The organism is Actinocatenispora comari (assembly GCF_017312725.1).
GTDB classification, from domain to species: domain Bacteria; phylum Actinomycetota; class Actinomycetes; order Mycobacteriales; family Micromonosporaceae; genus Actinocatenispora; species Actinocatenispora comari.
Window position 1 is genome coordinate 56,429 of record NZ_BOPO01000111.1, and the last position, 56,133, is coordinate 112,561.

At 73.3% G+C, this 56,133-nt stretch carries 53 protein-coding genes and 1 pseudogene (2 of these 54 only partly in view); 23 read left to right on the forward strand and 31 right to left on the reverse strand.

Annotated elements, in window-relative coordinates:
• The 5 genes from NUM_RS26580 to NUM_RS26600 all read left to right on the forward strand — a co-directional run.
• Window positions 1-1,396, forward strand: the 3' portion of a protein-coding gene (locus NUM_RS26580; RefSeq protein ID WP_207127671.1) for an ABC transporter substrate-binding protein. Its footprint begins 305 nt before the window's first position; only the last 1,396 of its 1,701 coding nucleotides appear in the window; its start codon lies beyond the left edge, outside the window; its stop codon occupies window positions 1,394-1,396.
• 10 nt (window positions 1,397-1,406) lie between these two features.
• The gene (locus NUM_RS26585; protein WP_225918870.1) at window positions 1,407-2,369 is read left to right on the forward strand and encodes an ABC transporter permease; all 963 of its coding nucleotides are present in this window, start codon (window positions 1,407-1,409) and stop codon (window positions 2,367-2,369) included.
• Between the two features lie 51 nt (window positions 2,370-2,420).
• Window positions 2,421-3,413, forward strand: coding sequence for an ABC transporter permease (locus tag NUM_RS26590; protein ID WP_207127672.1), 993 nt, complete (start codon window positions 2,421-2,423; stop codon window positions 3,411-3,413).
• Entirely contained in the window at window positions 3,410-5,236 is a 1,827-nt protein-coding gene (locus NUM_RS26595; protein ID WP_207127673.1) for a dipeptide ABC transporter ATP-binding protein, read from the forward strand. Before NUM_RS26590 ends, NUM_RS26595 begins: the two co-directional genes overlap by 4 nt.
• Before the next feature lie 125 nt (window positions 5,237-5,361).
• Window positions 5,362-6,033 carry a formylglycine-generating enzyme family protein gene (locus tag NUM_RS26600; protein ID WP_207127674.1) on the forward strand — a complete coding sequence of 224 codons (672 nt, stop codon included), beginning with the start codon at window positions 5,362-5,364 and terminating at the stop codon, window positions 6,031-6,033.
• A gap of 63 nt (window positions 6,034-6,096) precedes the next feature.
• On the opposite strand, the gene NUM_RS26605 is transcribed toward NUM_RS26600, so the two are convergent.
• The 5 genes and pseudogenes from NUM_RS26605 to NUM_RS26620 form a co-directional block, all read right to left on the reverse strand.
• Window positions 6,097-6,948 (reverse strand): sulfotransferase family protein, encoded by an 852-nt coding sequence (locus tag NUM_RS26605; RefSeq protein ID WP_207127675.1) that lies wholly within the window; start codon window positions 6,946-6,948, stop codon window positions 6,097-6,099.
• Between the two features lie 88 nt (window positions 6,949-7,036).
• The gene (locus tag NUM_RS26610; protein WP_207127676.1) at window positions 7,037-7,999 is read right to left on the reverse strand and encodes an alpha/beta fold hydrolase; all 963 of its coding nucleotides are present in this window, start codon (window positions 7,997-7,999) and stop codon (window positions 7,037-7,039) included.
• Entirely contained in the window at window positions 7,996-8,466 is a 471-nt protein-coding gene (locus NUM_RS26615) for a hypothetical protein (RefSeq protein ID WP_207127744.1), read from the reverse strand. The genes NUM_RS26610 and NUM_RS26615 overlap by 4 nt, the downstream gene beginning before the upstream one ends.
• A gap of 111 nt (window positions 8,467-8,577) precedes the next feature.
• The gene (locus NUM_RS37405; RefSeq protein ID WP_370467066.1) at window positions 8,578-9,075 is read right to left on the reverse strand and encodes a glutathione peroxidase; all 498 of its coding nucleotides are present in this window, start codon (window positions 9,073-9,075) and stop codon (window positions 8,578-8,580) included.
• Between the two features lie 30 nt (window positions 9,076-9,105).
• Window positions 9,106-9,921: pseudogene (locus tag NUM_RS26620) on the reverse strand (siderophore-interacting protein); the annotation flags it as partial.
• A 116-nt stretch (window positions 9,922-10,037) separates the two neighbouring features.
• On the opposite strand from NUM_RS26620, the gene NUM_RS26625 reads away from it, so the two are divergent.
• Complete coding sequence (locus tag NUM_RS26625) at window positions 10,038-10,253, forward strand: hypothetical protein (protein ID WP_203962338.1); 216 nt, start codon at window positions 10,038-10,040, stop codon at window positions 10,251-10,253.
• A gap of 153 nt (window positions 10,254-10,406) precedes the next feature.
• A complete protein-coding gene (locus NUM_RS26630; protein ID WP_207127677.1) occupies window positions 10,407-11,519 on the forward strand; it encodes a M20 family metallopeptidase in 1,113 nt (370 codons plus the stop codon).
• A gap of 49 nt (window positions 11,520-11,568) precedes the next feature.
• Here NUM_RS26630 and NUM_RS26635 read toward each other — a convergent pair whose 3' ends face one another.
• Entirely contained in the window at window positions 11,569-12,147 is a 579-nt protein-coding gene (locus NUM_RS26635; protein WP_207127678.1) for a GNAT family N-acetyltransferase, read from the reverse strand.
• Between the two features lie 114 nt (window positions 12,148-12,261).
• Between NUM_RS26635 and NUM_RS26640 the strand changes: the two genes are divergently transcribed.
• Together NUM_RS26640 and NUM_RS26645 are read left to right on the forward strand one after the other, a co-directional pair.
• Entirely contained in the window at window positions 12,262-12,885 is a 624-nt protein-coding gene (locus tag NUM_RS26640) for a PadR family transcriptional regulator (RefSeq protein WP_207127679.1), read from the forward strand.
• Window positions 12,882-14,072 carry an FAD-dependent oxidoreductase gene (locus tag NUM_RS26645; RefSeq protein WP_207127680.1) on the forward strand — a complete coding sequence of 397 codons (1,191 nt, stop codon included), beginning with the start codon at window positions 12,882-12,884 and terminating at the stop codon, window positions 14,070-14,072. Before NUM_RS26640 ends, NUM_RS26645 begins: the two co-directional genes overlap by 4 nt.
• Before the next feature lie 65 nt (window positions 14,073-14,137).
• On the opposite strand, the gene NUM_RS26650 is transcribed toward NUM_RS26645, so the two are convergent.
• A complete protein-coding gene (locus NUM_RS26650) occupies window positions 14,138-14,860 on the reverse strand; it encodes a transporter substrate-binding domain-containing protein (protein ID WP_207127681.1) in 723 nt (240 codons plus the stop codon).
• 239 nt (window positions 14,861-15,099) lie between these two features.
• Between NUM_RS26650 and NUM_RS26655 the strand changes: the two genes are divergently transcribed.
• A complete protein-coding gene (locus NUM_RS26655; protein WP_207127682.1) occupies window positions 15,100-15,999 on the forward strand; it encodes an ADP-ribosylglycohydrolase family protein in 900 nt (299 codons plus the stop codon).
• 230 nt (window positions 16,000-16,229) lie between these two features.
• On the opposite strand, the gene NUM_RS26660 is transcribed toward NUM_RS26655, so the two are convergent.
• Window positions 16,230-16,631, reverse strand: coding sequence for a DoxX family protein (locus NUM_RS26660; protein ID WP_207127683.1), 402 nt, complete (start codon window positions 16,629-16,631; stop codon window positions 16,230-16,232).
• 430 nt (window positions 16,632-17,061) lie between these two features.
• Between NUM_RS26660 and NUM_RS26665 the strand changes: the two genes are divergently transcribed.
• Together NUM_RS26665 and NUM_RS26670 are read left to right on the forward strand one after the other, a co-directional pair.
• A complete protein-coding gene (locus NUM_RS26665) occupies window positions 17,062-18,237 on the forward strand; it encodes a sensor histidine kinase (protein WP_207127684.1) in 1,176 nt (391 codons plus the stop codon).
• Window positions 18,234-18,917 carry a response regulator gene (locus NUM_RS26670; protein WP_207127685.1) on the forward strand — a complete coding sequence of 228 codons (684 nt, stop codon included), beginning with the start codon at window positions 18,234-18,236 and terminating at the stop codon, window positions 18,915-18,917. Before NUM_RS26665 ends, NUM_RS26670 begins: the two co-directional genes overlap by 4 nt.
• 19 nt (window positions 18,918-18,936) lie before the next feature.
• Here the strand turns inward: NUM_RS26670 and NUM_RS26675 are convergent, their stop codons facing one another.
• Both NUM_RS26675 and acnA read right to left on the reverse strand, forming a co-directional pair.
• Window positions 18,937-19,698, reverse strand: a complete 762-nt coding sequence (locus NUM_RS26675; RefSeq protein ID WP_207127686.1) for a CPBP family intramembrane glutamic endopeptidase — start codon at window positions 19,696-19,698, stop codon at window positions 18,937-18,939.
• A 302-nt stretch (window positions 19,699-20,000) separates the two neighbouring features.
• The gene (gene acnA / locus NUM_RS26680) at window positions 20,001-22,769 is read right to left on the reverse strand and encodes an aconitate hydratase AcnA (RefSeq protein WP_207127687.1); all 2,769 of its coding nucleotides are present in this window, start codon (window positions 22,767-22,769) and stop codon (window positions 20,001-20,003) included.
• 186 nt (window positions 22,770-22,955) lie between these two features.
• Between acnA and NUM_RS26685 the strand changes: the two genes are divergently transcribed.
• Window positions 22,956-23,321, forward strand: a complete 366-nt coding sequence (locus tag NUM_RS26685; protein ID WP_207127688.1) for a VOC family protein — start codon at window positions 22,956-22,958, stop codon at window positions 23,319-23,321.
• Between the two features lie 148 nt (window positions 23,322-23,469).
• On the opposite strand, the gene NUM_RS26690 is transcribed toward NUM_RS26685, so the two are convergent.
• From NUM_RS26690 to NUM_RS26705, 4 genes are read right to left on the reverse strand one after another with little or no spacing between them, the layout of a single operon-like run.
• Window positions 23,470-24,930, reverse strand: a complete 1,461-nt coding sequence (locus tag NUM_RS26690) for an aminopeptidase P family protein (RefSeq protein WP_207127689.1) — start codon at window positions 24,928-24,930, stop codon at window positions 23,470-23,472.
• A gap of 25 nt (window positions 24,931-24,955) precedes the next feature.
• A complete protein-coding gene (locus NUM_RS26695) occupies window positions 24,956-25,708 on the reverse strand; it encodes a TetR/AcrR family transcriptional regulator (protein WP_207127690.1) in 753 nt (250 codons plus the stop codon).
• A complete protein-coding gene (locus tag NUM_RS26700; protein WP_207127734.1) occupies window positions 25,709-27,868 on the reverse strand; it encodes a YhgE/Pip domain-containing protein in 2,160 nt (719 codons plus the stop codon).
• The gene (locus tag NUM_RS26705; protein ID WP_225918871.1) at window positions 27,868-28,755 is read right to left on the reverse strand and encodes an ATP-binding cassette domain-containing protein; all 888 of its coding nucleotides are present in this window, start codon (window positions 28,753-28,755) and stop codon (window positions 27,868-27,870) included. The genes NUM_RS26700 and NUM_RS26705 overlap by 1 nt, the downstream gene beginning before the upstream one ends.
• A gap of 181 nt (window positions 28,756-28,936) precedes the next feature.
• On the opposite strand from NUM_RS26705, the gene NUM_RS26710 reads away from it, so the two are divergent.
• Window positions 28,937-30,259, forward strand: a complete 1,323-nt coding sequence (locus NUM_RS26710; RefSeq protein ID WP_207127691.1) for an MFS transporter — start codon at window positions 28,937-28,939, stop codon at window positions 30,257-30,259.
• Window positions 30,260-30,363: 104 nt separating this feature from the next.
• Here NUM_RS26710 and NUM_RS26715 read toward each other — a convergent pair whose 3' ends face one another.
• The gene (locus NUM_RS26715) at window positions 30,364-30,990 is read right to left on the reverse strand and encodes a MerR family transcriptional regulator (RefSeq protein WP_207127692.1); all 627 of its coding nucleotides are present in this window, start codon (window positions 30,988-30,990) and stop codon (window positions 30,364-30,366) included.
• A gap of 94 nt (window positions 30,991-31,084) precedes the next feature.
• On the opposite strand from NUM_RS26715, the gene NUM_RS26720 reads away from it, so the two are divergent.
• Both NUM_RS26720 and NUM_RS26725 read left to right on the forward strand, forming a co-directional pair.
• Window positions 31,085-31,579: a DUF2306 domain-containing protein gene (locus NUM_RS26720; protein ID WP_207127693.1), complete on the forward strand. Its 495-nt coding sequence runs from the start codon at window positions 31,085-31,087 to the stop codon at window positions 31,577-31,579.
• Window positions 31,580-31,647: 68 nt separating this feature from the next.
• On the forward strand, window positions 31,648-32,463 hold the full coding sequence (locus NUM_RS26725; RefSeq protein WP_225918872.1) for an ABC transporter ATP-binding protein: 816 nt from the start codon (window positions 31,648-31,650) through the stop codon (window positions 32,461-32,463).
• Window positions 32,464-32,547: 84 nt separating this feature from the next.
• Here the strand turns inward: NUM_RS26725 and NUM_RS26730 are convergent, their stop codons facing one another.
• Entirely contained in the window at window positions 32,548-34,944 is a 2,397-nt protein-coding gene (locus NUM_RS26730; protein ID WP_207127694.1) for an ATP-binding protein, read from the reverse strand.
• A 128-nt stretch (window positions 34,945-35,072) separates the two neighbouring features.
• On the opposite strand from NUM_RS26730, the gene NUM_RS26735 reads away from it, so the two are divergent.
• On the forward strand, window positions 35,073-35,948 hold the full coding sequence (locus NUM_RS26735; RefSeq protein WP_207127695.1) for an NlpC/P60 family protein: 876 nt from the start codon (window positions 35,073-35,075) through the stop codon (window positions 35,946-35,948).
• 63 nt (window positions 35,949-36,011) lie between these two features.
• On the opposite strand, the gene NUM_RS26740 is transcribed toward NUM_RS26735, so the two are convergent.
• The 7 genes from NUM_RS26740 to NUM_RS26770 all read right to left on the reverse strand — a co-directional run bounded on the left by NUM_RS26740 (window position 36,012) and on the right by NUM_RS26770 (window position 45,708).
• Window positions 36,012-38,264, reverse strand: a complete 2,253-nt coding sequence (locus NUM_RS26740; protein ID WP_207127696.1) for a discoidin domain-containing protein — start codon at window positions 38,262-38,264, stop codon at window positions 36,012-36,014.
• Window positions 38,265-38,389: 125 nt separating this feature from the next.
• On the reverse strand, window positions 38,390-40,009 hold the full coding sequence (locus tag NUM_RS26745) for a glycoside hydrolase family 13 protein (RefSeq protein ID WP_207127697.1): 1,620 nt from the start codon (window positions 40,007-40,009) through the stop codon (window positions 38,390-38,392).
• Between the two features lie 70 nt (window positions 40,010-40,079).
• Window positions 40,080-40,955 carry a carbohydrate ABC transporter permease gene (locus NUM_RS26750; protein WP_207127698.1) on the reverse strand — a complete coding sequence of 292 codons (876 nt, stop codon included), beginning with the start codon at window positions 40,953-40,955 and terminating at the stop codon, window positions 40,080-40,082.
• A gap of 10 nt (window positions 40,956-40,965) precedes the next feature.
• Window positions 40,966-41,904, reverse strand: a complete 939-nt coding sequence (locus tag NUM_RS26755) for a carbohydrate ABC transporter permease (protein ID WP_207127699.1) — start codon at window positions 41,902-41,904, stop codon at window positions 40,966-40,968.
• Window positions 41,905-42,001: 97 nt separating this feature from the next.
• A complete protein-coding gene (locus NUM_RS26760) occupies window positions 42,002-43,366 on the reverse strand; it encodes an ABC transporter substrate-binding protein (RefSeq protein ID WP_207127700.1) in 1,365 nt (454 codons plus the stop codon).
• 326 nt (window positions 43,367-43,692) lie between these two features.
• Window positions 43,693-44,697: a LacI family DNA-binding transcriptional regulator gene (locus tag NUM_RS26765; RefSeq protein WP_207127701.1), complete on the reverse strand. Its 1,005-nt coding sequence runs from the start codon at window positions 44,695-44,697 to the stop codon at window positions 43,693-43,695.
• Window positions 44,698-44,787: 90 nt separating this feature from the next.
• On the reverse strand, window positions 44,788-45,708 hold the full coding sequence (locus NUM_RS26770; RefSeq protein WP_207127702.1) for a LysR family transcriptional regulator: 921 nt from the start codon (window positions 45,706-45,708) through the stop codon (window positions 44,788-44,790).
• A gap of 139 nt (window positions 45,709-45,847) precedes the next feature.
• Here NUM_RS26770 and NUM_RS26775 point away from each other — a divergent pair, with 139 nt between their 5' ends.
• From NUM_RS26775 to NUM_RS26785, 3 genes are all read left to right on the forward strand, one after another.
• Window positions 45,848-46,867 (forward strand): aldo/keto reductase, encoded by a 1,020-nt coding sequence (locus NUM_RS26775; RefSeq protein WP_207127703.1) that lies wholly within the window; start codon window positions 45,848-45,850, stop codon window positions 46,865-46,867.
• A 117-nt stretch (window positions 46,868-46,984) separates the two neighbouring features.
• Window positions 46,985-47,857, forward strand: coding sequence for a TolB family protein (locus NUM_RS26780; RefSeq protein ID WP_207127704.1), 873 nt, complete (start codon window positions 46,985-46,987; stop codon window positions 47,855-47,857).
• A 96-nt stretch (window positions 47,858-47,953) separates the two neighbouring features.
• Window positions 47,954-48,355, forward strand: a complete 402-nt coding sequence (locus tag NUM_RS26785; protein WP_207127705.1) for a PPOX class F420-dependent oxidoreductase — start codon at window positions 47,954-47,956, stop codon at window positions 48,353-48,355.
• A gap of 60 nt (window positions 48,356-48,415) precedes the next feature.
• Here NUM_RS26785 and NUM_RS26790 read toward each other — a convergent pair whose 3' ends face one another.
• The 3 genes from NUM_RS26790 to NUM_RS26800 are packed head-to-tail and all read right to left on the reverse strand — an operon-like array spanning window position 48,416 to window position 49,668.
• On the reverse strand, window positions 48,416-48,613 hold the full coding sequence (locus NUM_RS26790) for a DUF397 domain-containing protein (RefSeq protein ID WP_207127706.1): 198 nt from the start codon (window positions 48,611-48,613) through the stop codon (window positions 48,416-48,418).
• 28 nt (window positions 48,614-48,641) lie between these two features.
• Complete coding sequence (locus tag NUM_RS26795) at window positions 48,642-48,851, reverse strand: DUF397 domain-containing protein (RefSeq protein WP_207127707.1); 210 nt, start codon at window positions 48,849-48,851, stop codon at window positions 48,642-48,644.
• On the reverse strand, window positions 48,808-49,668 hold the full coding sequence (locus NUM_RS26800; protein ID WP_207127708.1) for a helix-turn-helix domain-containing protein: 861 nt from the start codon (window positions 49,666-49,668) through the stop codon (window positions 48,808-48,810). The genes NUM_RS26795 and NUM_RS26800 overlap by 44 nt, the downstream gene beginning before the upstream one ends.
• Before the next feature lie 92 nt (window positions 49,669-49,760).
• On the opposite strand from NUM_RS26800, the gene NUM_RS26805 reads away from it, so the two are divergent.
• Window positions 49,761-50,042 carry a hypothetical protein gene (locus NUM_RS26805; protein ID WP_207127709.1) on the forward strand — a complete coding sequence of 94 codons (282 nt, stop codon included), beginning with the start codon at window positions 49,761-49,763 and terminating at the stop codon, window positions 50,040-50,042.
• Window positions 50,043-50,189: 147 nt separating this feature from the next.
• On the opposite strand, the gene NUM_RS26810 is transcribed toward NUM_RS26805, so the two are convergent.
• Complete coding sequence (locus NUM_RS26810) at window positions 50,190-50,534, reverse strand: DoxX family protein (RefSeq protein ID WP_207127710.1); 345 nt, start codon at window positions 50,532-50,534, stop codon at window positions 50,190-50,192.
• Window positions 50,535-50,821: 287 nt separating this feature from the next.
• Between NUM_RS26810 and NUM_RS26815 the strand changes: the two genes are divergently transcribed.
• On the forward strand, window positions 50,822-51,700 hold the full coding sequence (locus NUM_RS26815) for a sigma factor (protein ID WP_207127711.1): 879 nt from the start codon (window positions 50,822-50,824) through the stop codon (window positions 51,698-51,700).
• Between the two features lie 44 nt (window positions 51,701-51,744).
• Here NUM_RS26815 and NUM_RS26820 read toward each other — a convergent pair whose 3' ends face one another.
• Window positions 51,745-52,632, reverse strand: coding sequence for a YwqG family protein (locus tag NUM_RS26820; RefSeq protein WP_207127712.1), 888 nt, complete (start codon window positions 52,630-52,632; stop codon window positions 51,745-51,747).
• Between the two features lie 184 nt (window positions 52,633-52,816).
• Between NUM_RS26820 and NUM_RS26825 the strand changes: the two genes are divergently transcribed.
• Window positions 52,817-53,743, forward strand: a complete 927-nt coding sequence (locus NUM_RS26825) for an alpha/beta hydrolase (RefSeq protein WP_207127713.1) — start codon at window positions 52,817-52,819, stop codon at window positions 53,741-53,743.
• 27 nt (window positions 53,744-53,770) lie between these two features.
• Here NUM_RS26825 and NUM_RS26830 read toward each other — a convergent pair whose 3' ends face one another.
• From NUM_RS26830 to NUM_RS26840, 3 genes are all read right to left on the reverse strand, one after another.
• Entirely contained in the window at window positions 53,771-55,225 is a 1,455-nt protein-coding gene (locus tag NUM_RS26830) for an FAD-dependent oxidoreductase (RefSeq protein WP_225918873.1), read from the reverse strand.
• Complete coding sequence (locus NUM_RS26835; protein WP_207127714.1) at window positions 55,222-55,533, reverse strand: (2Fe-2S)-binding protein; 312 nt, start codon at window positions 55,531-55,533, stop codon at window positions 55,222-55,224. Before NUM_RS26835 ends, NUM_RS26830 begins: the two co-directional genes overlap by 4 nt.
• A gap of 133 nt (window positions 55,534-55,666) precedes the next feature.
• Window positions 55,667-56,133, reverse strand: partial view of an NAD(P)/FAD-dependent oxidoreductase gene (locus NUM_RS26840; protein WP_207127715.1) — the 3' end only. Its footprint extends 700 nt past the window's final position; the window shows 467 of its 1,167 coding nt (coding positions 701-1,167); its start codon lies beyond the right edge, outside the window; it ends in the stop codon at window positions 55,667-55,669.

Below are 56,133 nucleotides of genomic sequence, written 5' to 3' on the forward strand. Positions count from 1 at the left end.
CGACGGCGCGAAGACCTGGACCTACCACCTGCGGTCCGGGCTGAAGTACGCCGACGGCAGCGCGATCGAAAGCGGCGACATCAAGTACGGCATCGAGCGCTCGTTCTCGCCGGACCTGCCGGGCGGCGCCGCCTACCTGCGTGACTGGCTGGTCGGCGCGAAGAACTACGCCGGCCCGTACAAGGATCCCAAGGGGCTGAGCGCGATCGAGACGCCCGACCCGAAGACGATCGTGTTCCACCTCAACAGCCCGCACGGCGACTTCCCGTACCTGGCGACCGCGACCCAGTTCGCGCCGGTGCCGAAGGCCAAGGACGACGGGGTCAACTACGAGAAGCACCCGGTCTCCAGCGGCCCGTACCGGATCTCCACGTACCAGAAGAACAAGAAGCTGGTGCTGACCCGCAACAAGCACTGGTCGCGCAGCATCGATCCGGAGCGGCTGGCCTGCCCGGACACCATCGACATCACCTCCGGGCTGAACCCGGACGTGATCAACCAGCGGCTCGCGGCGAGTTCCGGCAACGACGCGAACGCGGTCACCACCGACACCGATCTCGGCCCGGCGCAGCTCTCCCAGCTGCAGAGCAACCCGGACCTGGCCAAGCGCGTCGCGAAGGGCAACTTCCCGTACACGTACTACCTGACGTACGACACGACGAAGGCGCCGTTCGACAAGCTGAAGGTGCGGGAGGCATTCAGCTACGCGGTGAACCGCAACTCGGTGATCAACGCGATCGGCGGCAGCTCGCTCGGGTACCCGGCCACCACGTTCCTGCCGGCGCAGAAGTCGATGGGCTACCAGCCGTACGACTACTTCCCGGCCGGCAAGAGCGGCAACCCGGCGAAGGCCAAGCAGCTGCTGGCGCAGGCCGGCTACCCGCACGGCCTGACGGTCACGCTGGCGCACAACAACACCGCCGACGACCCGAGCGGCCCCGAGGTGGCCACCGCGGTCCAGGACGCGTTGAAGTCCGCCGGCATCACGGTCAAGCTGCAGACCGTCGACTCCAACTCGTACTACGACACGCTGAACAACCCGAAGACGCAGCCGCAGCTGGCGGTCGCCGGCTGGGGTGCCGACTGGCCGAGCGGCGGGCCGTTCCTGATCCCGCTGTTCGACGGCCGGCAGATCATCGGCTCCGGCGGCAACTTCAACACTGCGATGGTCGACGACCCGGCGGTGAACAAGCAGATCGACAAGATCAACGCGATCACCGACCCGGAGCAGGCCGCGAAGGCGTGGGGGGAACTCGACGCCTCGATGGGCAAGCAGGCCTGGTACGTGCCGCTCTACCATGGCAAGGACCTGGCGCTGTACGGCAAGAACGTCAAGAACGCCTTCGTCTCCGACTGGACCGGCGTCTACGACCTCTCGCAGCTCTCGGTCAAGTGAGTACGGTCCAGTGAGTACCGACGCACTGGCCGACCAGGTCGCAGCGCCGGCGCCCGAGGGGGGCGCCGGCGCCCGGTCGGTGTGGCGCGCGCTGCGCCGCGAGCCGGCCGCGCTGGCCGGCCTGGTCGTGGTCCTGCTGCTGGTCCTGGTGGCGCTCGCGGCGCCGCTGCTGACCGCGCTGGAGGGCCAGGACTACACCAGCTACCACGACGGGCTGCTCGACTCGGCCCGCGGCGGGGTACCGGCCGGTGACCTGGGCGGCATCTCCGCGCACCACTGGCTCGGGGTGGAGCCCAAGACCGGCCGCGACCTGTTCGCCCGGGTCGTGTACGGCGCCCGGGTCTCGCTCGCGGTCGCCCTGTCGGCGACGATCCTGCAACTGCTGATCGGGCTGACGATCGGGCTCGCCGCCGGACTGGGCGGGCGCATCGCCGACGCGGTGCTGTCCCGGGTGACCGACCTGGTACTGGCGTTCCCGGCGCTGATCTTCTCGATCGCGCTGCTGGGGATCGTGCCGCAGTCGTTCCCCCGGCCGGTACTGCTGGTGCTGGTGCTGGCGCTGTTCGGGTGGGCCGGCACGGCGCGCATCGCCCGCGGGCAGGCGCTGACGCTCCGGACCCGCGACTACGTGGCCGCGGCCCGGCTCGCCGGCGGCCGTGGTGCCCGGCTGGCCCGCCGGGAGATCCTGCCCGGCCTCGCCGCGCCGGTCATCACGTACGCGGCGCTGATGGTGCCGGGCAACATCGTCGCCGAGGCCGGGCTGTCCTTCCTCGGGGTCGGCATCAACCCGCCGACCCCGTCCTGGGGGCAGATGCTGTCGTCGGCGACCACCTGGTTCGGCGGCGACCCGATGTACGTGGCGATCCCCGGCGTGCTGCTGTTCGCCACCGTGCTGTCGTTCACGCTGTTCGGCGACGGGCTGCGCAACGCGCTGGACCCGCGCAGCACGTCGCTGTCGAAGAGGGCGGAGTGACCGTGGCCGCATACCGGAGCGCCTCCGCCAGCCCCGAGAGGACGGCGTGACATGGCCGCATACCTGATCCGGCGCGTGCTCGGTGCGCTGGTGGTGCTGCTGGTGCTGTCCGCCGCCGTGTACGTCATCTTCTACGCGCTGCCCGGCAACCCGGCGCAGCTGGTCTGCGGCCCGAAGACCTGCCAGGCCGACCAGCTGCACCGGATCGAGACCGAGCTCGGCCTCGACCAGCCGATCTACCTGCAGTACTGGCACTTCCTCGTCGGCATCTTCGCCGGCCGGACGTTCTCCGGCGGGCCCGAGGCGATCCACTGCGCGGCGCCGTGCCTGGGCTACTCGTACCAGACCGGCGAGCCGGTGACCTCGCTGCTGCTCGACCGGCTGCCGGTGTCGGCGTCGCTGGTCGTCGGCGGCTTCGTCATCTGGGTACTGGTCGGAGTCGGGCTCGGCGTGGTCTCCGCGCTGCGCCGTGGCCGGGCCCTGGACCGCGTGGTCACGACCGCGACGCTCGCCGGCAACTCGGTACCGGTGTTCCTGGTCGGGTTGCTGCTGCTGCTCGTGTTCTGCGTGTACCTGCGCGCCCTGCCCTTCCCCGGCTACCAGCCGCTGACCGGCAACCCGGCGCTGTGGGCGCAGAACCTGATCCTGCCGTGGGTGTCGCTGTCGGTGGTGTCGGCCGCCGTCTACACCCGGCTCACCCGCACCTCGATGCTGGAGACGCTGGCGGAGGACCACATCCGCACCTTCCGGGCGTACGGGCTGAGCGAGTCGCGGGTGATCCGCCGGCACGCCCTGCGCGGCGCGCTGACCCCGCTGATCACGATCGGCACCATCGACCTGGCCACCTCGCTGACCGGGGCGACGCTGACCGAGAGCCTGTTCGGCCTGCCCGGCCTCGGGCAGCTGCTGGTCACCTCGGTCCGCAACATCGACCTGCCGGTGGTGGTCGGCGTGACGATCCTGGCCGGCGCGGTCATCGTGGTCGCCAACATGGTCGCCGACATCCTGTACTCGGTGGCCGACCGAAGGGTGGCGCTGGCATGACCGACCAGCTTTCGCCGGAGCCGTCCGGGGCCACCACCCGGCTGCCGGCCCCGCGCTCCGGCGACCCGGCCGCCGCGCCGATCGTCGCCGTGGACGGGTTGACGGTGACGTTCCCCGGCGGTACCCGGGCGGTCGACGGGGTGTCGTTCGAGCTGGCACCGGGCGCCTCGCTGGGCATCGTGGGGGAGTCCGGGTCGGGCAAGAGCGCGACCGCGCTGGCGCTGCTCGGCCTGCACCACGGCACCGGCGCGCGGCTCACCGGCCGGGTCGAGGTCGCCGGTACCGTCGTGGACGACAGCGACCCGCAGCGGCTGCGGCGGTTGCGCGGCGCGACCGCGGCGATGGTGTTCCAGGACCCGATGTCGGCGCTGGACCCGTACTTCAGCGTCGGCAGCCAGATCGCCGAGGTGTACCGGCTGCACACCGGCGCGTCCCGGCGCGAGGCGTGGACGCGGGCGGTGGAGGTGCTCGACCACGTCGGGATCCCGCACGCCGCCCGGCGCGCGTCCGAGCCGCCGCACCAGTTCTCCGGCGGCCAGCGGCAGCGGGCGCTGATCGCGATGGCGCTGGCGCTGCGGCCGAAGGTACTGATCGCCGACGAGCCGACGACCGCGCTGGACGTGACCGTCCAGGCGCAGATCCTCGACCTGCTGCACGGCCTGCGCGCCGAGACCGGGATGGCGCTGCTGCTGGTCACCCACGACCTCGGGGTGATCGCCGGCACCGTCGACGAGGTACTGGTGATGCAGCGCGGCCGGATCGTCGAGCGCGGCGGCGTGCGCCGGGTGCTGTCCGCGCCCGAGCACGACTACACCCGCGCGCTGCTGTCCGCGGTACCGCGAGTGGACGCGCCGCGCCGGCGCGCGCTGGTCGACGGCGCCCGCGGCGGGGCCGGTGCCCGCAGCGAGGCCACTGTGGACGGTGTCCGCGGAGGGGGCACTGTGGACGGTGTCCGCGGAGAGGGCACTGTGGACGGTGTGGACCGGGGCGAGCCGCTGGTGCGGCTGGTGGACGTGCGGCAGGATTTCCCGGTCGGTCGCGGCCTGCTGCCCGGCCGGCACCGTACCGTGGCCGCGGTCGACGGGGTGAGCCTGGACGTACGACGCGGCGAGGTGCTCGGCGTGGTCGGCGAGTCCGGTTCGGGCAAGACGACGCTGGCCCGGATGATGGTGCGGCTGCTGCGGCCCACCGGCGGCCGGGTCGAGTTCGACGGTACCGAGATCGGTGCCCTGCCCGAACGGCGACTCGCGCCGTACCGGCGGGACCTGCAGATGGTGTTCCAGGACCCGATCTCGGCGCTCAACCCGCGGCGCAGCGTGGGGGAGAGCATCGCCGATCCGTTGCGTACCGCGGGGGTCCGCGACGACGCCCGGATCCGGGCGACGGTGCGGGAGTGGCTGGGGCGGGTCGGGCTGGATCCGGATCGCTACGACGCCTACCCGCACGAGTTCTCCGGCGGGCAACGCCAGCGCATCGGCATCGCCCGCGCGCTGGTCCGCTCGCCCCGGCTGGTGGTCTGCGACGAACCGGTGTCGGCGCTGGACGTCTCCACCCAGGCGCAGATCATCGACCTGCTCGCACAGCTGCGGACCGAACTCGACCTGACCGTGGTGTTCGTGGCGCACGACCTCGCGGTGGTACGCCAGGTGTCCGACCGGGTCGCGGTGATGCACGGCGGGAAGCTGGTCGAGCTGGCGGACGCGGACACCGTCTACACCGACCCGCAGCACGACTACACCAGATCGCTGCTCGCCGCGGTGCCGGTGCTGGACCCGGACCTGGCCGCGCGACGCCGGGCCGAGCGCGTCGCGGTCGCCGGCTGATGCCCGCCCCCGCGCCGGCCTCGCCCGGTCCTGCGCCGGCTGCCCACGGCCCCGCGCCGGCTGCCCACGGTCCCGCGCCGGCCGCCGACGGCCCCGCGCCGGCCTCTCCCGGCCCGGCACAGGTCGTGACCGGTCCGGCGGTCGATCCGGAGCCGGTGCCGCTCGGACCGGGCACGGTGACGCTGTCCGACCGCCGTACCCAGCGGTCCTGGCAGGTGCCGCTGCGCCGGTACCGGCTCGATCCGGTACCGGTGACCCAGCGGCGGTACGCGGCGGTCACCGGGGCCGCGCCGAGTGCGGTGGACGATCCGGACCGGCCGGTCGACGGCGTCTCCTGGTGGGACGCGGTGCGGTTCTGCAACGCGTACTCGCAGCGTGCCGGGCTCGCGCCAGTGTACCGGATCGACGGCGACGCGGTGGCCGCCGACACTGCCGCCGACGGGTACCGGCTGCCGACGGAGGCGGAGTGGGAGTACGCCTGCCGGGCCGGCAGCACCGGCCCGCGCTACGGCGAGCTGGACGAGATCGCCTGGTACCGCGGCAACTCCGGCGGGCACAGCCACCCGGTCGGCACCCGCGCGGCGAACGCGTGGGGGCTCTCGGACCTGCTCGGCAACGTGTGGGAATGGTGCTTCGACCACTACGACCCGCAGGTGTACGGCAGCTACCGGGTGCTGCGCGGGGGCGGCTGGGCGGACGAGCACTGGAGCTGTCGAGCCTCGGTACGCCGGCGCAGCCACCCCACCTTCCGTATCGATGACGTCGGGTTCCGGCTGGCCCGCTCGATCCCGTCCTGACCGACCCTTCCGCGGCATCCGGCCGTGCCGCGGCATCCGGCCCGTTCCGTGGCTGCGGTGCGGTCAGTCGGCCGCCGGATCGGCCAGATAGCCCCAGTCGCGGGCGATCCGGCGCAGCCCGCGCGGTACCTCGGCGAGCGCGGGCAGCGGCCGGGCCGGCTGCGGCCGGCCGGAGCGGATGTTGGCCGACCAGTCGCCGAGCCCGCGGCGGTACCGGCCGTGCCCGTGGCTGCCGTAGTCGACCATGCCGGGCTCCCAGTCCAGCTCGAGGTACCCGCACAGCCGACGCGTCTCCGCCTCGGGCTCGGCGACCAGACGCTCGTACCGCACGTCGATGCCGGGCAGCGTGCCCCGGGCTCGTTGCACCTCGGTACAGAACCGGCGCAGGTAGTCGACGGTGTCGCCGACCCCGTGGGCCGGCCGGGCGGCCCGCCACGACTGGTAGATCGAGCCCGGATGGCGCAGCAGGAACACGAACCGGGCGTCCGGCCAGATCTGCGCCAGCCGGTCGGCGAGGAACACGTGGTTGGGGGTCTTCTCGACCAGGATGGGCTTTCCGCTGCGGCCCAACACCTCGGCCAGCAGCCGGTCCCACAGCATCGCGGTCAGCTCGTCCTCGTCGATGCCGAACTCGGCCAGCGCGGTCTGCGCGAACCAGCTCGTCGCCTGCGCGGCGAGATCGCCCAGGTGCAGCTCGTGCGGCGCGTACAGCGCCGAGTGACTGCCCAGCATGCTGCGCAGCAGCGTCGATCCGCTGCGCACCGAGGACAGGATGAACACCGGCGCGTGCAGCTCGCGCCGGGCCGGTACGAGGCCGCGTACCGGCCTGGCCCGGGTGACGGGGTTCTCGCGTACCAGTCGCAGCCCGGTGGTGCGCGACAGCGCCCGGTTGAGCGACCTCTTCACGTCAGGCACGCCGGCGACGCTAACCACCGATGCTGTCCGCCCCGCCCGCACTTCCTGTGCCGCACCTGGGAACCGCGCACCCACCGCCGTGCCCGTCTCAGGGGCGTGCGGTCGGCGCTGCCGTTTCGGCCAGGAAGTCGCGGATCAGCGCCGTGGTCCGGGCGGGCAGCTCGTACAACAGGGCATGACTGGCGGGCAGCGACACGGTGCGTACCAGCGGGTTGGTCACCTCAGCGAGGCGTGCGGCGACGTGCCGGCGGTACGCCTCGGTGAGCGCGCCGAACTCCCGCTGTTCGGGCAGGTCGCGCTCGGCCGACACCACCAGCGTCGGGCGCACCGCCCGCCGGTACAGCGGGTACGGGTCGATCGCGCGCAACGCGGCCCGGAGGTCACGCAGCGCGCCGGCGCCCGGCCGGGCGAACGTCTCGCCGGCGCGCGTCACCAGGCCCGCCCGTACCGCCGTCTCGGCGGCGTCGGCGGGCAGCCCGGCCGCCTCGGCGGTGGCGCGCCGGGCGGCCACCATCGCCTGCACCGCGGGCGCCGGCAGCGGCCCGGCGAGCATCGCCTCCATCGCGTCGAACCGCGCCGCCAGGGCGCTCAGCAGGTCGTCGGCGGTGCCGGCGGCCAGGCCCGGACACTGTGCGGCCGAGTGCACCGACGGGTGGCCGTCCAGGTTGACCACGGCCGGGCAGTCCGGCCGCCGGTCCGCCCAGAGCAGCGCGAGCAGCCCACCCAGCGACATCCCCACCACGGCCGGTGTGGCCGCGTCGAGCGCGGCGACGGTGGCGTCCAGCGCGTCGCACGCCTGCGTCCAGTCCCACGTCTCGCCGGCAGCGGTGCCGTGCCCGGGCAGGTCCACCGCGACGACCCGGTGCCGCTCGCGCAGCACCGGAACCAGCGGGTACCAGTCGTGCCGGGTGCCGCCCGCGCCGTGCAGCAGCAGTACCGGCGGCCCGTCGCCGCCGTGGTCCTTGAACGGCAACGCGGGTCCGTGCCCGGCCGGCGGGTCGTGCGGCTCGGGATCCGCGTGCGTCGGGTCGTCCGGCGGCGAGGGGTTCATCGCGGTGCCTCCAGGGTGGACAGTCGGGATCGGACCGAGGAGACGCGGACCCCGCCGTCGGGGTGCCGGTCGAGCTTGCCGCGCTGGATCAGGTCGTGCACCGCCTGCCGGGTGACGCCGAGCATCGCGCCGGCCACCGCGTACGACACGTGGTGGGCGCCGGGGTGCCCGACCCGCCGAGCGACGACCCGGCCGAGCGGCGTGGCCCACCACGACGCCGGCGGATCGAACGCGGTGTCACCCGGGTACAGCGTGGCGACCAGCCGGGCCGCGGTGAACCGGGCCTGCCGGGCGTCCGGGCCGAGCAGCTGCGCGGTCCAGGCCGCGGTCCGCTCGCGCACCCGGGCACGCAGCGTGTCGACGGCGCGGTCGCCGTCGAGCAGGATCTCCAGCGGGTCCAGCAGCCGGCGCTCGACCAGCTCGGTCAGCTGCCGCCGCAGGTCGTCGGGATCGGGAAGTCCGGACACGGTCTCGCCTCCTTGACGCACAGTGTCAAGGGACTTGACGTCAGTTGTCAAGGCGCGGCGAACGGAACTGCGGCGGCGCCGGGCCGGCACCGCCGCAGCGCAGGACAGCGGTCAGGAACGGGTGGCGACGGCGGTGTCGATGCTGGCCAGTACCGCCGGGTCGGTCGGGACGGTGGTCGGGCGGTGCCGGGCGACCACCGAGCCGTCCGCGCCGAGCACGAACTTCTCGAAGTTCCACTGCACGTCGCCGGCGCTGCCGTCGGCGTCGGCCGCCTCGGTCAGCACGGCGTAGATCGGGTGCCGGCCGGCCCCGTTCACCTCGACCTTCTCGGTCAGCGGGAAGCTCACCCCGTACGTGGTGGAGCAGAAGGTGCGGATCTCCTCGGCGCTGCCCGGCTCCTGCTCACCGAACTGGTTGCACGGCACGCCGACCACGGTCAGGCCGCGGTCGGCGTACTCGCCGGCCAGCTTCTCCAGCGCGGTGTACTGCGGGGTCAGGCCGCACTTCGAGGCGACGTTGACGACCAGCAGCGCGTTGCCCGCGGCAAGCTCGCGCAGCGAACTCGCCGCGCCCTCCAGCGTGCCGATCGGCAGATCCAGTACGGACACCGTTTCCTCCTTGGTTTCGGAACCGCGTTCGGCGGCCCGTTCGGCGGCCTCGTCGGCCTCGCGCTCGGCGCGCTTGGCGATGCGCCACGCCTCGTCGTCCATCCCGCGCCGCCAGTAGCCGGAGATCGACACCTGCTCGCGCTCCAGCCCGAGCTCGCCGAACAGGTACCCGCGCAGGGTACGGACGTCGCCGGCCTCACCGTGCACGAACGCGTGCCCGCGGCCGGCCGGTACCGGCAGCGCCCGGACCGCCTCGGGCAGGCTCGGGCCGGCGCCGCGGTGCAGGTAGCGCACCGTGGTGCGCTCCCCGTGGCTCAGCGGTACCTCCTCGGCGGGCCCGTCGACCTCGATGAACGCCCAGGCCGGGGTGGTGGCGGGGATGCGCTCCAGGGCGGCGGCGATGGCCGGCAGCGCGGACTCGTCGCCGGCCAGCAGGTGCCAGTCCGCGGCCGGGTCCGGCGCGTACGCACCACCGGGGCCGGCGAGCAGCACCTCGTCACCGGGTTTGAGGCCGGCGGCCCACGGGCCGGCCAGCCCCTGCTCGCCGTGGTACACGAAGTCCAGGACCAGCCCGTCGGCGTCGAGGCCGCGCACGGTGTAGGTGCGCAGCACCGGCCACTGCTCCCGGGGCAGCTGCTCGCGCGCCGTGCCGAGGTCGAACGGTTCCGGGTACTCCACCCCGGGCTGGCGGAACACCACCTTGACGTACTGGTCGGTGAACTCGTTGGGCCGGAATGCCGCGAGGCCGGGGCCACCGGCCGTCACCCGCACCAGGTGCGGCGTGAGCCACTCGGTGCGGACGACGTTCAGGCTGGTCAGCTGTCCGCGCCGGGATCGGTCGGGCATCGACGGGTACCTCCACGAAGATCGAGTGAGGCAACCCTAACCCACTGCGTGCTCCGCATCGACTCTGACCGATCGGCCGATCTTGTCTGTTGCGTCATGTGCCCTAGCCTCGACCCATGATCGATCTGGAGGCCGAGATCCAGCGATTTGTCCGGGTCCAGTACCAGGGGGTGTTCGACCGGGTGCACGACAGCCATGCACGCCGGCCGGTCCCCGCGGTACGGCAGGCGATCCTGGACGAACTTCGCCAGGCCGGCACCACCCCCCGCAAGGACCTGGTCGACGGCGCCGCCGAGGCGATCTCCGCCGGCAACCCCTACACGCTTCCGTAACCCACGACGCCGGAGCGGCGACGCACCCTCGCCCGCGACCCGGCGCACCGAGTTCGACCGCTCACCCCCGCGTCGCCACCGGGCCCGGGGGCGACCTCGCGTGCCCACGGTGTGTCGGTGGGCCGGGCCGGCCGCCGGTGCGATGCTGACGCGATGGGGGAGTACCTCGACGACGACGAGCTGATCGCGGTGGCCGGGCGGCTGCTCGCGATCGAGTCGACGGCCGCGCACCCGGACGCCCTGCACGCCGCCCTCGATCAGGTACTGGACCTGCTCGGTCCCGGCTGCACGGTGGAACGGTTCGTCTCCGGCGGCCGGCCGAGCGCGCTGGTCTACCGGCCGGAGCCGCGCCGACCGCGGTTCCGGGTGCTGCTCAACGCGCACCTGGACGTGGTGCCCGGCACCCCGGACCAGTTCGTCCCCCGCCGCACCGGCGACCGGCTCTACGCGCGGGGCGCCCAGGACATGAAGGTCACCGCGCTGGCACTGGCGCTGGCGTTCCGGGAGCTGGCCGACGTGGTGCGCTACCCGCTCGGCCTGCAACTGGTCACCGACGAAGAGCTCGGCGGGTACCACGGCACCGCGTACCAGGTGGCGCAGGGGGTGCGGGCCGACTTCGCGGTGGTCGGCGAGTACAGCGGGCTGGAGCTGGTGACCGAGTCCAAGGGCATCGTGGACGTGACGCTGACCGCCGTCGGCCGGGCGGCCCACGGCGCCTACCCGTGGCTCGGCGACAACGCGGTGCTGCAGCTGGTGCGGGCGATCGAGCGGCTGCTCGCCGCGTACCCGCCGCCGACCGAGCCGGTGTGGCGCAGCACGGTGAACGTCGCCGCGATCGAGACCGGCGACACCGCGATCAACCAGGTACCGGCGCGGGCGAGCGCCCGGCTGGACATCCGGTACCCGCCGGAGGACGCCCGGTTCGCCGGGCGCACGCCGGACCAGGTGGTGGCGGCGCTGAGCGAGCTGGCCGGCCCGGAGGTGGCCGTGCGGCTGGACCGGTTCGATCCGCCGCACCGGGCCGACGAGGGGCTGGCCGAGGTGCGGGCACTGCGCGACGCGGTACGGGCGGAGGGCTGTCCCGGCGGCTTCCTGCGCAAGCACGGCGCGGCCGACTCCCGGCACCTGGCCGCGGTCGGCATCCCGGCGGTCGCGTTCGGCATCGGCGGCGACGGCCAGCACGGCCCCGCCGAGTACGCCGACCTCGCCACGCTGCGCCCGTACCGCCGGGCGCTGCGCCGCTTCCTGCTCGCCCTCGCCCCCTGAGCCCGGCCCTTCGCGGCGAGCGGCCCGACGCCTACTCCGCGGGCGCCGCCTACTCCGCGGGCGCCGCCGGCTCCTGGGGCGCCGCCGGCTCCTGGGGCGCCGCCGGCTCCTCGGGCGGCAGCGGGCGGTCGGCGTAGGCCAGCAGCAGGGTGCCGTCGGTGCCGTGCCGGCGGCCCTGGAAGTCCAGGCCGACCCGCTCGGCCACCCGGATCGACGCCGGGTTCGTCTCGTCGATCCAGGCGATCACCGGTACCGACGGATCGACGGCGCCGGCCGCCGCGATGCCGGCCCTGGCGACCTCCTGCGCATACCCGTGTCCACGCTGGCTGGTGGCGAACCGGTACGCGAGGTTCCAGGTGCCGTCCGGGAGCCGGCGCACGCCGCCGAGCCCGATGAGCGTCTCGTCGCCGGGCCGGCGCACCGCCCAGTAGCTCAGCCCGTCCGTGGCCCAGCCGCGCAGGACCAGGTCGAGGAACGCGCGGGTGGTGCCGATCTCGGTGTGCCGGCCGGCGGGGAAGTGGTGCCAGCCGTCCGGGTCCGAGTGCAGCCGGTGCAGTGCGTCGAGGTCGGGGTCGCCGACGGCGCGCAGCTCCAGCCGGTCGGTGCGCAGCGGGGTGAAGGTGGCCACGCCGGTCAAGCTACCGGGCCGCACCCGGCTCGACGACCGACTTCGGTCAGAATAGTTGACACTGACTAGTCGATCAGTAATAGTTGGAGTTGACTAACGCAGTGGAGGACGACGATGGCGACGAAACGCAAGGTCGGCAACCTGCTCGGCCTGGCCGTGCTGTGCTACCTGCTCCAGCGCCCGATGCACCCGTACGAGCTGAGCCGCACCCTGCGCGACAACGACGACGTGCGCAGCATCAAGTTCACCCACGGCTCGCTGTACATGGTGGTCGGCCAGCTGGAGCGGGCCGGCTTCGTCGCCGCGCTCCAGACCAGCCGGGACGGCGCCCGGCCGGAACGCACCGTGTACGCGCTGACCGACGCCGGCCGGGCCGAGCTCGGCGACTGGCTGCGCGACCTGGTCGGCGACCCGAAACACGAGTACCCGCAGTTCGTCGCCGCGCTGTCGCTGGTCGCCGCGCTGCCGCCGGACGAGGTGCGCACGCTGCTGGCGCAGCGGCTGACCCGGCTCGCCGAGCAGCGCGCCGAGATCCTCGGCATCCTCGACGCGGCCACTGCCCAGGGGGTCCCGGGCCTGTTCCTGATCGAGGAGGAGTACCGGCTCGCGCTGCTCGACGCCGAGGTGTCGTTCGTCGAGTCGTTCCGCGACCGCATCACCGATCCGCACAACGACTGGAGTGCGCTGTGGGCCGACTTCCACGCGAGCCGGCAGCCACCCGGGGGAGGACAGTCATGACCGAGATCTCCACCGCCCTCGTCATCGGCGGCGGCATCGCCGGGCCGGTGACCGCGCTGGCCCTGCAACGCGCCGGCATCACCGCCACCGTGTACGAGGCGTACGACTCGACGGCCGACGGGATCGGCGCCATGCTGAGCATCGCGCCCAACGGCCGAGCCGCGCTGGACGTGCTCGACGCGGCGCACGTGCTCGACGACATCGGCAGCCCGATGACCGCGATGCTGCTGCGCAGCTGGACCGGCAAGGTGCTGGCCGAGATCGGTACCCCACCCGGGCTGCCCGACCAGCAGCTCGTGCAGCGCGCCGACCTCTACCGCGCGCTGTACGACGAGGCCGCCGCGCGCGGCATCGCCGTGGTGCACGGCAAGCGGCTGGTCTCCCTGGCGGACGACGGGGCCGCGGTCACCGCCCGGTTCGCCGACGGTACCGAGGCGAGCGCCGACATCCTGGTCGGCGCGGACGGCATCCGGTCGACCACCCGTACCCTGATCGACCCCGCCGCGCCGGCCCCCCGGTACGGTGGGCTGCTGAACTTCGGCGCGCTGGTGCCCGATGCCGGCGAGTCCACCCGCGGCGCGATGCACATGGTGTTCGGCAAGCGCGCCTTCTGCGGCTACCTGGTGTACGACAACGGGCTCGGCGGCTGGTTCGTCAACCTGCCGCGCACCGAGTCGATGTCGCTCGCCGAGCAGCGCGCGGTGTCCAACGAGGAGTGGCTGGCGCGGTTGCGGTCCGCGTTCGACGGCGACCGCACCCTCGCGCCGCACCTGATCGGCCGCACCGACCCGGCCGACCTGCTCGTGGTCGGCCCGGTCGAGGACCTGCCGACGGTACCGACCTGGCACCGCGGCCGGGTGGTGCTCGTCGGCGACGCCGCGCACGCCACCTCGCCGTCGTCCGGCCAGGGCGCGTCGCTCGCGATGGAGTCCGCCGTGCAACTGGCCCGCTGCCTGCGCGACCTGCCGCCGCAGCGCGCGTTCGCCGCGTACGAGCGGCTGCGCCGGGCGCGGGTGGAACGCATCATCGCCGCCGGCGCCCGGACCAACAGCAACAAGGCCGCCGGGCCGGTCGCCCGGGTGATCCGCGACCTGGTGATGCCGGTCGCGATGCGCTCGCTCGCCAAACCGGAGAAGATGGCCTGGCAGTTCGCCTACCAGATCGACTGGAACGCCACCGCCGCCTGACGACCGGGCCGGGGGCCGGGTCGCCGCGCGCTACTGTCCACTGTGGACAGCAGCCTGCCGTGCCGTTACGCCGGCGGGGCGAGCAGGGTGTCGGACTGGCCCGAGCGGCGGAGCGCCGCGGCGACGGTACCGTCGGCCTTGACCGCCTCGACGGTCGAGCGCAGGAACTCGACCGTCCCCGGCTTCCGGTCCCGGGTGGTGCCGACCGCCTGCCGGATCTGCATGAACCGCTCGTCGATCAGCCGCAGCCCCGGATCGGCGTCGACGGTGGCGGTCAGCGGCTGCCGGATGCCGGCCACCGCCTCGACGCCGCCGGCACGGAACACCTCGATCGACTCGGCGCCGCGCACCAGCGTGGCGTGCCGCAGCGTGCGGGTCAGGTACAGGTCGTAGGCGGAGCCCTGCTTGACCGCGATCCGCACCCCGGGCGCGTCGACGTCGGCGACGGTGCGCAGCGGCGAGCCCTGCGGTACCGCGAACACGCCCTCGATCACCACGTACGGCGCGGTGAACGCGACCTCGGCCTCCCGCGCGGGCTCGATGGCGAGGAAGCAGATGTCCGCGTCCCCGGACGCCATCGCCTGGTACGACCGGCGCGCCGCGTCGAAGCAGACGAACTCCACCGGCACGCCGAGCCGGCTGGCGACCGCCCGCGCGATCTCCACCGTGACCCCGGCCGGTGCGTGGGCGAAACCCTGCGCCAGCACCGGATTGCCCAGGTTGATCGCGGCCCGCAGCACCCCGGTCGGCGCCAGGTCGGCGAGCACGTCGGCATCGGCATCCACCATGCGCCGACCCTATCCGTACCCCCGCCGCTGGTACGCCGCCGGGACCGGCCGAGCACCGCACGACGATCGTTCCCCGCGGATACCCGCACCGGCCGGTGGTACCCGAGTCGACACCGGTGGGGTGACAGGCGCCTCGACGTACCACCCACCCGGTCCCGCGCGCCACGCCCGGCTGCTCGGTGTCGAGGCGGCTCGGTGGGACTGGACGGGGCCGGGGACAGGCGGCAGCATGGCAGGCGATGAGTGGTGCCGTGGGGCGGATGTTCGGGTCGTTGACCGGGCTGTCGGTGGGGGACGCGCTCGGGGCGCAGTTCTTCGTCCCGGGGCCGGACCGTTTCGCGGTGTCTCGTGGTGAGACGCCGCCGGCGCCGTGGCCGTGGACAGACGACACCGAGATGGCCTGCGTGCTGGTCCACGAGGTGCTCCACGGGGACGGCATCGACCAGGACCGGCTGGCGCGCGCCTTCGCCGAGCGGTGCGACCCGTACCGGGGCTACGGCCCGGGTGCGACGCGGCTGCTGCACCGCATCCGGGACGGGGTGCCGTGGCCGGTGGCCGCCGGCGAGGCGTTCGGGGGCGTCGGCTCCTGCGGGAACGGCGCCGCGATGCGGGTGGCCCCGCTGGGCGCCTGGCACGCCGGTGATCCGGCCGCCGCCGCGCGGGCGGGGCTGCGCCAGGCCGAGGTGACGCATCAGCACGTGGACGGGGTGGCCGGTGCGGTCGCCGTCGCGGCCGCCGCCGCGGTGGCCGCCGGTGCGGCCGGCGGCGTCCGGCCGGCGCCCGGTGCGTTGCTGGCGACCGCCGCCGATCTGCTGGTGCCGTGCGCCACCGCCCGGGCGTTGCACCGCGCCGGCGCGCTGCTCGACGCCAGCCCGGAAGAGGCCGCGTACGAGCTGGGTACCGGTTCGCAGTCGACCTCGCAGGACACCGTCGCGTTCGCGCTCTGGGTGGCCGACCGGTACCTGACCGATTATCCCGCCGCCGTCGCCACCTGTGTCGCGGCCGGCGGCGACATGGACACCACCGCCGCGATCGCCGGCGGTGTGGTGGCGGCGTACGGCGAGGTGCCGACCGCGTGGCGGGACCATCGCGAACCGCTGCCGGACTGGCTGCCGGCGCCCACCGGCCCGCTCCGCTGACGGTGCGGCACCGCTGCCGTGGCCGCCGCGGGTTCCCGCCGACTCGGTCCGCACACCGGCCGCACCGTTGGCGGTGCGTCATCCGTCGGCCGCGTGCCGCGCCGACCCGGCCGGCACGCCGCGGCGCCGTGGGCGGTCACCGGGCGGAGTCAGCGGGAGCGGCGCAGGGACGCGACGGCGGCGTCGAGGGCGTACGGGCCGGGTCCGGTGACGGCGATCGCGAGGAACGCTCAGCAGAACAGCACCGCCGGTTCGCCGCCGTTCTGGATCGGCAGCAACGCGTGCGGCTGGTGCACGGTGAAGTAGGCGAACGCCATGCTGCCGGAGCAGATCAGCGCGCAGGCACGGGTACCGAGCCCGAGCAGGACCAGGCTGCCGCCGACCAGTTCGATGACCGCCGCGTACCAGCCGGGCCAGGTGCCGGCGGGCCCGGCGGCGTGCTCGGTCGCGGCCGGCCAACCGAACAACGCCGCGGCGCCGTGCACGGCGAACAGCAGCCCCACCACGATCCGGAACAGGCCCAGCGGTACCGCGCGTCGCGGTCGGTCGCGGTGGTGGGCGGGTGCCGGCGCGGGCCGCTCGACGGCGGCCGCGGTCGCCTCGACGCGGCGGTCGGTGTTGGGGTGCGACATGGGATCGACCTTCCGCCGAGGACAACGGGGGACGTCGGCCGGCGGTCGCGGCGCGACGTTGCCCAACTATAAAGGTTGTTAACTGTAAAAGTCCGACGCATTGCTGCCATCTGGCGCGCACCTGCCACCCGGCCGTCCGGCGCCGGCCGGGGGAGCGGCAACCGTCCGGTGTGGACGGTCGCCGCTCCCGTCGGTAGCGCGACCGGATCGGCGCCGCCCGTTCCGCCGCATCGCCCCGATGCCACACGGTTCCGCCGCACCGTGCCGGCGCCAGCTGGGTCCGCCGCACCGTGCCGATGCCACACGGATCCGATGCATCGTGCCAGCTGGGTCCGCCGCATCGTGCCGGCGCCGAACGGGGGCCCGGTGGCACCGGCGCGAGCGGCGACGTGGCGGCCGGCCGGCAGCGCAACCGGATAGGCTCCGAGCCATGGCGACGGATGCGGTCCCGCGGCCCGGTGCGGGTCGATCGCTGGCGAGATCCTGCTGGCGCACCCGTACGACCAGGGACCTCGCTGTCGCCCTCGCGCTCGCGGCGCTGGCCTTCGTTCCCGCGTTGGGCCTGCTCGGCGGGCAGCTGGGTGATCTGCCGCCCCGGCCGTGGACCGCGGCCACCGTCCCGTTGCTGCTGGCGCAGACGGTGCCGCTCGCGCTGCGCACCAGGTACCCCGCGCTGTGCCTGGCGGTCGTCGGGGTCGCGTTCGCGGTGTACCAGTCGCTGGCGTACCTGCCGACGCTCGGCAGCGTCGGGCTCTACCTCGCGTTGTACTCGGTCGGCGCGCACCAGGTCCGGTTCCGCCGGGTGCTGCCGGTGCTCGCCGGTGCCGGGTACGCGGCGTTCGCGGTCGGCCTGCACCTGCTCGGATCGCCGGACCGGCTGCTGGACTACCTGCTGATCGCGCTGATGCTGGCCGCGTGCTGGCTGCTGGGCTGTGGGGCCCGGGTGTACCGGGTCGGCGCGGCCGAGCGGCGTCGGCTGGTGGCCGGGGCGGCCGCGGCGGCGGAGCGCTCCCGCATCGCCCGCGAGCTGCACGACGTGGTGACCCACCACGTGACCGCGATGGTGGTACAGGCCGACGCCGCGCAACTGTCGCCCGGTTCCGGCACCGAGGCGCTGGCCAGCATCGGCGGCACCGGTCGGCGGGCCCTCGCCGACCTGCGCCAGCTGCTCGGTGTGCTGGAGGCGACCGGCGACGCCGGACCGGGCCGGCAGCCGGCCCTGGACGACCTGCCGGAGTTGGCGGCGAGTACCAGATCGGCCGGTCAACCGGTCGACCTGACCGAGCGCGGCCGGCGCCCGGCGCTCACCCCGGTCGCGCAGCTGACCTGCTACCGGGTCGTGCAGGAGGCCCTGACCAACGCGGTCAAGTACGCACCGGGGCGGCCCACCGTGGTCCGCCTGCGGCACGACCGTGGCGGTACCGACGTCGAGGTGACCACCGAGGGCCCGGCGGCGGTGCCCGAACCGGCCGGGTTGACCGGCGGGCGCGGGTTGTCCGGGCTCCGGGACCGGGTCACCGCCCTCGGCGGCGAGCTGGAGGCGCGGCCCGAGGCGGGCGGCGGGTTCCGGGTCCGCGCCCGGATCCCCGCCGGTGCCCGCGCGTGACCGGCCCGGCGGCCCCGATCCGGGTCCTGGTCTGCGAGGACCACGAGATCGTCCGGGCCGGGTACGTGGCGATCTTCGGCGCCCAGCCGGACCTCGAGGTGGTCGGTGCGGCCGCGGACGGGGCGGCCGCGGTGGCGGCCGCCGAGCGGCTGCGGCCCGACGTGGTCGTGATGGACATCCAGCTGCCGCTGCTGGACGGCATCGAGGCGACCCGGCGGCTGGCCGGATCGGCGGCCACCGGGTCGACCCGGGTCCTGGTCGTCACCACGTTCAACGTGGACGAGTACGTCTACCGGGCGCTGCGCGCCGGAGCCAGCGGGTTCCTGCTCAAGGACTCCCCGCCGGCGGAGCTGGTCGCCGGGATCCGTACCGTCGCGCACGGTGAGTCGCTGCTGGCACCGGCGGTCACCCGTACGCTGATCGGCCGGTTCGGGGACCGGCTCCGGCCGCCGGCGACCCGGGCCGAGGACGCCCTGGCGTCGCTGACCAACCGTGAGCGGGAGGTGCTGACGCTGATCGCGCACGGACTGTCCAACGCCGAGATCGCCGCCGAGCTGGTCATCAGCACGGAGACGGTGAAGACCTACGTGTCGCACCTGCTCGCCAAGCTCCAGCTCCGGGACCGGGTCCAGGCGGTCGTCCTGGCCTACCGCACCGGGCTGGTCGACATCGACGGCTGACCCTGGGCCGCCGCCGGCGTCAGCGCCGGCCACGGCGCAGCGGAACCAGGTTCCCGCGGCGGTGGGCGGTGACGAGCATCGGTACGGAGATCAGGACGCTCAGCGCCACGGGCACGATCGACGCCTCGATGCCGAAGCTGCCCCCGGTGAGCAGGTCGGGTCCGGTGGGCCGGGCCACCAGCAGGCCGTCCGACGGGTGACCGGAGACCGCGATGCCGATCAGCCCGACACCGGTGTTCCAGGCGAAGTGCAGGCCCACGGCCAACCAGATGTTGCGCTTCCACAGGAAGGCGGCGCCGAGCAGGACGCCGGCCTCGACCGCGATGGCGACGGCGCTCCACGGCGTCGCCGCCGGGTTCGCCAGGTGCACGGCGCCGAACGCCACCGCCGTCACCGCGAGCGCCACCCAGCTGCCCACCAGCCGTTCCAGCGCCTGCAGCACCAGGCCGCGAAACATCAGCTCCTCGGTGACCGCGGCACCGAGGGCCACCGCCGCGGTGGTCGCGACGGTCGGCAGCGCCCGGCCGGTGGACCAGGTGAAGGAGAACTCGGTGACCACCGAGAGCAGCGACGTGGCGATGAACGCCACTCCGATGGCGATGCCGAGCAACGCTCGCCAGCCGGCGCGTGCCGGTGCCAGCTCGCTGACGTGCCGGCGTGCCAGGAACCGCATCACCAGCCAGTACACGACGACCGCCGCCACCGCGGCGACCAGCGGCAAGACCACGCCGGCGGAGGTCAGCGCGGTCGTCGCGCCGACCCCGACCAGGCCGGCGACCATCCAGACCAGGGGGTACCGAAAGAAGCGGGCACGGGCCGTGCCGGGGGGCACCGCTGCCGTTCGTTCCGTCGTACTCAACGCGACCTCCACGGGTGTGGCCGCGTCCTCCGGCGGCCCGGCCACCCACGCTAGGAGCGCGCCGGCCGTGCCGAATCACCACCGAGTGGGCGATGTGGATAGCTCCCATGGGGGATCGGCCGGCCGGCTCCCCGCCGAGATCCGGCGGAACGTGCGAGGGCGGGTACGGAAACGGCGGCCGTCCGGAGTGGACGGCCGCCGCCTTCGCCGGTGGTACCAGGGAATCAGTGGGTCAGCATCTTGCGCAGCACGTACTGCAGGATGCCGCCGTGCCGGTAGTAGTCGGCCTCGCCGGGGGTGTCGATCCGCACCACCGCGTCGAACTCGACGTCGCCGGCGGTCACGTGCACCGTGCCCGGGGTCGTACCGTCGTTGAGCGCGGTGATGCCGCTGATCGCGAACGTCTCCTCGCCGGTCAGGCCGAGCGAGTCGGCGGTCTGCCCCTCGGGGAACTGCAGCGGCAGCACGCCCATGCCGATCAGGTTGGAGCGGTGGATGCGCTCGAACGACTCGGCGATGACCGCCCGCACGCCCAGCAGCACGGTGCCCTTCGCCGCCCAGTCGCGGGACGAACCGGAGCCGTACTCCTTGCCGGCCAGGATGACCAGCGGCGTGCCGGCGGCGGCGTAGCTCTGCGCGGCGTCGTAGATGGTGGCCTGCTCGCCGGTGGTGAAGTCCTTGGTGAACCCGCCCTCGACGCCGGGCACCAGCTGGTTGCGCAGCCGGATGTTGGCGAACGTGCCGCGGATCATCACCTCGTGGTTGCCGCGCCGCGACCCGTACGAGTTGAAGTCGCGCCGCTGCACGCCGTGCTCGGTGAGGTACTTCCCGGCGGGCGAGTCGGGCTTGATCGCGCCGGCGGGCGAGATGTGGTCCGTGGTCACCGAGTCACCCAGCTTCGCCAGCACCCGCGCGCCGGCGATGTCGCCGACCGGCTGCGGGTCGCGCGCCATGCCCTCGAAGTACGGGGGCTTGCGCACGTAGGTCGACTCGTCGGCCCAGGCGAACGTGTCACCGGTCGGGGTCGGCAGCGACTGCCAGCGCTGGTCGCCGGCGAACACGTCGGCGTAGTCGGAGGAGAACATCTCGGAGGCGAGCGCCGTGCCGATCACGTTCTCGATCTCGATCCCGGACGGCCACAGCTCGCGCAGGAACACCGGCTTGCCCTCGGTGTCGGTACCCACCGGCTCGGTCTCGAAGTCGATGTCCATCGTGCCGGCCAGCGCGTACGCCACCACCAGCGGCGGGGACGCCAGGTAGTTCATCTTGACGTCCGGGTTGATCCGGCCCTCGAAGTTGCGGTTGCCGGACAGCACCGAGATGGCGGTCAGGTCGTTGTCGTTGACCGCGGCGCTGATCGCCTCCGGCAGCGGGCCGGAGTTGCCGATGCAGGTGGTGCAGCCGTACCCGACCAGGTTGAAGCCGAGCTTGTCCAGGTAGGGCGTCAGGCCGGCGCGCTCGTAGTAGTCCATGACGACCTTCGAGCCGGGCGCGAGCGTGGTCTTGACCCACGGCTTGCGGTTCAGCCCGCGCTCGACGGCGTTCTTCGCCAGCAGCGCCGCGCCCACCATCACCTGCGGGTTGGACGTGTTGGTGCAGGAGGTGATCGCGGCGATCACGACCGCGCCGTGGTCCAGCTCGAACTCGGTACCGTTCTCGTCGGTCACCCGTACCGGCCGGCTCGGCCGGCCGTCCTTCGCCGCGGACGGGACCGCCGGCGCACCGGTGGCGTCGTCGCCGGAGAACGCGGGGGAGTCACTGGCCGGGAACGACTCGGCGTCCGCCTCGTCCTGCCCGTTCAACTGCTCGTCGGTCACGTAGTCCTTGAGCGTGTTGCGGAACATCGACTTCGCGCTCGCCAGCGGCACCCGGTCCTGCGGGCGCTTCGGCCCGGCCAGCGAGGGCTCCACGGTGGACAGATCCAGTTCCAGCCGCTCGGAGTAGTCCGGTTCGGCCGCCGGGTCGTGCCACAGGCCCTGTTCCTTGGCGTACGACTCGACCAGGGCGATCTGCTGCTCGTCCCGCCCGGTCAGCCGCAGGTAGCGCACGGTCTCCGCGTCGATCGGGAAGATCGCGCAGGTCGAGCCGTACTCCGGGCTCATGTTGCCGATGGTCGCGCGGTTCGCCAGCGGCACCGCGGACACGCCCGGACCGTAGAACTCGACGAACTTGCCGACCACGCCGTGCTTGCGCAGCATCTCGGTGATGGTCAGCACCAGGTCGGTCGCGGTCGCGCCGTCCGGCAGCTGGCCGGACAGTTTGAACCCGACCACCCGCGGGATCAGCATCGACACCGGCTGGCCGAGCATCGCGGCCTCCGCCTCGATGCCGCCGACGCCCCACCCGAGCACGCCGAGGCCGTTGACCATCGTGGTGTGCGAGTCGGTACCGACCAGGGTGTCCGGGTAGGCGACCCCGTCGCGGGAGAAGACCGTGCGGGCCAGGTACTCGATGTTGACCTGGTGCACGATGCCGGTGCCCGGCGGAACGACCTTGAAGTCGTCGAACGCGGTCTGGCCCCAGCGCAGGAACTGGTAGCGCTCCCGGTTGCGGCCGTACTCCAGCTCGACGTTGCGCTCGAACGCGTCCTCGCGGCCGAAGATGTCGGCGATCACCGAGTGGTCGATGACCAGCTCCGACGGGGCCAGCGGGTTGACCTTGCCGGTGTCGCCGCCGAGCTCGCGCACCGCCTCGCGCATGGTGGCGAGGTCCACGATGCACGGCACGCCGGTGAAGTCCTGCATCAGCACCCGGGCCGGGGTGTACTGGATCTCCACGCTGGGCTGCGCGTCCGGGTCCCAGCCGGCCAGGGCCCGGATGTGGTCGGCGGTGATGTTCGCGCCGTCCTCGGTGCGGAGCAGGTTCTCCAGCAGGATCTTCAGGCTGTACGGCAGGCGGGCCTGGCCGTCGACCGCGTCCAACCGATAGATCTCGTAGGTGTCGTCACCTACCTGCAGGCTGCTCTTCGCGCCGAAGGTGTCGAGGCTCGCCACGTCGTACTCCTTCGCTCAGGTATGTCTTGCAGTCTCGCGTACTGGCCGGTCACCGCCCTACTTAGGCAAACCTCAGCAGGCGGGTCGGCGGCCGGCTCACTGAAGTAAACCGTACGTCCGTCTTGCTATTTCGCGCAACCCGGGTCATGCTGCTTCCGCGACGTTCGGACGCCCGAGGAGGCCGCGATGATCCACCACGTCCAGCTGTCCTGCCCGGCCGGCTCGGAAGACGCGCTGCGCGCCTTCTACGCCGGCGTGCTCGGACTCACCGAGATCGCCAAGCCGCCGGTACTGGCCGCCCGCGGCGGCTGCTGGTTCCGCGGCCACGGCATCGAACTGCACCTCGGGGTGGAAGCGGACTTCGCGCCGGCACGCAAGGCGCATCCCGGCCTGATCTGGCCCGACCTGGACACCCTGGCCGAGCGGCTGACCGCTGCCGGGTACCCCGTCGACTGGGACGACAACTTTCCCGGCATGCGCCGCTTCCACTCCGCCGACTGCCACGGCAACCGCCTGGAGTTCCTCCACCCCACCGACCCCGAAGCCCGGTAGCGTCGGGCCGACAGCCTTCGTCGGCGCGCGAGGACGTCCTGCCGGAGGGCGGGTTCGCCATCGAGACGGGCGAGCTCCCGGCCCGCTGACCGGATCGCGCCGGTCAGCGGGCTCCGGCGACCACGCCGGTCAGCGGGCTCTCCGGTGACTACAGCGGGAGGCGGGGGCCGGCGTTGCGCTGCTCGGCGACCCAGGCCTCGACCTCGTCGGCCTTGCGCGGCAGGCCGGCGGACAGGTTCTTCGCGCCGTTCGCGGTGACCAGCACGTCGTCCTCGATCCGGATGCCCAGACCGCGCAGCTCGGCCGGCACCTTCTCGTCGTCCGGCTGGAAGTAGAGGCCCGGCTCGACGGTCAGCACGTAGCCCTCCTTCAGCTCGCCGTCCTTGTAGTGCTCCTTGCGTGCCGCGGCGCAGTCGTGCACGTCCAGGCCGAGCATGTGGCTCACGCCGTGCAGGGTCCAGCGCCGGTAGTACATGTTCTCCTTGTCCAGCGCCTCCTCGGCCGAGGACAGGATGCCGAGCGACTCCAGCCCCTCGGCGAGCACCCGCATCGAGGTCAGGTGCACCTCGGAGAACTTCACGCCCGGCCGGACGTGGTCCATGCCGGCCTGCTGCGCGGCGTAGACGATCGAGTACACCTCCCGCTGCAGCGGCGTGAACTGCCCGTTCACCGGTACGGTGCGGGTCACGTCGGCGGTGTAGAGCTGGTTGTTCTCGATGCCCATGTCCATCAGCAGCAGCTCGCCCGGGGCGGTCCGGCCGTCGTTGCGCACCCAGTGCAGCGTGGTGGCGTGCGGCCCGGCGGCGACGATCGAGTCGTACCCGACGGCGTTGCCGGCGAGCCGCGCGCGCAGCCCGAAGATGCCCTCCAGCAACCGTTCCGGTACCGGTCGATCGGCCGGCAGGGCGCGCACCACGTCCTCGAAGCCGAGCACCGTGGCGTCGATCGCGTCCTGCAGCTGGGCGATCTCCCACTCGTCCTTGACCAGCCGCAGCTCGGAGAGGGTGTGGGCCAGTTCCCGATCGCGGGCACCGGCATCGTCGCCGTCGCCGGTGACCGCGATCCGCTCGTCCACACCGGCGTCGAACCCGCGCAGCACCCGGGTACGGGCCGGGTCGAGGTCGCCGAGCACCTTCTCCAGGTCCTTCACGTCGGCGGTCTCGACGCCGAGCAGGGTGGACTTCTCCGCCAGGCTGTGCCGCCGGCCGACCCACAGCTCGCCGTACTGCGCGTCGCGGAAGAACTCGTCGGTGTCGCGCGGCGACCGGGGGTGCCCGTACAGCACGGCGTCGTGGCCGCCGGCGACGGGGCGCAGCACCAGCACCGAGTCCGGGTCGAACTCGCCGGTCAGGTAGGCGAAGTCGCTGCCCGGCCGGAACGGGTAGAAGCAGTCGTTGTTGCGGACCTTCTCCCGGCCGGTCGGGATCACCAGCGTCTCGCCGGGGAAGGCCCGGGACAGCTGTTCGCGCCGGCGCGAGTGGCACGGCACCTGGTCGAGCGCGGCGAGGCCGGTCAGCTCCGAGTCGGCCCAGCCTTCCCGCATGAACTTGAGGTAATTCTCCGGGAATGCCGGGTCGTGGCTGCGTCCCTTGGCCTGCTCGTCGCTCATGCCTTGCCTCTCCTCGCGTGCACCATCACCCGACCGTATCGCCCGGGGCCGGGTCCCCCGACGGTATATCGCCCGCCACCGATCCGGGACGCGGCCGGGGCCGCTGCCGGCCCGCCGGTGCGGGTGGCCGGCCGGCCTCCGAGGCGGGTCGCCGTTCGGTCCACGGTGCGCGACGCCGACCGTCCTCCGGTGCCGGACGCAGCCGGCTCGTCACGATGGCGGACAGCCCGGCGAGCACGTCGTCGATGTCGCGCTCCGGCTGGAAGACCAGCCAGTCGACCCCGACCACCAGCGCCACCCCGAACAGCGCCGAGGCGGCGAGCCCGACGTCCAGGTCGGCGGCGAAGTCGCCGGCGGCCACGCCCGCGGCGATCACCTCGCCGATGGTGCCGATCACCTCGCCGCGCACCAGCGCGACGGTCTGGTGCCACTGGTTGTTGGTCCGCCACATCTCGCTGAGCAGCAGCTGCGCGAACGCCCGGTAGTCCCGCAGGTACGCCAGCTGGGCGGCGACCAGCGCGGGCACCGCCTCGGCGGGCGGCAGGCCGGCGGTGGCCGCGCGCAGCCGCTCGGTGAGCCGGGCCACGCCGTGCGTCAGCAACTGCTCGAACAGCGCCGTCTTGGAGCCGAAGTTGTAGTAGACGGTGCCCTTCGCGACGCCGGCACGGTCGGCGATCGCGTCCACCGTGGTGGCCGCGAAGCCCTGCTCGGCGATCAGCTCGACCGCCGCCGCGTACAGCTTGTCCCGGGTGGCGTCGCGGCGGTCGGCCTGCTTCATCTACAGCTCCAGATCCGGATGCAGCGTCGTCGGGGTCAGGCGGCGGGAGCGCCGGACCACCAGGCAGGTCGCCGCGAACGCGGCGGCCCCGAACGCCACCAGGATGCCGGCTCCGCGCAGCACCATGCCGGTCGACCCGCCGCTGATCAGATGGCGCAGACAATCGACCACGTACGACATCGGCAGGTACGGGTGGAGCGCGCCGAGGATCGCCGGCGAGGTCTGCAGCGGGTACGTGCCGCCGGCGGTGACCAGCTGGGTGATCAGCAGTACCAGCGTGAGCACCCGCCCGGCCGCCCCGAGCGCCGCGCCGAACAGCTGCTGCAGCCCGGTGTAGGCGACCACCGCGGCGGCGAGGAACGCGAGCATCGCGACCGGACGTACCGGATGCAGGCCGAGGGTGGCCGACAGCACCAGCTCCAGGATGCCGGCCTGCACCACGCCGATCGCCACCGCCGGCAGCCAGCCGGCCGCCGCCACCCGCCAGGCGGGCGCGCCGGAGACCAGGTGCCGCCGGGTCACCGGGCGCAGCAGCATGTACCCGACCATCGCGCCGACCCACAGCGACAGGCCCAGGAAGTACGGTGCGAAGCCCTCGCCGTAGCTCGCCGCGGCGTGCCTGGTGGCGCGTTGCAGGTCGACCGGGTCGGCCATCACGTCGGAGCGCTGCGCCCGCTGCGCGGCGTCGTAGTCCGGGATCTGCTTCGCCCCGTCGGCGAGCCCGTCGGCGAGCGTGGTCGCGCCGTCGGACAGCTTCGACACCCCGCCGGCGAGCTTTCCGGCGCCGGCGGACAGACTGCCGAGCCCGCCGTCGAGCTGCCGCGCGCCGGTGGACAGCTGGTACAGCCCGCGTTGCAGCTGCTTGCCGCCGCCGACCGCCTTGGCGGTGCCCTGGTGCAGCTGGTGCGCGCCGGTGGCGAGATCGCCCACCCCGTCGGCCAGCTTGTCGATCCGGTCGCGCGCATCGGCCACGTCGTCGGCCAGCTGCGGTGCCTTCTTCGCGATCTCGCGGGCGGTCTTCGCGACCTGCGTCGCGTCCGCCTTGACCTGGTGCAGGCTGTCGGCGTCGGCGTCGAGCCGGTGCTGCGCCGCCTTGGCCGCCTTGACCGCGTCGCCGGCGGCCTGCCGCGCCTTGCCGAACTCCGGGTCGTTCGCCGCCTCCGGATGCTTCTTCGCGTACCCGTCGAGGGCGTCCCGCACCGCCTCGGTGCGCGTCACCGCCTCGTCGACGTACCCGGGCAGGTCGTCGATGTGCTTCGCGACCGCGTCCGCGCCGTCGGCGAGCAGCAGCGCCGAGTCGTGGATCGAACCGGCGTTGTCGCGCAGGAACGGTTCCACCCGGCCGGTCACTTTGTCCACAGTGGACGCAAGCTTCCGGGTACCGGCGGCGGCCTGGCCGGCGCCGGTGTCCAGCTTCGCGGCGCCGGAGTTGAGCGCGATCAGCCCGGTGGTCAGATCGGCCGCGCCGCGGTGTGCCTGCGCGATGCCGTCGGCGAGGCTGTCCGCGCCCTTCTTCGCGCTGGCCGAGCCGTCCCGCAGCGCGTCGGCGCCGTGCTTCGCGTCGCCCGCGCCGTCGGCGAGCTGCCCGGCGCCGTCCGCGGCCTGACCGGTCCGGTCGTGCAGGGTGCCGAACGCCAGGTACATCTGGTCGAAGTACCGGCTCGCCGCGCTGTTCGACGCCGCGGTGCGGATCTCGGCGAAGGCGCTCCGGCCGATCACCCCGGCCAGGTAGTTGTTCGCGTCGTCGGTGGTCAGCCGCAGCCGCCCGCGCTGCGGCGGCGCCTCGTGCGACGGCGAGACCAGCGCGGTCGAGAACCCGGCCGGGATGGTGAACGTCATCAGGTAGTCGCCGTCCGCGAGCCCCTTGCGGGCCCGCGCCGCGCTGGTGGCGTGCCAGTCGAAGACGTGCCGGTCGACCAGCTGGTCGACCAGGTCGTCGCCGGCGCTCAGGCTCCGTCCGCCCGGCTGGTGTGCCGGCCGGTCCTGGTTCACCACCGCCACCGGGATCCGCTTGAGCTCGCCGTACGGGTTCCAGAACGCCCACAGGTACAGCCCGGAGTACAGCAGCGGGATCAGTGCCAGCGCGCCGATCGCGGCCCGGGTCAGCGGCGCCCGGGTGAACCGGCGCAGCTCCAGCCCGGCCAGCCCCGCGGTACGCATCACGCCGCCCCCTGCGCGTCGAGCTCGTCGGTGGCCGGCTCGCCCTGCTCCGGTACCGCGGGTGTCGACCGCCCGCCCGGCCGGTCCGGCGGCGCGGCACCGGCGCCGGGTTTCGCGGCATCCCGCTCGGCGGGCACGGCGGCTTCGGCGGGAGCGGGGACGGACGGAGTGGCGGCGACGGCGGCGGCTTCGGCGGGAGCGGGGACGGCGGCCGGTCGGTGGCGCAGCCGGACGGTCTGGTCGACGGGTGCGTCGCCGGTCTCCCGGCAGGCGGCGAGCACGGTGGTCCCGGCGTCGGCCCGCTCCCGCAGCACCCGCCACAGCGCGGCCCGCTCGACCCCGTCGGTACCGCCGTCCACGTCGTCGACCACGATCAGCCGCGGCCCGGTCAGCTCGGCGAGCAGCAGGCACAGCAGCTGCCGCCGGTACGGGTCGAGGTCGCGGCCCAGCGCGTCCGGGTCCAGGTCGAAGCCGGCGGCGGTGACCAGCTCGCGGGCGTGGGTCCGGCGCCGGCGTGGCTGCCACGGGCCGAGGCCGAGCAGCGCCAGCCGCTCCCGTACGTGTTCGGCGACGGTCAGCGCCGGCTCCGGCTCGTGCGCGCCGTGCACCAGGCCGAGCGCGGCGAGCCGCTGCACGGCCGGTGCGGTCCGCGGCAGCGGGTGACCGGCGACCGACAGGCTGCCGCGGTTGATCGCGAACCGGCCGGTGACGGCGAGCAGCAGGCTGGTGCGGCCGCTGCCGGCGGCGCCGGTGACCGCGACGAGCTCGCCCGGCGCGACGTCCAGCTCGACGTCCCGGAACACCCAGCCGCGCCGGGTGCGCAGCCCCAGTCCGGTGGCCGTGATCCGGGCGCCGGGCGAGGTGTCCTGCTGTCGATGTTGCGCCACCGTCTCCTCCAAAAACTGACCGCTCCGTACAAAAACTTAGCGCGGGCGTGCCGGCGATGCGCGGTTTCGTGTCATTACTCACGGGTCACTTGCTGGGGGTTGAGTCGAGCCGTATCAAGTTTCGGCATCGGAATCCAAGGTTGAGTTGAGTGCGCTCAACTTCGTCGCGAGGATCTCTCGGGTGACCGAGAAACGACGCGGTGGGCTGCTCCGCGAGCACGACTTCCGCCACCTGTGGACCGCCGACCTGGCCAGCCAGCTCGGCACCCGGCTGAGCATGATGGCGCTGCCGCTGCTGGCCGTGATCACCCTGGACGCCAGTACCTTCCAGGCCGCGGCACTGTCCGCGGCGGAGACGGCCGCCTCGCTGCTGCTCGGCCTGTTCGCCGGAGCGCTGGTCGACCGGATGCGGTGCCGGCCGGTACTGATCGTGGCCGACCTGGCCCGGTTCGCGCTGCTCGGCTCGATCCCGGTGGCGGCGCTTTTCGGCGTGCTCGGCCTGCCCCAGCTGTACGTCGTGGCGTTCGCCGCCGGCGTCGGCACCGTTTTCTTCGACACCGCGCACACCACCTACCTGCCCCGGCTGATCGGCCGGGAACACCTGGTCGAGGGCAACTCGCGACTGGCGAGCAACACCTCGGTCGCCGCGGTCGCCGGCTCGGTCGGCGGCGGGTACCTGGTGCAGCTGTTCACCGCACCGGTGGCGATCGCGGTCGACGCGGTGAGCTACCTGTGGTCGGCGCTGTGGCTGGCCACCATCCGTACCGGCGAACCGCGGCCCGCCCGGCCGGCCCGGCCGCGGCTGCTGGGGGAGATCGGGGAGGGGATCCGGTTCGTCCGGCGCCAGCCGATCCTCGCCGCGATCGCCGGCAACACCGCCACGGTGCTGTTCTTCCAGGCCGCGAACCAGGCGATCATGATGGTGTTCCTGGTCCGCGAGGTGCACCTGACGCCCGGGGTGATCGGGTTGCTGGGCACCGTCGGGCTGCTCGGCGCGCTCGCCTCGTCGGCACTGACCGGACGGATCGCCCGCCGCCTGGGCAGCGCCCGCGCGCTGTGGGTGTCCACCGTGCTCAACGGCGTCGGCTTCCTGCTGTACCCGCTGACCGGCCCCGGGCTCGGCCTCGCCTGGTACGTGCTCGCCGGCGGGCTCACCGCGTTCACCATCATCACCCGGCACGTGATGGCGGTGACCGCACGCCAGCAGCTGTGTCCGGACCGGCTGCTCGGCCGGGTCAACGCCACGATGGAGCTGATGACGTACGGCATGATGCCGCTCGGCGCGCTGGCCGGCGGGGTGCTCGGCACCCTGCTGGGGCTGCGTACAACCCTGCTGGTGGCCGGCCTCGCGATCCTCGCCGCCAGCCTGTTCCTGGTGCTGTCGCCGGTGCGCCGGCTGCGCGATCTGCCCGCCGCGGAACGGTTCGACGTGCCCGCCGCCGCGCCCTCAGCCGGCGTCGGCACGGGGCCGAACGAGGTAGGCGGCGAGCGCGTCACCGAGTAGCCCGGCCGGCACGGTCCCAGGAGCGGGCAGCGAGGCCACCCGCGCGAAGAACAACTCGTGCGTGCTGCCGAAGCTGGAGTGGACGGCGCCCTTGCTGAACCCGGTCATGGTCGGGCGAGGCGGGTCAGCGCGACGCTGGTGTGCGCGAGCTGGTTGACCGCGACCAGGACGGCGACCTGTGCCCGCGCGTTCAGCAGAGTGCTCGTCGCGATGACGTCGACCGACCCGTCCCGGGTGACGGCGTCCAGATCGGCGGCGGCGACCGCTTCGAGCGCCCGGGCGCACCGCACCAGGTACTCGGCGGTGAAGGGCAGTCCGAGCCGCTCGACGGAGCCGAGCGTCACTGCCAGCTGGTCGCGGGCGAGAGTCGGGAGGATCGGCCAGCCGACCTGCTCGCACAGGGCGTCGACGGACGCGTGGTGCCGCGCCTCGGGGGCGCTCGGCGCCTCGGCCAGCCAGGCCGCCGTGGCGATCGACTGGCACCGTTCCAGCACGAGGTCCATCCGCTCGCCCGCGTCGATCGCCCCGGTCAGCTGGCGGATCGACGACAGCGGGGCGTCGAACTCGTCGCGCAGGACCTTGATCAGCACGACGCGTTCGACGTGTTCGGGCCCGTAGACGGCGGTGCGTTCGTTCTTCAGCGGAGCGCGGGGGACCAGGCCCTCGCGGAGCCAGAACTTGATGGTCGGCGTGGGTACGCCGGTCCGGTCGGCCAGGGCGCTCAGCTTCATGACGACGACGTGCCTTCCGTGGGAGATGGATAGCCGGTGGCGGGCGGCCTATCCTCGTGGCGCCAAACAGGATACCGGCACTATCCTCATGGTCATGAATTCCACGGTGGTCACGGTGCACGCGGTGGCGGCGACGTGGATGATCCTGCTGCCGCCGGTTCAGCTGGTGCGCAGGCGCAAGGACCGGGCCCACCGGTGGATCGGCCGGTCCTGGGTGGCGAGCGCGTGGACCGTGTGCGTCTCGGGCATGTTCATCTACACCCTCACCGGCGGGTTCACGATCTTCCACGCGCTGGCGATCTTCACGTTCGCCACCACGATGCTCGGCGTGATCCAGATCCGGCGCGGGCGGGTCCGCTCGCACGTCGTCAACATGGTCGGCAGCTGGCTCGGCTCGGTCGTGGCGGGCGCCTTCGCCGCGTTCGTACCGGGACGCGAGATCCCGAAGCTCGCCGTCTCCGATCCCGCTCTGCTCTGGGGCATCGCCGGCGGCACCACGGTGGCGGTGACCGCGTGGGTGATCACCGTGCTCGTCGTGATCCGCCCGCGTCGCCGGGCCGTACCCCGGCTGAGCGTGAGCACCCGCTGATATCACGGGGTGAGAAGCGGATGCGGTGCACGCGGCGCGGCGGGTACCCGACGCGTACGTTGCCGGGCATGACGATGGTGGACGCGCCGGTGCTGCGGATGTCGGGGGTGGACCTGGTCCGCAACGGCAACCTGCTGCTCGACTCGGTGTCGCTGACCGTACGGGCCGGCGAGCACTGGGCGCTGCTCGGCGCCAACGGTGCCGGCAAGTCCACCATGCTCAGCCTGCTCGGCGCGCAGGTGCACCCGACCCGGGGCAGCGTCGAGGTGCTCGGCCGGCTGCTGGGCCGCGTCGACCTGCGCTGGCTGCGTACCCAGTTGGGGCACGTCGATCCCCGGCACCGCCCCGGCACCCCGCTGTCGCTGCTGGAGGTGGTACTGACCGGGGTGACGAACACGGTCGAGCCGGTGCCGCGGTGGCGGCCGGCCGCCGCGGAGCTCGCCCGGGCCCGCCGGCTGGTCGACGATCTCGGCCTCACGCACCGGGTGGACGCGCGCTGGCAGACCCTGTCGCAGGGCGAGCGGGGCCGGGCGCTGATCGCCCGGGCGCTGGTCGCCGAGCCGAAGCTGCTGCTGCTCGACGAGCCGGCGACCGGCCTCGACCTGGCGGCCCGCGAGCAGCTGCTGGAGAGCCTGGATGCGTTGCGGCGCACCGACCCCTGGCTGGCCACCGTGCTGGTCACGCATCATCTCGAGGAGCTGCCGGCCAGCACCACCCATGCGGTACTGATCCGGTCCGGGCGGCTGGTCGCCGCCGGGCCGGTGGCCGAGGTGCTGTGCACCGAGCACGTCAGCGCCTGCTTCGACCACCCGGTCCGGATCGACCGGGTCGACGGCCGCTGGACCGCCCGCGCGGGGCGGCGGGCCGAGCCGGCATCCTGCTGACCGCCCGTACCGGTTCGCCGGCCGGCCGCACCGCGCCAGCCCGACAGTGGGTGCCGTCCGGTCCGGCCCGGCGGCGACGGATCGTCACTGCGCGTCGGTGCCGGACCGTTCGAGGGCCGCGCTGGCGTGCAGAGCCCGGATGCCGTCCCGGGCCCGCCGGGCCTCGAAGCGGTCGCCGATGCGTTCGCACAGTCGCAGCGCGCGGGTGTGGTTGGCCAGCGCCTCGTCCCGGCGGCCGACGCCGGCCAGCGCCACGCCGTACGTGTTCAGCGCGGTGACCAGGTCGAGGTAGCCGGGCAGCGACTCGAACATCCGCACGGCGCGTTCGGCCCACCGCACGGCGCCGGCGAAGTCGTGCCGGCGCAGGTGCACGACGGCGAGGTTCTCGTACACCGAGCACTCGTCCCGCCGGTCGTGGGTGTCACGCGAGACGGTCAGCGCCTGGTGCAGCGCCGCCTCCGCCTGGTCCAGCTCGCCGAGGCGGGCCAGCGCGAAGCTCAGGTTCGCCCAGTGCCGGCCCAGCGGTGAGGTGAGCCCGAAGCAGCGGGTGTGCTCGTCGATCTGTTGCCGGTGCAGCTGCGCCGCCTCCGTGTACGAGCCGAGCTTGCCGGCCGCGATCCCGAGCGTGCTGGTGGCCGCCTCCACCGCGCGTTCCGCCTCCGGCAGCACCTCGCGGGCGCTGCTGAGCTGCCGGTACGCCTCGTCGTAGTGTCCGAGCTGGCACAGGGTGCGGCCGATCCGGGCCCGGGCCCGGGCCGCGCCGAGCGGGTCGCCGGCCGCCTCGGCGCGATCGAGCGCGAGCCGGTGCACGTCGAGCGCCTCGGACCAGTGCCCCTGCCGGCTCAGGTACTGGTCCAGCAGCGTGGCGAGGGCGAGCACCCGCCGGGTGTCCGCGCCGGGCCGGTGCAGCGCCGCGCAGATGTTCGGCAGCTCGACGTCGTACCAGCCGAGCGCGTCGGCGGCGGTGGCGAACCGCGGCGGAGCCGCCGCCGGTACCGTCACCTCGCGGCTGTCGTCCGGGAACGCCGACCGGCGCGCCTGCGCCGCGGTGACGAGGTAGTGGTCGAGCAGCCGGTCCAGCGCGGCGTCCTGATCTCCCGGCCGGTCGCCGGCGAGCTCCCCGGCGTACGCCCGGGTCAGGTCGTGCATCGCGTACCGGTTCAGGCCGGACGGTTCGAGCAGGTGGCTGCGGGCCAGTACGTTCAGCAGCTGCCGGGCCCGGGTCGGCGATCCGCCGGTCAGCGCCGCCATCGTGGGCAGGTCCAGGTCGCGGCCCGGGTAGCCGCCGAGCATCCGGAACGCGTCCCGGGCGTCGGCCGGCAGCCGGGCGCACGATGCGGCGAACACCGCCCGCAGCGAGGTGTCGGCGTCCGCGGTCGCGTCCAGGTAGGCGAGCGCGCCGTGCGATTCGAGGTCGCGGATCAGGTCGGTGAGCGGCAGCTCGGGTTGGGCGCTGACCACCTCGGCGGCCACCCGCATCGCCAGCGGCAGCCGGCCGCAGCGCGCGGCGAGCCGGATCAGCGCCGGCTGCTGGTCGCCCGGCAGGTCCCCGAGTACGCCGGTGAGCAGCGTCGTGGCCTCGCCCGCCGCCAGCGGCCGCAGCACGGTGCGACGCGCGCCGTCCCGGGCGACCAGCCCGGCCAACGCGTTGCGGCTGGTGACCACGGTCATGCAGGCCGGGTCGCCGGGCAGCAGCACCCGCACGCAGTCGGCGGAGTGCGCGTTGTCCAGCACCAGCAGGATCCGGCGTTCGGCGAGCAGGCTGCGCAGCAGCGCGGCGCGTTCCGGTTCGCCGCCGGGGATCGGTGCGTCGGCCGGCAGCAGCCCGCGCAGCAGCTGGCCCAGGGCCGCCGCGGGCGTCACCGGGTCGCTGCCGTCGAAGCCGTGCAGGTTGACCCAGAGCTGGCCGTCCGGGAAGCGGGACGCCGCACGGTGCGCCCAGTGGCTGACCAGCCCGGTCTTGCCGACGCCGCCCATGCCGCAGACCAGCGCCAGCCGGGCGGTGTCCGGTGCGGCCGACACCGCGTCGAGCGCGGCGAGGGCGTCCTGCCGGCCGACGAAGCCGGGCACGTCGGCCGGCAGCTGTCGTGGCACCACCCGCTGCTGCTCGACCACCTCCGGCGGTACCGGCGGAGGCTGCTCGGCGGTGCTCGCCCGGCGCCAGGCCGCCTCCCAGCACGGCAACCGGGCCGGGTCGACGCCCAGCGCCAGCAGGGTCTGCCGCAGCACCGTCAGCGCGGGCGGGTGCGCCCGCTGCGGGCTGAACGCGTCGGCGATCGTCGAGCGGGGCAGCCCGCAGCGCTTCGCGAGCTGCGCGTACGACGGGTTTCCGGCGGCGACCTTGGCCCGGTGCAGTTGCCGGGCCAGCGTGGCGACGTCGGCGACCGCGTCGAGATCGTCTCCGGCGTCGGCGGCCGCGCTGTCGGGTGCCGGCCGGCGCTGCGGGGCGGGGTCGGCCGGGGCCGTGGCTGGGCTGGACACGCGCCACCTCCGCCCTCGTACGGATCCGTCCGGGTTCATCCGAGGATCTAGACCGGACTTTATGAGGCTGATTGCCTGGGTGCCAGCCCCGTTCGGGCAGTTCTCTCGATTCCGAGGAGATGGTGGACATGCCTGAATCAGCCCGTCCTCGCACCCTCACCGCCCGGGTGCTGATCCTGGCGGTCCTCGGCACGCTGGCCGCGTCGTTCTTCGCGGTCGTGTCCCCGCTGGCCACCACCGCGGCGCACGCGTCGTCGATCGGCGGGAGCATCACCCGCTCGGAGGTGATCGCGCGGGCCCGCGACTGGCTGGACAAGAACGTCCAGTACAGCCAGACCTCCTACCACACCGATCCGAGCCACAGCAAGACGTACCGGCAGGACTGCTCCGGGTTCGTCTCGATGGCCTGGCACCTGAGCTCCAGCCGGACCACGTGGACGCTGCCGGACGTCAGTACCAAGATCTCCAAGAGCAACCTGATGGCCGGTGACATCCTGGACGACCCGAACGACCACACCGCGATCTTCGAGAAGTGGATCGACAAGAGCGCGGGCACGTTCTGGGTGATCGAGGAGGCCAACCCGACCGACGACATGCTGCACTACAAGTGGAGCCTCAGCGGGCACACCGGCTACGGCGCCTACCGGTACAACAAGATCGTCAACGACCACACGGCCGGCCACCCCAACACCTACGCGCCGACCACGGTGTGCGGCGCGGGCTACTACTACATCGGGATGCACGACCTCGGCTACGCGACGATCTACCTGTCGTGGAACGGCTCGACCAAGAAGAACTGCGTGGTGACGTTGGCGCACAACGCCTACGGCTCGAAGTCGATGGGCGCCCACCTCGCCGTGCAGGGCGGTACCTCCGGCTCGGACACCGGCAGCTACGTCTCGTACGCCGGACCGGTGCGCAAGGACGCGGCGTCGTCCTGCGTCAAGTGGGGCGGCAGCTACCAGAGCTCCTCGTGGACCAGCGCGTGGAGCCACTGCGGCTGACCGGGTCGTACGACGTGGGTCCCGGGTTCGTCCGCCTCGCGGGCGAACCCGGGGCCACGTTGGTCAGCCGGCGTACACCTCGAACTCGGACACCTGACCGGCCGGCCAGCCGGTGTTCGCGGTGAACGTCAACCGCAGGAAGCGCACGCTCGCCGGGTCGACCGGGATCGTCACCTGGTTGCCGGTCGCCGGATCGAACCGGTAGCCGGCCGCGCCGACCACGCCGTGGAACGACGAGCCGTCGGTCGACCCGGTCACCGACAGCGTCTCGGTGCGCGCCTGCCAGGCCGCCGACGGTGGCAGCGTCAGTACGATCCGGGACACGGTGGTGGCGCTGCCCAGGTCGACCTGCAGCCACTGCGGGAACGCGTCGTCGGTCGACTCCCAGTAGCTGTTCGCGTCGCCGTCGACCGCGTTGGCCGGCACGTACACGTCCTGGTGACCGCTCGCGGTCACCGGCCGCCCGGCGGCGAGGTTGCCGTCGGCCGGCGGCGGGTTGCCGCCGTCGTCGCCGGGCTGCGGCCAGGTCGAGCAGTCGCCCCAGGTGGTGTCCCAGCCGGAGTTGCCGCCGCCGTCGGTGATCGCGAACGTCGACCCGCTCGCCGGGTACGGGCAGTCGTAGATGCCGTCGACGCCCACGCCGGTCGCGGTGACCCCGGTGAAGGTGCCGGAACCGCCGGTCTCGGCCTGCAGGACGACGGTCCCGACGTTGCTGACCGTGGTGTCCCGCACGGTCAGCCCGGTCACCTGCTTGCCGTCGCCGGCGCCGCCGACCACCTCGATCGCCGAGTACGGGCTGTCCACGATCCGCGTGTCGGTCAGCCGCACGTCCGCGTCGATCGGGTAGTCGTACGCGTCGAACCGGATCGCGCTCATCGGGTGGTGCCAGTTGGGGTTGAGCGCGCCGGTGCGCAGCAGGTAGTTGCCGGCCAGTGCGATCGTGCCGGAAAGCGGCGAGAACCCCTGCCCGGCGATGAACTGCTGGTTGGACACCGCGATGCCGGAGCCGAGCGCGTTGGTGTCGGCGACCAGGTTGTCCGACACCGTCAGGTCGGTTCCGCCGTACAGGGCGATGCCGTTGGCGAGGTTGGGTTGGATCACCGTGTTGTGGGTGATCGTGTCGTGCGCGTCGGCCGCGTACAGCGACCAGAGCGCGATGCCGTCGTCACCGGTGTTGCGCAGGAAGTTGTCCCTCACCGTGGAGCCGGTGACCGTGCCGTTGAAGTTGATGCCGTCGGCGGTGTTGTCCAGGATCCGGTTGTGCTCGATGGTCAGGTTGCTGTTGCCCGGCCCCATCAGCCAGATGCCGACCTCCTGGTGCTGGATCCACACGTCGCTGATGGCGGAGCCGGCGCCGAGGCTGCCGTTGACGAAGCTGTTCGCCGAGCTGCCGCTGCGGGTGGTGATCTCGCCGATCGCGGCGAAGTGCGACAGCGTCGTGGCACCGGACGAGTTCGACGCGTCGATCAGGTGCGAGCCGTGCAGCACCGAATACCACGGGCCGGCGCCGGTGAGGGTGAGTCCGTTGGCCTGCAACGGACCGGTGGTGCGGTAGGTGCCCTTCGGCAGGTAGACCGACCTGCCCTGGCTGCGGGCGTCGGCCAGCGCCTGGTCGATCGCGCCGGTGGCGTCGGCGGCGCCGGCCGGGTCGGCGTGGTACGGGGCGTCGGTCACCGAGATCGACCCGGCCGGCTGCGCGATCGGGTCCGGCACGTCCTCGAAGTCGGCGACGTCGACGGTGGCCGGCACGTCGCCGCCGTCGACCTGCAACCGGACCGTGTCGCCGGCCGCGGCCGTGGTGCCGAGCAGCAGCCGGGCGTCGTCGAAGAAGTGGTGCGTCGTGCTGCCGGCGATGTTGCCGGTGTCCAGGTAGGTGTACTTCGCGTCTAGCGACAGCGTGCCGACCTTGCCGTCCCCGACGTACACCGACAGGGTGCCGGCGGCGCCGCGGGCCAAGTGGTAGCTGACGTCCACCGCGTTCGCCGCGGCGGTGAGGGTGAACTGCACGTACTGGCCGGCGGCGAGTTGCACCGCCTCGCGCCCGGATGCCTCGGAGGCGACGGTGCCCTGGGTGAGGTCGGGGCCGACGACGGTACCGGTCGTGTGCGCCGCCTCCGCCTCGTACTCGGTGAACGGGACGTCGGCGCCGACCCCGGCCGGCGCGTCCGCGGCGGCACGCAGCGGACGATGCTGCGGGTGCGCGGCGACGGGCCCGGCCGGTACGGCGAGCCCGAGCGCGGCGAGTCCCAGTGCGGCGAGGCCGGTGCCCAGCCGGGGCAGGACGGTTCTGGGGTGGTGGGGCGAGATTCTTGACATGGCACGACCTTTCGGTTGGTCCGTACGTCTCTCGCGAACTGGTTGTCGCCTCACCTCCGTCCACTGTGGATCCGGCCCCGGCGCCGCGCGCGGCCGCGGCCGGGTGGCGCCGCGGCCTGGCCGCGTCAGCGCAGTCGCAGCCAGGCCGCGGTGTCGGGGGGCAGCAGCCCGTCGGCCAGCGGGCCGCTGGTCAGCAGGACCGCGGTGTGCGTGGGCAGCGGTACCGGGGCCGCGGCGAGGTTGACCACGCAGCCGAAGCCGGCGCCGCGGCGGAACGTGAGCGCCCCGGGCGGCGCGTCGAGCCAGTCGAGCCGGTCGTCGTGCAGCTCCGGGGTGGCGCGCCGGATGGCGAGGGCCCGCCGGTACAGCGCCAGCATCGAGTCCGGGTCGTCGCGCTGCGCCTGCGCGGTCAGGGCCGCCCAGTCCGCCGGCTGGGGCAGCCACGGCGTGGCGTCGGAGCCGGCGGGGGAGAAGCCGTACGGCGCCTGCCGGCCGGCCCACGGCAGCGGCACCCGGCAGCCGTCCCGGCCCACGTCGGCCCCGCCGGAACGGTGGAACATCGGGTCCTGGCGCACCTCGTCGGCCAGCTCCTCGACCTCCGGCAGGCCCAGCTCGTCGCCCTGGTAGACGTACGCGGCGCCGGGCAGCGCGAGCGACAGCAGCGCCGCGGCGCGGGCTCGGCGGGTACCCAGCATCCGGTCGGTCGGTGCCCGGTGCTGCCGGTGGTCCAGCGCGAACGAGGTGTCGGCCCGGCCGTACCGGGTGACGTGCCGGACGACGTCGTGGTTGGACAGCACCCAGGTGGCCGGCGCGTCGACCGGCCGGTGCGCGGCGAGCGTGTCGTCGATGCAGCGGCGCAGTGCGGCGGCGTCCCAGTGGCAGCCGAGGAAGTCGAAGTTGAACGCCTGGTGCAGCTCGTCGCGCCGCAGGTAGCGGGCGAACCGTTCGGTGTCCGGCAGCCAGATCTCGCCGATCAGCGCCCGGTCGCCGTACTCGTCGGTGATCGCCCGCCAGGACCGGTAGATCTCGTGCAGCTCGTCCCGGTCGGTGTACGGGTCAGGGTCGCCGGCGGCGAAGTCCGGCAGCTCGGGGTCCTTGCACAGCAGCGCCGCCGAGTCGATCCGGATCCCGTCCACCCCGCGGTCCAGCCAGAACCGCAGGATCTGCTCGAACTCCTCCCGTACCTTCGGGTTGGCCCAGTTGAAGTCGGGCTGCTCGGGCGCGAACAGGTGCAGGTACCACTCGCCGCCGGTGCCGTCCGGGTTGGTCGTGCGGGTCCAGGCCGGGCCGCCGAAGATGGACTGCCAGTCGTTCGGGGGCAGCTCGCCGTGCTCGCCGCGGCCGGGCCGGAACCAGAACAGCTCCCGCGCCGCCGAGCCCGGCCCGGCCGCCACCGCCTCGACGAACCAGGGGTGCGCGGTCGAGCAGTGGTTCGGCACCACGTCCACGATGCTGCGCAGCCCGGCCTCGTGCGCCTCGGCGAGCAGCGCCTCGGCCTCGGCGAGGGTACCGAAGACCGGGTCGATGTCGCGGTGGTCGGCGATGTCGTAGCCGGCGTCGGCCATCGGCGACGGGTACCACGGGCTGAACCACAGCGCGTCGACGCCGAGCTCGGCGAGGTAGGGCAGCCGGGTACGGATGCCGGCGAGGTCACCGATCCCGTCGCCGTTGCCGTCGGCGAAGCTGCGCGGGTACACCTGGTAGATCACCGCGTGCCGCCACCACCGGTCGGACCTGAAGGGCATGTTGGTTCTCCTTGCTGGACAACGGGTTCGGGCATCCGGCGGCCTGCCGCGGCGCGTGCGCGCGGGCCGGTCAGCCCTTGAGGCTGCCGGCGGAAAGGCCCGACATGATGTTGCGCTGGAAGATCAGGAACACCACGACGGTCGGCGCGGCGGCGATGGCGAGCGCGGCGATCAGGATGTTCTGCGGCACGTTCTGGGACAGCGAGTAGATCCCGACGTTCAGCGGCTGTCTGGTCGGGTCGGCCTCGGCCAGCAGCGGCCAGAGGAAGTCCTTCCACACGTTGGTGACCGCGAAGATGCTGACCACGCCGAGGATCGGCCGGGAGATCGGCAGCACGATCGACCACAGCGTCCGGATCGGCCCGGCGCCGTCGATCGCGCCGGCGGCGAGCAGCTCCTCGGGTACCGCGTCGAAGAACCGCTTGAGCAGGAAGATGTTGAACGCGTTGGTGACCGACGGCAGCCAGATCGCCCACGGCGTGTTCAGCAGGTTGGCGTGCAGCACCGGAAGGTCGAGCACGGTCAGGTACTGCGGGACGATCAGCACGGTGGCCGGGATCATCAGCGTGCCGATCATCGCGGCCAGCACCACGTTGCCCAGCACCGGCCGCAGCTTGGACAGCGCGTACGCGGCGGCCACGTCGAACACCAGCTGGAACGCGAGCGCGCCGGCGGCGTACAGCACGGTGTTGGCGAGCAGCCGGCCGAGCGACAGCTGGCTCCACGCGGTCGCGTAGTTGCCCGGGTCGGGGTGCGCCGGCCACCAGGTCGGCGGCGACTGCGCGGTCTCCTGCGCCGTTTTCAACCCGCCGGTGACCATCCAGTACAGCGGGCCGACGAACACCAGCGTGAACGTCACGATCACCGCGACCAGCACGATCCAGTACGCGGCCTTGGCGCCGGGGCGGTTCAGCCGGGTCGGCGAGATCAGGGTACGGGTCTGCATCGCCGGGCTCCTATCCGCGCGGCCGGTCGAGTCGGACGTACACCGCGGCGAACGCGGCCAGCACCAGCAGCAACAGCACGCCGAGCGCCGAGGCGCCGCCGAGGTCGTCGAGGTTGAACGCGTGCTGGTAGATCAGGTACACCACGGTGGTGGTGGCGCCCTCCGGGCCCGAGCCGTTGGCCAGCAGGAACGCCTCGATGAACATCTGCATCGTCGAGATCACCTGCAGCATCAGCATCAGCGACAGCACCAGCCGGCACTGCGGGATCGTCACGTGCCAGAACCGGCGCAGCAGCCGGGCGCCGTCGATCTCGGCCGCCTCGTACAGCTCGCCGGGGATGGACTGCAGCGCGGCGAGATAGATCAGCACCGCGCCGCCCATGTTCATCCACGTCGACGCGAGCACCAGCGACGGCATCGCCATCGTGGTCGACTGCAACCACTGCGAGGTGGGCAGGCCGAACGTGCTCAGGATGCTGTTGAACAGCCCGTCGCCGGGATCGTAGGCGTACTTGAACAGCAGCAGCGCGCTGGCCGGCGGCAGCATCACCGGCAGGTACACCAGCACCCGCAGGTAGCCCTGCGCGTGCCGGAACTCGTTGAGCACCACGGCGATCAGGAACGGCAGCGCGAACCCGAACAGCAGCGCCAGCCCGGTGAACTCGGCGGTGTTGCGCCACGCCTGCCAGAACGCCGGATCGTGCACCACCCGCTGGTAGTTCGCCAGCCCGACGAAGCTGGTCTCGCCGTACTTCGTCTGCTGCACGCTGAGCACGAACTCGCGGATCATCGGGTACCACGAGAACAGCACGAAGCACAGCACCCCGCCGGCGAGCAGCGCCCAGCCGGTGACGTTGCGCTGCACCCCCAGCGAGTACCGGTGGGTGCGCCGGCCGGCTCCGCCGCCGGTGCTGCGCCGGGAGCGTTGCGGGGCTGCGGTGGCGGTCATCTCGCCCTTCCTCCACTGTGTCCGGTACCGGTGGGTGGCGCGCCGTGCCGCTGGGCCCCCGGTGCCGGATCGGTTGCCCGGCACCGGAAGCCACCGCTCAGCCGGCCGCGAGTACCTGGTTGACCTGCTTCTCGGCGGTGTCGAGCAGCGCGGTCACGTCGGCGTGCGGGTTGGTCAGCACCGCCGACATCGCGGTGTCGAGGACCTTGTAGATGGCCTGCGCGTTCGGCGGCTCGACCTTGAACGGCACCGGGTTGTCGCGGAACGCGGCGTAGTTGTCGGTGGGGATCGTCGCGTTGGCCGCCCGCAGCTTCTCGACCTTCTGCTCGGTGGCGCCGGTGAACAGCTGCGGTTCCGGCTGGCCGACGGTCTGCCCGATCCGCTTGCCGCGCACGTAGTCGAGCTGTCCCTTGCCGGGCGTCAGCTCCTGGTACACGACCCAGGCGATGCCGGCGCGGATCTGCGCGGGCGTGTCGGTCTTCTTGAAGAAGTACTGGTCGCCGCCGCCCAGGGTGGCCGGCGCCGGGCCGGTCTCGCCGGGCATCGGGCCCATGCCGAAGTCGGCGTAGTCGCCCTTGAAGTTCTCGTGGATCGCCTTGATCGTGTCCGGCGCCCCGATGTACATCCCGACCTTGCCCGCGGAGGCGAGCTTCAGCAGGTCGGCCCAGGCGAGGTTCTGCTTGGCGCCCATGCTGCCGTCGGAGTAGCGCATCCGGTGCAGCCGGGACAGGACGGCGCGCCCCTTGGCGTTGTTGAAGTCCGCCTTCTTGCCGTCGGCGGTGACCACCTGGCCGCCCTGCGCGTACATCTCGGCGGTGAAGTGCCAGCCGCCGTTGTTGCCGGCGCTGTAGTCGGCGTAGCCGGCGACCCCGTGGCCCACCTTGTCGGTGATCTGCTTGGCGTCCTTCGCCACCTCGGCCCAGGTCGTCGGTGGCTGGTCGGGGTCCAGTCCCGCCTGCTTGAACAGCTTGCGGTTGATCACCAGGCCCATCGAGTAGTTCGTCCGGGGCAGCGACCAGAGCTTGCCGCCGCGGCGGCCGACGTCGAGCGTGGTCCTGTCCAGGTCGGACAGTCCCGGCACGGTCTTGTCGTTCACGTACTGGGTGATGTCGGTGACCTGGCCGGAGTTGACGACCTGGTCGGTGTCGGTGGCGTACGCGTAGAACACGTCCGCCTCGGTGCCGCCGCGCAGCTGCGCGGTGAACGACGCCGGCTCCTCGCACGGGAACTTGTCGACGGACTTGATCGTGATGTTCGGATGCAGCTTCTGGAACGCCGCGACGTCGGCGTTCCACGAGTCGCGGTCGGCCTTGTCGCTCTTCGGCGGCTGGCAGTCGACGGTGATGGTGACCTTCCCGTCGGCGCTGTCGCCCTGGTCCGCGGACCCGCAACCGGCGAGACCGGCGACGCCCGCACAGGCCGCCAGGGCCATCGCCAACGCCCTGCGGAACTGACTGTTCATCGAGAGACCCTTCGTCGGGCTTGGTCGCCCGCCGCCGTACCGCGCATGGTCGCGGCCCCGGCGGGCGCACGGTCGGGCACGGGCGCGGTACCAGCTCCGAGCGCCCGCGCGAACCGCGGTGAACGATGCCGGTACTTAACCATGGCCAGCAGATCAACGCAATAGAAAGACGAAATCGCGCAAGAAACGAATCGACACTCGTACATGATCGACTGTCCCGGCCGTGTCGAGCGCCGTCGGTGGGCGGGACGGGATGCCAGCGGCCGGCCCGACGGGCACCGTGCACGGTCGGACCGGCGCGGGTGACCGGAGGGGATGAGGCGGAGTCAGGGACGCAGGCGGGTGGTGGAGGAGCGGACCACCAGTTCCGGCTCGAACAGCAGCTCGTCGGTGGCGACGTGCTTGCCGTCGATCTGGTTGACCAGCAGCTCCACCGCGGCCCGGCCGAGCGCCTCGATCGGTTGCCGCACGGTGGTCAGCGGCGGGTCGACGCAGGTCATCAGCGCCGAGTCGTCGTACCCGATGACCGACACGTCGCCGGGCACGTCCCGGCCGGCGCGGCGGGCGGCCCGCACGGCGCCGAGCGCGAGCAGGTCGGAGGCGCAGACCAGGCCGGTGACGCCGTCGGCGAGCAGCCGGGCTGCCGCGGCCTGCCCCGACTCCAGCGAGAACATCCCGTGCGTGACCCGCACGCTGTCGGCCACCCCGAGCCGCGTCGCCAGCGCGGTGAAGGCGGCCTGCTTGCGCTGCGACGGCACGTGCTCGGGCGGGGCGAGCAGCAGCCCGATGCGCTCGTGGCCGAGCGAGACGAGGTGGGTGAGCGCCTGCTCGGCGGCGACCGCGTCGTCGGTGGACACCCGCGGGAACGGCAGGTCGTCGACCGCGGCGTTGAGCAGTACCGCGGGCAGGCTGCGGCCGATCAGCCGGGCGTAGTGGTCGTGCGGGCCGGCGGACATCGCGTACGACCCGCCGGCGAACAGCACGCCGGAGACCTGCTGGCCGAGCAGCAGGTCGACGTACTCGGCCTCGGAGACGCCGCCGGAGGTGCGGGTGCACAGCACGGGGGTGAACCCGCGCTGGGCGAGCAGGTCGCCCACCACGTCGGCGAACGCCGGGAAGATCGGGTTCTGCAGCTCGGGCAGCACCAGGCCGACCAGTCGCAGCCGTTCGCCGCGCAGCTGGGTGGGCCGCTCGTACCCGAGGACGTCGAGGGCGGTGAGCACCGCGTCGCGGGTCGCCTGGGAGACGCCGGGCTTGCCGTTGAGCACCCGACTGACCGTCGCCTCGCTGACGCCGACCTTCTCCGCCACCACCGCCAACCGCCGCACCATGGCAAAAACCCTACCTCAACTTACGCAAGAACTTGCACTCGCCTGTCGTGCCGATCACCCCGCCGCGTCGATCCCGACGTCGCGGGTCGCTCACGGCACCGCGTCGTGGTCGACCGGGAGGGCACGGTCGACCGGGAGGGCGAGGTGCTCGGCGGCGAGGAAGGCGCGGGTGGCGGCGCTGGGGTCGCGGTCGGCGGTGGTGGCGACCGCGGTGCGCCACACCGGCGCGGTACCGGCGACCGGGACGAACCGCGCGCTGGTCTGCTTGTGCCGGAACGACTCCGGTACCAGCGCCACGCCGAGGCCCTGGGCGACCAAGTCGAGCAGCGTGTGCACGTCGTTGACGGTGAGCGCCACCCGCCGGGACAGCCCGGCGAGCCGCAGCGCGTGGTCGGTCACGTCCCGGGTGACCCACCCGGGGGCGAAGTCCACGTACGTCTCGGTGTCCAGTTCGGCGAGCGCGACGGCGCCGGCGGTGGCGAGCGGGTGGCCCGGCGCGCAGGCGACGACCATCGGCTGCTGCTCCAGCGGGGTCAGTCGTACCCCCGCCGCCGAGCCGTCCGGCGGTGACGAGACGAACGCCAGGTCCAGCGCGCCGCCGCGTACCTCGTCGATCAGCTCGGGTGAGCTGCCCTGGCGCAGCGCGATCCGTACCCCGGGGTGGGCGGTACGGAACCGGCCGAGGGCGCGGGGCAGGTCGATGCCGCCGAGACACTGGATGGTGCCCACGGCGAGGTTGCCGCGCAGCAGCCCCTGTACCGCCGCGACCGCCTCGCGCGCCGCGGTGACGGTGTGCAGGGTGCGGCGGGCCTCGGCGAGCAGCGCCCGGCCGGCCTCGGTCAACTCCACCCGCCGGGTCGAGCGGACGAACAGCGCGGCGCCGAGGTCACGTTCCAGTGCCCGGATCGACGCGGACAGGCCGGACTGGGCGACGTGCATCCGGGCCGCGGCGCGGGTGAAGTGCCGCTCCTCGGCGACGGCCACGAAGTACTCGATCTGGCGCAGCTCCATCGACGGCTCCCGACGACGCGTTGAGCACCGGTGGTGATCGATCGCATCGTTTTCTTCTGTTGGACAGCTCAAACGGCCGGGACCAAAGTACAACGGAGGGCGGCGGCCACCCGGGCCGCGGCGGAGCAGGAGGCGAAGCATGCAGTACCGGACGCTGGGTGGGACCGGCACCGTGGTGTCGACGATGTGTCTGGGCACGATGACCTTCGGTGCGGAGAGCAGCGAGGAGGTGTCGCACGCGCAGCTCGACCTCTACCTGGAGCAGGGCGGCAACTTCGTCGACACCGCGAACGTCTACTCGCACGGCGTCTCCGAGGAGATCATCGGTCGCTGGTTCGCCAAGCGGCCCGGCGCCCGGGACGCCGTGGTGCTCGCCACCAAGGGCCGGTTCCCGATGGGCGAGGGCCGCAACGACCTGGGGCTCAGCCGGGTCAGCCTGACCCGGGCGCTGGACGCGAGCCTGAGCCGGCTCGGCACCGACGCGATCGACCTGTACCAGGCGCACGCGTTCGACCCGCTCACGCCGCTTCCGGAGACGCTGCGCTTCTACGACGACGCGGTGCGCGCCGGCAAGATCCGCTACGTCGGGGTGAGCAACTTCCTCGGCTGGCAGTTGCAGAAGGCGGCGCTGCTGACCGAGTTCCTGCACCTCGCGCCGATCGTGACCCTGCAGCCGCAGTACAACCTGCTCGTCCGCGACATCGAGTTCGAGCTGGTCGATGTGTGCCGCAACGAGAACATCGGCATCCTGCCCTGGTCCCCGCTGGCCGGCGGCTGGCTGACCGGCAAGTACCAGCGGGACACCACGCCGACCGGCGCGACCCGGCTGGGGGAGAACCCGGAGCGCGGCCAGGAGGCGTACCAGCGGCGCAACGAGCAGGAGCGCACCTGGCGGGTGGTCGAGGCGGTGCGCTCGGTGGCCGAGGAGCGCGGCGTGTCGATGGCCCAGGTGGCGCTGGCCTGGCTGCGCGACCGGCCGGCGGTGACCTCGGTGATCCTCGGCGCGCGTACCGTCGAGCAGCTCACCGACAACCTGGCCGCCGACGACCTGCGACTGTCCGAGCGGGAGCAGCAGACGCTCACCGACGCCAGCGCGCCGGTGATGGCGGACTACCCGTACGGCGTGCCCGGCGTGCAGCAGCGCCACCGCGGCCTGTAGCGGCCGGCACCGGATCCGCGCCCCGGGCCATCGGGCCCGGGGCGCGACCGTCCGCCCGGCGACCGCCCACCCGGCCGGTAGGGTGTCGCGATCGGGCCGTCGGCGGAGGGGAGCATCGTGGGCAGGGTGTTGGCGCCGGGGCAGCGCGCCGAGCTGTACGTGGCGGGCGTCGACACGCGACCGCGGCTGGTGTTCGCCTCCACCACGATGCTGTTCGAGGCGCCGAACTGGACCGCCGACGGCCGGTACCTGGTCGTCAACGCCGACGGCGGGCTGTACCGGATCCCGGTCGACGGCGGCGAGCCGGAGCCGGTCGAGCTGGGCGACGTGCCGCCGATCAACAACGACCACGTGCTCGCCCCGGACGGCACCGCCGTGTACGTCTCCGCCGAGGACGGGCACCTCTACCGCTGCGCCGACGGCGTGGCGGCCCGGCTCACCGACGACCAGGCGCCGGCCCGCGCGTTCCGCTACTACCTGCACGGCATCAGCGCCGACGGCGGCACGCTCGCCTTCGTCGGTACCGAGCGGGTCGGTGCGGACGCGGGCGGGTTGCGGCGGGTGTTCACCCGGCCCGCGGGCCCCGGCACCGACACGCTGCTGGGCAGCGGGTTCTCACCGGCCGACGGCCCCGAGTTCGGCCCGGACGGCAGCGTCTACTTCAACTCCGAGCGGGGCGCCGACGTGCCCGGCCACGCGCAGCTGTACCGGGTGGGGCCGGACGGGCGGCACCCGGTGCGGCTCACCGACGACGAGCGGGTCAACTGGTTCCCGCACCCCTCGCCGGACGGCAGCCACCTCGCCTACGTGAGCTTCCCGCCCGGCACCCTCGGCCATCCGGAGAACGTCGACGTGCTCGTCCGGCTCTGCCGCCCGGACGGTACCGGCATCCGCGACGTCGCCGCGGTCTTCGGCGGCCAGGGCACCATGAACGTCAACAGCTGGTCGCCGGACTCGACCCGGTTCGCCTTCGTCGGCTACCCGACCTGACAGACTGGGCACCGATGCAGCCACGGCGCCGACCCGGCGCCCATCGCGTCGAGCGACCGCCCGGCGCGGGTCGCGGCACGCGAGAGGATGAGCGGAATGCCCACCGGACCACTGCCCGAACGGGTACGCGAGATGCTGGAAAAGCCGAACCCGGCGGTGATCACCACGGTGCGGCCGGACGGCCAGCCGGTCTCCGTCGCCACCTGGTACCGGCTGGACGGCGAGAAGATCCTGGTCAACATGGACGAGCGCCGGGCCCGGCTGCGCTACCTGCGGGAGGACCCGCGCGTCTCGCTGACGGTGATCGACGAGGGCAACTGGTACACCCACGTCAGCCTGCAGGGCCGGGTCGAGCTGGCGGCCGACCCCGACCTGTCCGGCATCGACAGCCTGTCCCGGCACTACGGCGGCGAACCCTACCCGGACCGCGAGCACGCCCGGGTCAACGCCTGGATCACCATCGACCGCTGGCACGCCTGGGGCGCCCTCGCCGAGTGACGGGCGGCGGCGGCCGGTGCCCACCGGCCGCCGCCCACATCCCGGTGTGAACCCGGCCGCTCAGCCCTCGTGCCGGACGGTGTCGAGGAACGCGCCCCACTGGGCGGCATCGACCCGCAACACGCCGCCCGCCGGGTCCTTGCTGTCCCGCACGTACCACCGCCCCGCGGCCACCGCGACCTCGACACAGTTCCCGCCCTGGCTACCGCTGCGACTGCTCTTCCGCCACCGCAGTTCGTTGGTCTGAGCACCGTTCATCTGGCTCGCCTCCGCGAATGCGTCGGGCTCACTTGCCGATGTGAGGACCGTTCCGGACGACATCGAGAAACGCCGTCCACTGAACGGCATCGACGCGCAACACTCCTCCACCGGGGTTCTTGCTGTCCCTGACATAGCAGGTGTCCGCCTGCATTGCCACCTCGACGCAGTTGCCGCCGGAGGTGCCGCTGCGGCTACTCTTCTGCCATCGCAGGCAGTGGCTTTCGTGGCTGTGCATAACGCGTCTCCCTCACATGCCGTATCAGCGCGATCGAGTCGGCGGCGGACAGCGCTTCGCATCGCATGACATCGATCGTTCGTGCGCATCTTTGCACATGCTCGACGGAGGGCAGGATCTGTCCGGAGCCGGATCCGTCGACGTATGCGAGGCGCTCTCCGTTCGGCAGGGTCATCAGTACGAACGAGCCATCCAAGGGCGCTCTTCCGGCGTCAGACAGACGCAGAACCTGCAGCTTGATATGTGGTCGTTCGGCGAGGACGACGAGACGGTCGAGCTGTGCGGCCATGACGTCGTCGTCTCCGACCTGGCGGTGTAGCACGCTCTCATCCAGGATCGTCCAGATGAGTGGTGGCTCGGCGCGATCGAGGATCGCCTGCCGCTCCAGCCGTGCCTTCAACCGTTCGTCGAGTTCCGTGGGGTCCCGCGGCGGCCAGTCCGGTTGGAACACGGCGCGCGCGTACTCCTCGGTCTGGAGGAGTCCCGGCACGAGTTGCACCTCGAATCCTTCGATGGTCTTCGCTTCTCCTTCGAGAGCGACGAAGGACTGGAACCATTTCGGGTAGGCCTCGCGGGCGATCATGGGGAGCAGGTTGGTGAGGGCACCGCCGGTGTCGAGCGCGGCATCACAGGCGGCCGTGAAGTCGGCGGTGGGCGCGCGCTGCAACGTCTCCACCATGCTGATCAGGCCGGGGGAGAAGTTGATCCGCTCGGCGAGCTGCGCCTGGCTCAGGCCGCGGTCGTGCCGGAACCGGCGCAACTGCACGACGAAGTACTCCTGCAACGTCTCCGGCGGCGTCTCGTCCGGGTCGGCCATCGCGCTCTCCGTCCACTGTGGAATCCGTACACGGATCACCTGTTGGGAGCGCGAGCCTACCCTCCGTGCATGCGATCCGCCAGGCTGGTGTCATGAACGCAGAGCCGAGCACCGAACCGCTGGAACCGAGCGACGCCGAGCTACTGGCGCACCTGATCGACGCCGCCGGTGCGCCGCCGCGCCGGTTCGTCCTGGCCCACCGCGACGACGAGGACGCGCCGACGGTTTTCCGTTGGGGCATCGAGCTTCCGGACGGTGCCTACCTGGTCAGCCCGGACGGCAGCTCGACCGCGCAATGTGCCAGCGCGTGGTCGGCGCTGGACCTGTTCGACCGGGTACGCGTGCTCGACCTGATCTGGCTCGACCCGCGCTGAGCCAGGCCTCGAATCCGTTCGTCCGAGCCCGTTCGCCGGCCCGGTCCGTCCACACCGGACCGTCCGAGCAGGACGCCGCCCCGTCTCCCCACGGCGTCCTGCTCGGACTCCCGTCGCCGCGGTCGCGCGTGGCGAACCCGGCGCCGATCAGGCCAGCGTGAGCACCAGCGAGGCGACCGCCAGTGCGAGGTACCCGGCGGGGAAGCCGAGGGTGGCGTAGCCGTGCGCGCGCAGGTGCGCGGCGACCGCGCCGGCGAAGTACAGCACCAGGCCGGTCGCGGCGACCACGCCGAGCGGCCGGTACGCGAGGCCGGCCAGCAGGCCGGCGGCGCCGGCGAGCTTCGCGGTGGCGAGCCACGGCAGCCACGAGTCCGGCACGCCGACCACGGTCATGAACCCGCGCACGAACGACGCCCGCGCCGCCGCGGCCGCGCCGATCGCCGCCGTCGCCACCGCGGTGACGAGCACGACGACGAGGTACCCGGTGCTCATGGACGCCCTTCCGTCGCAACGCCCGTTCGGCACGGGCACGTCCCGCCGATGACCTGCTCGCTCATGGCCGGTCCGCCGCCGGACCGACCGCGGGACGACGGCGCACGATCCACCGGACTCGCCCGGCCGCCGAACCGCCCGACCCGGGCATTCCTGCCGACGGCGGTCCGATCCGGGCCGCGGCGGTAGCCTGACCTCGTTGCTTTCATCTGCGGAACCGATCCCTTCGGGCGGCGGGGCACTGCCGTTCCCCTGTCTGACGTCTCCCGGCCCAGGAAGGTGACCTCGTGACCGGAGCCGATCGCACCGACCGGTTCGCGGCGTCCCGCGATCGGCTGAAACAGGTGGCCTACCACCTGCTCGGGTCGGCCGACGACGCGGACGACGCGGTGCAGGCGGTGTGGCTGAAGGCCAGCGCGTCCGACGCCGACGTGGCCAACGTCGACGGCTGGCTGACCACGATCACCGTGCACGAATGCCTCGACCAACTGCGTGCCCGTACCCGGCGGGCCGAGCTGCCGCTGGACGACGCCGCGCCGGTGCTGGCCAGCCAGGCGTCCTGGGTGTCGCCGGAGTCCGACGCGCTGCTCGCCGACGGCGTCGACCGTGCGCTGCTGGTCGTGCTGGACCGGCTGTCGCCGGCGCAGCGCGTCGCGTTCGTGCTGCACGACGTGTTCGCGCTGCCGTTCGACGACGTCGGCCGGCTGCTGGACCGCTCGCCGGCGGCGGCCAAGAAGCTCGCCAGCCGGGCCCGCGACCGCATCCGCGCCCCGCAGCCGGATCCGCCCCGCCGTACCCGCGAGCACCTGCGGGTGGTCGAGGCGTTCCTGGCCGCGGCGCGCGGCGGTGACCTGGCCGCGCTGCTGCGGCTGCTCGCCCCCGACGTGGTCCGCACCGTGGATGCGAACCTGGTCGGCCGGCAGGTACCGGCCGAGGTCCGCGGGGCGGACGCGGTCGCCGAGGAGAGTCGCCTGTTCACCCGGCGCGCCGCCACCGGCGTGGTGCTGCTCGTCGACGGCGCTCCCGGCGTCGTGCTCGCGCCGCACGGCCGGATCCGTGCCGTCCTGCGGATCGACCTCGGCCCCGACGACCTGATCCAGGCCGTCGACATCGTGGGTGACCCGGCCCGCCTCGCACGCATCACCCTGACCCTGCCGCCGCCCTGACGACGCGCGGCCGCGGCCGCGGCCAGAGCCGGTGGGCGCACCAGTCACGAGCAGTCGAACCAGTACCCGACCGGCCGATCGGGGCAGGAGCGGCACTCGAAGACGTAGACGCCACCCGCGTCACCCAGCATCAGCCCGGCCGACTCGATCACGTGGTTGCCCTGCATCGGCCCGGTCCGGCCGTCGGTCGTGTCCCGGTCCTCCACCGGCAGCCAGGTACGCCAGCTCTCCCCGTCGGCCTCCCAGCTGGCCACCGTCAGCAGGTGCTCCATCCGCCGACCGCAGGTCGGGCAGTCGGGCCAGTACGGGTCCTGGGTCCAGCCGGGGTAGCCGCCGAGCTTGATCCCGGGCGCGTCGGACAGGTGGCAGTGGTAGCTCCAGCCGGTGTCGTTCTCCAGCTCGGTGAAGCGGTCGGCCAGCGCGGCGCGCAGGTCGTCCGGCAGATCCCAGCTCGGGTACTCGGTCACCCGCTCCGGATGCACCACGCAGGGTTCGGGGACGTGGTCCTCGAACGCGTCCGGGACGGCCGCCGGCGTGTCCGCCACCGCGCCGATCGACCGCGAGTCACGCCACCAGACCACGGGCCGCGGGCAGTAGGCCTCCCCGTGCGCGAACGGACACCACAGCACCTGCAGCAGATCGGTACCGTCCGGAAACGGCATGCTCGGAGCGTCCCGCCGGAACAGCTGCACGATCGGAACCAGCGGCACCGCCGCATCGTGCCGGATCTCCTGCTCGAACTCGTAGTGCTCCTCGGCGCAGGTCGGCCAGGGCTCGGCCGCCGGCCACAGCAGCGGTCCGCCGACCGAACTCTCCCGGCAGGTCGGCGTGCCGCGGCGCGGATGCAGCCGCACCGACTCGGTGCGCAGCGGCACCAGCTCGGGAAACAGCTCCTCGACCGCTACCGGCCGAGGCGGGGTGTGACGGACCACGATCGCTCCAGGGGTCGACGCAGGACGGTGTCGTTCGGACGGGTTCGTCGGCGGCAGGAGTCTCCGACGGACGCCCGGCACCCTAGCGTCGGGGTCCGACATCGTCGCAGACCCCGGTGGGCCCGCCCGGAGCCAGGCACGGTGCGGGGACGGCGGTGCCAGACTCGGGTACGGGGGTGCGGGCATGCCGAGTGTCGAGATGAGCGCCGCGATCGAGCGGTTCCGGGCGCGCCGGCGCGAGCGCGCCGGGCAACCGCCCGTGCCGCTCGACCGGGCGCGGGAGGCGTTCGCGCCGGCGGGGGAGATCCACCCGGTCCCGACCGACGTGCGGGTCACCCCGGTCGACGCCGGCGGGGTGCCCGCGTACTGGCTCGACCCGCCCGGCGTCGCGGCAGACCGGGTGCTGCTGTTCGTGCACGGCGGCGGGTTCGGCCGCGGCTCGCTGCGCAGCCACGGCGAGCTGGCGGCGCGGCTCGGTCGCGCGGCCGGCACCCGGGTGCTGTTCGCCGAGTACCGGTTGGCGCCGGAGCACCCGTTTCCGGCCGCGGCCGAGGACGTGCGTACGGTGTGGCGCTGGCTGGTCGGCGCCGCCGGCGTCTCGGCGGGATCGGTTGCGCTGTGCGGTGACTCGGCCGGTGCCGGCCTGATCGTCGGCCTGCTCGCCAGGCTGCGCGACGCCGCCCGACACCCCGCGGACCCGGCCGGCGCGGCCCGGGCAGCGGCGGCGGTGTTGCTGTCCCCGCACGTGGACCTGACCTCGTCCGGCGCCTCGATGGTCGAGGAGGTGGGCGACGATCCGCTGTTCACCCCGGCGATGATCCGCGGCATCGCGGCCGACTACCTACGGGGCGCCGATCCGACCGATCCGCTCGCCTCGCCGCTGTTCGCCGACCTGCACGGGTTGCCGCCGCTGCTGATCCTGGTCGGCTCCGCCGAGCTGCTGTTCAGCGACGCGCAGCGGCTGGCGAACGCGGCGCGCGACGCCGGCGTGGACGCCACCCTGACGATCGGCGCCGGGCTGCCGCACGCCTACCCGTTGCTGCTCGGCACGCCGGAAGCCGCCGCGGCCACCGACGAGATCGCCGCGTTCGTCCGCGCCCACCTCGGCTGACCGTCCGTTGTGGACAGCCAGCCCGGGTCACTCCGGGCGGTCCGGGTCGTCGGCGAGCTCGCCGAGCGGGATCGGCGTGTCGACCGGGCGCACCGACAGCGCGAGCGGATCCGGCAGCTCGGCCGGACCGTCCACACCGGACAGTGTCGCGGTCAGCCCGGCGACCGCGGTGCCGCAGCTGCGGCCCTGGCACCGGCCCTGGCCGCAGCCGGTCGCGGCGCAGACCGTACCCAGGGCGGTGGCGCCGGACTCGACCGCGTCACGCAACGCGCCGTAGCGCACCCGCTCGCACCGGCACACCACGGTGTCGTCGGCCAGCCAGCTCTGCCAACCGTCCGGTACCGGATAGACCGCGGCGAGCGCGTCGGCGAACCGGCGGTACCGGGCGCGGGCGCCCTGCCAGGCCGATGCGCGGGCGGCGTGGCCGCGCTCGCCGAGGGTACCGAGGTCCAGCGCGGTGGCGAGGCCGGCGAGGGCGCCCTCGGCGGCGGCCAGCACGGCGCCGCCGACACCGGTGAGCTCGCCCGCCGCGTACACCCCGGGGCGGCTGGTGAGCTGCGCGTCGTCGACCGCGACGACCGGGGACCCGTCCGGGCCCGGCTCGGTGTCGCAGCCCAGCGCGAGCGCGAGCTCCAGCTGCGGCACGAACCCGTACCCGACGACGACCGCGTCGGTCTCGATGGTCTTCTCGCTGCCCGGCACGATCGTCCAGTCCGGCTTGAGCTTCGCCACCGTCGCGGTCTGCACCCGCCCGTCGCCCTCGACCGCGACGACCGCGCGGCCGGCCCGGACCCGGGTACGGTGCCGGGTCAGTGTCGCGGTGTAGCGGGCAGCTTCGGCCACCTTCTCCGGCGCGAGCGCCATCGCCCGCGGCCGGCGGACCCAACCGCGGGTGTGGTTGGCCTCCAGCACCCCGGCGAGCCGCGCGCCGGCCTCGATCAGCCCCGCCGCCACCGGCAGCAGGAACGGCCCGGTACCGGCGACGAGCACCCGGCGCCCCGGCACGATCCGGGCGCCCTGCAGCAGCGCCCGCGCCGCACCCGGGGTGTACACGCCCGGCAGCTCGGAGCCGGGGAACGGCAGCGTCCGGTCGTACGCGCCGGTCGCGAGCACCACCCGCGGCGCGGCGATGACGCCGGCGTTCACGGCGCGGCCGGACGAGACGTCCGCCAGGTGCAGCAGCGCGCCGCCACCCACCCGCGGCTCGGCCGCCCAGACGGTGACCTGCTGGCGCTGGGTGACCCGGCGGTGCCGGGCCAGCCGGGCGATCAGGTCGGCGGCGGCCGGCTGCTCGTGGTGTGCCCGCTCCGGGCGCACCGCGCCGAACTCGACCGGCAGCTGCCGGTGGTACTGCCCGCCCGGCCGCACGTCCGCGTCCAGCAGCAGCACGCTCGCCCCGCCGTCCGCCGCCTGTACCGCGGCGTGCAGCCCGGCCGCGCCCGCGCCGACGACCACCACGTCCGCCGCCCTGGTCGGAATCACCGCGTACCTCCGTGCCCGGCCGTCGTGACCACGTCGCCGGGCCGGGCCACGTACCGGCAGGCGCGGATGGACGGTGTGTCGTTGACGGTGACCAGGCAGCCGTAGCAGACGCCGATGCCGCAGAACACGGCGCCGCGCCCGTCGTCCCAGCCGACCCGGCCGGCGGCCAGCATCGCCGCCGCGACGGTCTCGCCGGGCCGCAGCGACACCGCGGTGCCGTCCAGCACGATCTCGCCGATCGGCTCCGCGGTCGGCTCCACCGGGTCGTCGACCACCCGGTACGGGCCGCGCTCGTCGTCGTCGCTCATCCGCAGCTCCCTCCCGCCGGGCGGGCGTCCCGGTGGTCCGCGCCCGGCCGCCGGTCGCCGGCCGGGCCGCGGCGTCCTCCCGCCGTCCCGGGCATCGGACGGTGCGTCCCCGCGCGCGTCGGCCGGTCCGCCGTCATCGGTCGGTCTCCGGCTCGACCGGGGCGAGCCCGGGCCGGTCCGGTGCGTACGGTGCCGGGTCCAGGCTCGGCGTCGCGCCGGTGACCAGGTCGGCGAGCAGCTCACCGGTCGCCGGCGCCAGCCCGACACCCGCGCCGCCGTGGCCGGTCGCGTACCAGAGGCCGGGGTGCTGCGGGTCGGCGCCGATGATCGGCAGCTGGTCGGGCGTGCGGCCGAACAGCGTGCCGGCGCCGCGCAGCACGGCCACCTCGCGCAGTGCCGGCAGCAGCCGAACGGCGTCGGCGGCGAGCCGGCGCAGCGCCGGCACCGGCACGGACGTCTCGAAGCCGGCCTCGGTACCGGTGGTGGCGATCGCCAGCGCGCCGGTGCCGGTGGGCGCCAGCACCAGCGGGGCCGTGTCGGGGCCCGTCTCGTACACGGTCGGGCCGAGCGGCTGCGGCAGCGGCTCGGTGACGAGCACGT

Coding starts and splice junctions, on each gene's coding strand:
- NUM_RS26590 (WP_207127672.1), top strand. CDS start 2,421: ATGGCCGCATACCTGATCCGGCGCGTGCTCGGTGCGCTGGTGGTGCTG.
- NUM_RS26595 (WP_207127673.1), top strand. CDS start 3,410: ATGACCGACCAGCTTTCGCCGGAGCCGTCCGGGGCCACCACCCGGCTG.
- NUM_RS26610 (WP_207127676.1), bottom strand. CDS start 7,999: ATGAACCCCTCGCCGCCGGACGACCCGACGCACGCGGATCCCGAGCCG.
- NUM_RS26625 (WP_203962338.1), top strand. CDS start 10,038: ATGATCGATCTGGAGGCCGAGATCCAGCGATTTGTCCGGGTCCAGTAC.
- NUM_RS26630 (WP_207127677.1), top strand. CDS start 10,407: ATGGGGGAGTACCTCGACGACGACGAGCTGATCGCGGTGGCCGGGCGG.
- NUM_RS26640 (WP_207127679.1), top strand. CDS start 12,262: ATGGCGACGAAACGCAAGGTCGGCAACCTGCTCGGCCTGGCCGTGCTG.
- NUM_RS26645 (WP_207127680.1), top strand. CDS start 12,882: ATGACCGAGATCTCCACCGCCCTCGTCATCGGCGGCGGCATCGCCGGG.
- NUM_RS26650 (WP_207127681.1), bottom strand. CDS start 14,860: ATGGTGGATGCCGATGCCGACGTGCTCGCCGACCTGGCGCCGACCGGG.
- NUM_RS26655 (WP_207127682.1), top strand. CDS start 15,100: ATGAGTGGTGCCGTGGGGCGGATGTTCGGGTCGTTGACCGGGCTGTCG.
- NUM_RS26660 (WP_207127683.1), bottom strand. CDS start 16,631: ATGTCGCACCCCAACACCGACCGCCGCGTCGAGGCGACCGCGGCCGCC.
- NUM_RS26665 (WP_207127684.1), top strand. CDS start 17,062: ATGGCGACGGATGCGGTCCCGCGGCCCGGTGCGGGTCGATCGCTGGCG.
- NUM_RS26675 (WP_207127686.1), bottom strand. CDS start 19,698: ATGGTCGCCGGCCTGGTCGGGGTCGGCGCGACGACCGCGCTGACCTCC.
- NUM_RS26685 (WP_207127688.1), top strand. CDS start 22,956: ATGATCCACCACGTCCAGCTGTCCTGCCCGGCCGGCTCGGAAGACGCG.
- NUM_RS26690 (WP_207127689.1), bottom strand. CDS start 24,930: ATGAGCGACGAGCAGGCCAAGGGACGCAGCCACGACCCGGCATTCCCG.
- NUM_RS26695 (WP_207127690.1), bottom strand. CDS start 25,708: ATGAAGCAGGCCGACCGCCGCGACGCCACCCGGGACAAGCTGTACGCG.
- NUM_RS26700 (WP_207127734.1), bottom strand. CDS start 27,868: ATGCGTACCGCGGGGCTGGCCGGGCTGGAGCTGCGCCGGTTCACCCGG.
- NUM_RS26715 (WP_207127692.1), bottom strand. CDS start 30,990: ATGAAGCTGAGCGCCCTGGCCGACCGGACCGGCGTACCCACGCCGACC.
- NUM_RS26720 (WP_207127693.1), top strand. CDS start 31,085: ATGAATTCCACGGTGGTCACGGTGCACGCGGTGGCGGCGACGTGGATG.
- NUM_RS26725 (WP_225918872.1), top strand. CDS start 31,648: ATGACGATGGTGGACGCGCCGGTGCTGCGGATGTCGGGGGTGGACCTG.
- NUM_RS26735 (WP_207127695.1), top strand. CDS start 35,073: ATGCCTGAATCAGCCCGTCCTCGCACCCTCACCGCCCGGGTGCTGATC.
- NUM_RS26740 (WP_207127696.1), bottom strand. CDS start 38,264: ATGTCAAGAATCTCGCCCCACCACCCCAGAACCGTCCTGCCCCGGCTG.
- NUM_RS26745 (WP_207127697.1), bottom strand. CDS start 40,009: ATGCCCTTCAGGTCCGACCGGTGGTGGCGGCACGCGGTGATCTACCAG.
- NUM_RS26750 (WP_207127698.1), bottom strand. CDS start 40,955: ATGCAGACCCGTACCCTGATCTCGCCGACCCGGCTGAACCGCCCCGGC.
- NUM_RS26755 (WP_207127699.1), bottom strand. CDS start 41,904: ATGACCGCCACCGCAGCCCCGCAACGCTCCCGGCGCAGCACCGGCGGC.
- NUM_RS26760 (WP_207127700.1), bottom strand. CDS start 43,366: ATGAACAGTCAGTTCCGCAGGGCGTTGGCGATGGCCCTGGCGGCCTGT.
- NUM_RS26765 (WP_207127701.1), bottom strand. CDS start 44,697: ATGGTGCGGCGGTTGGCGGTGGTGGCGGAGAAGGTCGGCGTCAGCGAG.
- NUM_RS26770 (WP_207127702.1), bottom strand. CDS start 45,708: ATGGAGCTGCGCCAGATCGAGTACTTCGTGGCCGTCGCCGAGGAGCGG.
- NUM_RS26775 (WP_207127703.1), top strand. CDS start 45,848: ATGCAGTACCGGACGCTGGGTGGGACCGGCACCGTGGTGTCGACGATG.
- NUM_RS26785 (WP_207127705.1), top strand. CDS start 47,954: ATGCCCACCGGACCACTGCCCGAACGGGTACGCGAGATGCTGGAAAAG.
- NUM_RS26790 (WP_207127706.1), bottom strand. CDS start 48,613: ATGAACGGTGCTCAGACCAACGAACTGCGGTGGCGGAAGAGCAGTCGC.
- NUM_RS26795 (WP_207127707.1), bottom strand. CDS start 48,851: ATGCACAGCCACGAAAGCCACTGCCTGCGATGGCAGAAGAGTAGCCGC.
- NUM_RS26800 (WP_207127708.1), bottom strand. CDS start 49,668: ATGGCCGACCCGGACGAGACGCCGCCGGAGACGTTGCAGGAGTACTTC.
- NUM_RS26805 (WP_207127709.1), top strand. CDS start 49,761: ATGAACGCAGAGCCGAGCACCGAACCGCTGGAACCGAGCGACGCCGAG.
- NUM_RS26810 (WP_207127710.1), bottom strand. CDS start 50,534: ATGAGCACCGGGTACCTCGTCGTCGTGCTCGTCACCGCGGTGGCGACG.
- NUM_RS26825 (WP_207127713.1), top strand. CDS start 52,817: ATGCCGAGTGTCGAGATGAGCGCCGCGATCGAGCGGTTCCGGGCGCGC.
- NUM_RS26835 (WP_207127714.1), bottom strand. CDS start 55,533: ATGAGCGACGACGACGAGCGCGGCCCGTACCGGGTGGTCGACGACCCG.